At 70.9% G+C, this 55914-nt stretch carries 52 protein-coding genes, 1 pseudogene and 2 riboswitches (1 of these 55 cut by a window edge); of the genes and pseudogenes, 18 read left to right on the forward strand and 35 right to left on the reverse strand.

The window, feature by feature from the left end:
- The 3 genes from thiE to ACFVYL_RS04385 all read right to left on the reverse strand — a co-directional run.
- Positions 1–645, reverse strand: partial view of a thiamine phosphate synthase gene (thiE, locus tag ACFVYL_RS04375; protein ID WP_389712791.1) — the 5' portion only. It extends 15 nt beyond the left edge of the window; only the first 645 of its 660 coding nucleotides appear in the window; the start codon lies at positions 643–645; the stop codon falls past the left edge of the window.
- Positions 646–739: 94 nt separating this feature from the next.
- A complete protein-coding gene (locus ACFVYL_RS04380; protein WP_389712792.1) occupies positions 740–1105 on the reverse strand; it encodes an Rv2175c family DNA-binding protein in 366 nt (121 codons plus the stop codon).
- 332 nt (positions 1106–1437) lie between these two features.
- Positions 1438–2601 carry an NAD(P)/FAD-dependent oxidoreductase gene (locus tag ACFVYL_RS04385; RefSeq protein WP_389713005.1) on the reverse strand — a complete coding sequence of 388 codons (1164 nt, stop codon included), beginning with the start codon at positions 2599–2601 and terminating at the stop codon, positions 1438–1440.
- 202 nt (positions 2602–2803) lie between these two features.
- Positions 2804–2917, forward strand: a riboswitch (TPP riboswitch).
- Between ACFVYL_RS04385 and thiO the strand changes: the two genes are divergently transcribed.
- The 5 genes and pseudogenes from thiO to ACFVYL_RS04410 all read left to right on the forward strand — a co-directional run bounded on the left by thiO (position 2915) and on the right by ACFVYL_RS04410 (position 8244).
- Positions 2915–4138, forward strand: a complete 1224-nt coding sequence (thiO, locus tag ACFVYL_RS04390; RefSeq protein WP_389712793.1) for a glycine oxidase ThiO — start codon at positions 2915–2917, stop codon at positions 4136–4138. (Overlaps the previous riboswitch by 3 nt.)
- Positions 4135–4347, forward strand: a complete 213-nt coding sequence (thiS, locus tag ACFVYL_RS04395; RefSeq protein ID WP_389712794.1) for a sulfur carrier protein ThiS — start codon at positions 4135–4137, stop codon at positions 4345–4347. The genes thiO and thiS overlap by 4 nt, the downstream gene beginning before the upstream one ends.
- A gap of 3 nt (positions 4348–4350) precedes the next feature.
- A complete protein-coding gene (locus ACFVYL_RS04400) occupies positions 4351–5145 on the forward strand; it encodes a thiazole synthase (protein WP_389712795.1) in 795 nt (264 codons plus the stop codon).
- A 184-nt stretch (positions 5146–5329) separates the two neighbouring features.
- Positions 5330–7286, forward strand: a pseudogene (pknB, locus tag ACFVYL_RS04405) (Stk1 family PASTA domain-containing Ser/Thr kinase).
- A gap of 73 nt (positions 7287–7359) precedes the next feature.
- Complete coding sequence (locus tag ACFVYL_RS04410; protein WP_389712796.1) at positions 7360–8244, forward strand: deoxyribonuclease IV; 885 nt, start codon at positions 7360–7362, stop codon at positions 8242–8244.
- A 13-nt stretch (positions 8245–8257) separates the two neighbouring features.
- Here the strand turns inward: ACFVYL_RS04410 and ACFVYL_RS04415 are convergent, their stop codons facing one another.
- Positions 8258–8890, reverse strand: a complete 633-nt coding sequence (locus ACFVYL_RS04415) for a sulfite oxidase-like oxidoreductase (RefSeq protein WP_389712797.1) — start codon at positions 8888–8890, stop codon at positions 8258–8260.
- Between the two features lie 165 nt (positions 8891–9055).
- On the opposite strand from ACFVYL_RS04415, the gene bfr reads away from it, so the two are divergent.
- Positions 9056–9535: a bacterioferritin gene (bfr, locus tag ACFVYL_RS04420; protein WP_338695721.1), complete on the forward strand. Its 480-nt coding sequence runs from the start codon at positions 9056–9058 to the stop codon at positions 9533–9535.
- 3 nt (positions 9536–9538) lie between these two features.
- On the opposite strand, the gene ACFVYL_RS04425 is transcribed toward bfr, so the two are convergent.
- Together ACFVYL_RS04425 and ACFVYL_RS04430 are read right to left on the reverse strand one after the other, a co-directional pair.
- Complete coding sequence (locus tag ACFVYL_RS04425) at positions 9539–9787, reverse strand: bacterioferritin-associated ferredoxin (RefSeq protein ID WP_389712798.1); 249 nt, start codon at positions 9785–9787, stop codon at positions 9539–9541.
- A gap of 154 nt (positions 9788–9941) precedes the next feature.
- The gene (locus tag ACFVYL_RS04430; RefSeq protein WP_389712799.1) at positions 9942–11294 is read right to left on the reverse strand and encodes a class II 3-deoxy-7-phosphoheptulonate synthase; all 1353 of its coding nucleotides are present in this window, start codon (positions 11292–11294) and stop codon (positions 9942–9944) included.
- Positions 11295–11564: 270 nt separating this feature from the next.
- Between ACFVYL_RS04430 and ACFVYL_RS04435 the strand changes: the two genes are divergently transcribed.
- Positions 11565–13508: an anthranilate synthase family protein gene (locus tag ACFVYL_RS04435; RefSeq protein ID WP_389712800.1), complete on the forward strand. Its 1944-nt coding sequence runs from the start codon at positions 11565–11567 to the stop codon at positions 13506–13508.
- Here the strand turns inward: ACFVYL_RS04435 and ACFVYL_RS04440 are convergent.
- From ACFVYL_RS04440 to ACFVYL_RS04460, 5 genes are all read right to left on the reverse strand, one after another.
- Positions 13451–14455 carry a 2-hydroxyacid dehydrogenase gene (locus tag ACFVYL_RS04440; protein WP_389712801.1) on the reverse strand — a complete coding sequence of 335 codons (1005 nt, stop codon included), beginning with the start codon at positions 14453–14455 and terminating at the stop codon, positions 13451–13453. The genes ACFVYL_RS04435 and ACFVYL_RS04440 overlap by 58 nt on opposite strands.
- 76 nt (positions 14456–14531) lie before the next feature.
- Positions 14532–15569: a 6-phosphofructokinase gene (locus ACFVYL_RS04445; RefSeq protein ID WP_389712802.1), complete on the reverse strand. Its 1038-nt coding sequence runs from the start codon at positions 15567–15569 to the stop codon at positions 14532–14534.
- 158 nt (positions 15570–15727) lie between these two features.
- Entirely contained in the window at positions 15728–16372 is a 645-nt protein-coding gene (locus ACFVYL_RS04450; RefSeq protein WP_389713007.1) for a response regulator, read from the reverse strand.
- 89 nt (positions 16373–16461) lie between these two features.
- The gene (macS, locus tag ACFVYL_RS04455; protein WP_389712803.1) at positions 16462–17718 is read right to left on the reverse strand and encodes a MacS family sensor histidine kinase; all 1257 of its coding nucleotides are present in this window, start codon (positions 17716–17718) and stop codon (positions 16462–16464) included.
- A gap of 39 nt (positions 17719–17757) precedes the next feature.
- Positions 17758–18510 (reverse strand): lysophospholipid acyltransferase family protein, encoded by a 753-nt coding sequence (locus tag ACFVYL_RS04460; RefSeq protein ID WP_389712804.1) that lies wholly within the window; start codon positions 18508–18510, stop codon positions 17758–17760.
- 144 nt (positions 18511–18654) lie between these two features.
- Here ACFVYL_RS04460 and ACFVYL_RS04465 point away from each other — a divergent pair, with 144 nt between their 5' ends.
- On the forward strand, positions 18655–19434 hold the full coding sequence (locus ACFVYL_RS04465) for an alpha/beta hydrolase (RefSeq protein ID WP_389712805.1): 780 nt from the start codon (positions 18655–18657) through the stop codon (positions 19432–19434).
- Positions 19427–20065: a hypothetical protein gene (locus ACFVYL_RS04470; RefSeq protein WP_389712806.1), complete on the forward strand. Its 639-nt coding sequence runs from the start codon at positions 19427–19429 to the stop codon at positions 20063–20065. The genes ACFVYL_RS04465 and ACFVYL_RS04470 overlap by 8 nt, the downstream gene beginning before the upstream one ends.
- A 24-nt stretch (positions 20066–20089) precedes the next feature.
- Here the strand turns inward: ACFVYL_RS04470 and ACFVYL_RS04475 are convergent, their stop codons facing one another.
- From ACFVYL_RS04475 to ACFVYL_RS04500, 6 genes are all read right to left on the reverse strand, one after another.
- Positions 20090–20851 (reverse strand): endonuclease/exonuclease/phosphatase family protein, encoded by a 762-nt coding sequence (locus tag ACFVYL_RS04475; protein WP_389712807.1) that lies wholly within the window; start codon positions 20849–20851, stop codon positions 20090–20092.
- Positions 20852–20953: 102 nt separating this feature from the next.
- Positions 20954–21907 (reverse strand): ROK family glucokinase, encoded by a 954-nt coding sequence (locus ACFVYL_RS04480; RefSeq protein WP_355813669.1) that lies wholly within the window; start codon positions 21905–21907, stop codon positions 20954–20956.
- 52 nt (positions 21908–21959) lie between these two features.
- Positions 21960–22436, reverse strand: coding sequence for a DUF5304 domain-containing protein (locus ACFVYL_RS04485; protein WP_389712808.1), 477 nt, complete (start codon positions 22434–22436; stop codon positions 21960–21962).
- A gap of 74 nt (positions 22437–22510) precedes the next feature.
- Positions 22511–23680 carry an ArsA family ATPase gene (locus tag ACFVYL_RS04490; protein ID WP_389712809.1) on the reverse strand — a complete coding sequence of 390 codons (1170 nt, stop codon included), beginning with the start codon at positions 23678–23680 and terminating at the stop codon, positions 22511–22513.
- Positions 23681–23895: 215 nt separating this feature from the next.
- On the reverse strand, positions 23896–24336 hold the full coding sequence (locus ACFVYL_RS04495) for an SRPBCC family protein (RefSeq protein WP_389712810.1): 441 nt from the start codon (positions 24334–24336) through the stop codon (positions 23896–23898).
- A 76-nt stretch (positions 24337–24412) separates the two neighbouring features.
- Positions 24413–25183 (reverse strand): metallophosphoesterase, encoded by a 771-nt coding sequence (locus ACFVYL_RS04500; RefSeq protein WP_389712811.1) that lies wholly within the window; start codon positions 25181–25183, stop codon positions 24413–24415.
- Positions 25184–25484: 301 nt separating this feature from the next.
- Here ACFVYL_RS04500 and ACFVYL_RS04505 point away from each other — a divergent pair, with 301 nt between their 5' ends.
- A complete protein-coding gene (locus ACFVYL_RS04505) occupies positions 25485–27281 on the forward strand; it encodes an AMP-dependent synthetase/ligase (RefSeq protein ID WP_389712812.1) in 1797 nt (598 codons plus the stop codon).
- A gap of 352 nt (positions 27282–27633) precedes the next feature.
- On the opposite strand, the gene ACFVYL_RS04510 is transcribed toward ACFVYL_RS04505, so the two are convergent.
- On the reverse strand, positions 27634–28776 hold the full coding sequence (locus ACFVYL_RS04510) for a glycosyltransferase family 4 protein (RefSeq protein WP_389712813.1): 1143 nt from the start codon (positions 28774–28776) through the stop codon (positions 27634–27636).
- Between the two features lie 143 nt (positions 28777–28919).
- On the opposite strand from ACFVYL_RS04510, the gene ACFVYL_RS04515 reads away from it, so the two are divergent.
- Positions 28920–30155, forward strand: a complete 1236-nt coding sequence (locus ACFVYL_RS04515; RefSeq protein ID WP_389712814.1) for a glycosyltransferase 87 family protein — start codon at positions 28920–28922, stop codon at positions 30153–30155.
- Here the strand turns inward: ACFVYL_RS04515 and ACFVYL_RS04520 are convergent.
- The 5 genes from ACFVYL_RS04520 to ACFVYL_RS04540 form a co-directional block, all read right to left on the reverse strand.
- Entirely contained in the window at positions 30112–31314 is a 1203-nt protein-coding gene (locus tag ACFVYL_RS04520; protein ID WP_389712815.1) for a hypothetical protein, read from the reverse strand. The two genes, ACFVYL_RS04515 and ACFVYL_RS04520, sit on opposite strands and share 44 nt — an antisense overlap.
- A gap of 35 nt (positions 31315–31349) precedes the next feature.
- Positions 31350–32378 (reverse strand): NlpC/P60 family protein, encoded by a 1029-nt coding sequence (locus ACFVYL_RS04525; protein WP_389712816.1) that lies wholly within the window; start codon positions 32376–32378, stop codon positions 31350–31352.
- A 241-nt stretch (positions 32379–32619) separates the two neighbouring features.
- Positions 32620–33651, reverse strand: coding sequence for an NlpC/P60 family protein (locus ACFVYL_RS04530; RefSeq protein ID WP_389712817.1), 1032 nt, complete (start codon positions 33649–33651; stop codon positions 32620–32622).
- A gap of 292 nt (positions 33652–33943) precedes the next feature.
- Positions 33944–35293, reverse strand: a complete 1350-nt coding sequence (locus tag ACFVYL_RS04535) for an NYN domain-containing protein (RefSeq protein ID WP_389712818.1) — start codon at positions 35291–35293, stop codon at positions 33944–33946.
- 34 nt (positions 35294–35327) lie between these two features.
- Complete coding sequence (locus ACFVYL_RS04540; protein WP_055566221.1) at positions 35328–35567, reverse strand: hypothetical protein; 240 nt, start codon at positions 35565–35567, stop codon at positions 35328–35330.
- A gap of 181 nt (positions 35568–35748) precedes the next feature.
- On the opposite strand from ACFVYL_RS04540, the gene ACFVYL_RS04545 reads away from it, so the two are divergent.
- Together ACFVYL_RS04545 and ACFVYL_RS04550 are read left to right on the forward strand one after the other, a co-directional pair.
- The gene (locus ACFVYL_RS04545; RefSeq protein WP_389712819.1) at positions 35749–36486 is read left to right on the forward strand and encodes a rhomboid family intramembrane serine protease; all 738 of its coding nucleotides are present in this window, start codon (positions 35749–35751) and stop codon (positions 36484–36486) included.
- Positions 36483–36764: an Lrp/AsnC family transcriptional regulator gene (locus ACFVYL_RS04550; RefSeq protein WP_055566223.1), complete on the forward strand. Its 282-nt coding sequence runs from the start codon at positions 36483–36485 to the stop codon at positions 36762–36764. The genes ACFVYL_RS04545 and ACFVYL_RS04550 overlap by 4 nt, the downstream gene beginning before the upstream one ends.
- Before the next feature lie 55 nt (positions 36765–36819).
- Here the strand turns inward: ACFVYL_RS04550 and ACFVYL_RS04555 are convergent, their stop codons facing one another.
- The 6 genes from ACFVYL_RS04555 to ACFVYL_RS04580 all read right to left on the reverse strand — a co-directional run bounded on the left by ACFVYL_RS04555 (position 36820) and on the right by ACFVYL_RS04580 (position 44043).
- Positions 36820–38202 carry an aminotransferase class V-fold PLP-dependent enzyme gene (locus ACFVYL_RS04555; RefSeq protein ID WP_389712820.1) on the reverse strand — a complete coding sequence of 461 codons (1383 nt, stop codon included), beginning with the start codon at positions 38200–38202 and terminating at the stop codon, positions 36820–36822.
- A gap of 190 nt (positions 38203–38392) precedes the next feature.
- A riboswitch (SAM riboswitch) is annotated at positions 38393–38510 on the reverse strand.
- A gap of 82 nt (positions 38511–38592) precedes the next feature.
- Entirely contained in the window at positions 38593–39657 is a 1065-nt protein-coding gene (gene trpD / locus ACFVYL_RS04560; RefSeq protein ID WP_389712821.1) for an anthranilate phosphoribosyltransferase, read from the reverse strand.
- A 189-nt stretch (positions 39658–39846) separates the two neighbouring features.
- Positions 39847–41487: a cytochrome bc complex cytochrome b subunit gene (locus ACFVYL_RS04565; RefSeq protein ID WP_389712822.1), complete on the reverse strand. Its 1641-nt coding sequence runs from the start codon at positions 41485–41487 to the stop codon at positions 39847–39849.
- Positions 41484–42539, reverse strand: coding sequence for a Rieske 2Fe-2S domain-containing protein (locus ACFVYL_RS04570; RefSeq protein ID WP_389712823.1), 1056 nt, complete (start codon positions 42537–42539; stop codon positions 41484–41486). The genes ACFVYL_RS04565 and ACFVYL_RS04570 overlap by 4 nt, the downstream gene beginning before the upstream one ends.
- Entirely contained in the window at positions 42536–43345 is an 810-nt protein-coding gene (locus ACFVYL_RS04575; RefSeq protein WP_361730142.1) for a cytochrome c, read from the reverse strand. Before ACFVYL_RS04575 ends, ACFVYL_RS04570 begins: the two co-directional genes overlap by 4 nt.
- 77 nt (positions 43346–43422) lie before the next feature.
- On the reverse strand, positions 43423–44043 hold the full coding sequence (locus tag ACFVYL_RS04580) for a heme-copper oxidase subunit III (protein ID WP_055566234.1): 621 nt from the start codon (positions 44041–44043) through the stop codon (positions 43423–43425).
- 198 nt (positions 44044–44241) lie between these two features.
- On the opposite strand from ACFVYL_RS04580, the gene ACFVYL_RS04585 reads away from it, so the two are divergent.
- Positions 44242–44640, forward strand: a complete 399-nt coding sequence (locus ACFVYL_RS04585) for a hypothetical protein (protein WP_389712824.1) — start codon at positions 44242–44244, stop codon at positions 44638–44640.
- 91 nt (positions 44641–44731) lie between these two features.
- On the opposite strand, the gene ACFVYL_RS04590 is transcribed toward ACFVYL_RS04585, so the two are convergent.
- The 4 genes from ACFVYL_RS04590 to coxB form a co-directional block, all read right to left on the reverse strand.
- Positions 44732–45979 (reverse strand): Ig-like domain-containing protein, encoded by a 1248-nt coding sequence (locus ACFVYL_RS04590; protein WP_389712825.1) that lies wholly within the window; start codon positions 45977–45979, stop codon positions 44732–44734.
- A gap of 134 nt (positions 45980–46113) precedes the next feature.
- Entirely contained in the window at positions 46114–46512 is a 399-nt protein-coding gene (locus ACFVYL_RS04595) for a cytochrome c oxidase subunit 4 (protein ID WP_389712826.1), read from the reverse strand.
- Positions 46509–48248, reverse strand: coding sequence for a cytochrome c oxidase subunit I (ctaD, locus tag ACFVYL_RS04600; RefSeq protein WP_389712827.1), 1740 nt, complete (start codon positions 48246–48248; stop codon positions 46509–46511). The genes ACFVYL_RS04595 and ctaD overlap by 4 nt, the downstream gene beginning before the upstream one ends.
- Positions 48245–49207, reverse strand: a complete 963-nt coding sequence (gene coxB / locus ACFVYL_RS04605) for a cytochrome c oxidase subunit II (RefSeq protein ID WP_389712828.1) — start codon at positions 49205–49207, stop codon at positions 48245–48247. Before coxB ends, ctaD begins: the two co-directional genes overlap by 4 nt.
- A gap of 348 nt (positions 49208–49555) precedes the next feature.
- Here coxB and ACFVYL_RS04610 point away from each other — a divergent pair, with 348 nt between their 5' ends.
- Positions 49556–50932, forward strand: a complete 1377-nt coding sequence (locus ACFVYL_RS04610; RefSeq protein WP_389712829.1) for a cysteine desulfurase/sulfurtransferase TusA family protein — start codon at positions 49556–49558, stop codon at positions 50930–50932.
- Between the two features lie 4 nt (positions 50933–50936).
- Here ACFVYL_RS04610 and ACFVYL_RS04615 read toward each other — a convergent pair whose 3' ends face one another.
- A complete protein-coding gene (locus ACFVYL_RS04615) occupies positions 50937–51911 on the reverse strand; it encodes a carbohydrate kinase family protein (protein ID WP_389712830.1) in 975 nt (324 codons plus the stop codon).
- A gap of 133 nt (positions 51912–52044) precedes the next feature.
- Between ACFVYL_RS04615 and ACFVYL_RS04620 the strand changes: the two genes are divergently transcribed.
- Together ACFVYL_RS04620 and ACFVYL_RS04625 are read left to right on the forward strand one after the other, a co-directional pair.
- Positions 52045–52272, forward strand: a complete 228-nt coding sequence (locus tag ACFVYL_RS04620; RefSeq protein ID WP_389713025.1) for a hypothetical protein — start codon at positions 52045–52047, stop codon at positions 52270–52272.
- A 159-nt stretch (positions 52273–52431) separates the two neighbouring features.
- Positions 52432–53943 carry a hypothetical protein gene (locus tag ACFVYL_RS04625; RefSeq protein WP_389712831.1) on the forward strand — a complete coding sequence of 504 codons (1512 nt, stop codon included), beginning with the start codon at positions 52432–52434 and terminating at the stop codon, positions 53941–53943.
- An 84-nt stretch (positions 53944–54027) separates the two neighbouring features.
- On the opposite strand, the gene ACFVYL_RS04630 is transcribed toward ACFVYL_RS04625, so the two are convergent.
- Positions 54028–54384: an iron-sulfur cluster assembly accessory protein gene (locus tag ACFVYL_RS04630; protein WP_030933606.1), complete on the reverse strand. Its 357-nt coding sequence runs from the start codon at positions 54382–54384 to the stop codon at positions 54028–54030.
- Positions 54385–54673: 289 nt separating this feature from the next.
- Between ACFVYL_RS04630 and nadA the strand changes: the two genes are divergently transcribed.
- Complete coding sequence (nadA, locus tag ACFVYL_RS04635; protein WP_389712832.1) at positions 54674–55870, forward strand: quinolinate synthase NadA; 1197 nt, start codon at positions 54674–54676, stop codon at positions 55868–55870.
- Positions 55871–55914: the final 44 nt, after the last annotated feature.

Raw genomic sequence — 55914 nt, forward strand, 5'->3', positions numbered from 1 at the left:
CAGCCGCTTGGCGAAGTCGGCCGCGGCGGCCCCCGGGTCGTCCGCCTCGGTGATCGCGCGTACGACGACGACGCGGCGCGCACCCGCCTCGAGGACCTCGTCCAGATTGCCCGCGTCGATGCCGCCGATGGCGAACCAGGGGCGGTCCGTGCCGAGCGAGGCCGTGTAACGGACCAGGCCGAGACCCGGGGCGTGGCGGCCCGGCTTGGTGGGCGTGGGCCAGCACGGGCCCGTGCAGAAGTAGTCCACGCCGTCCTGCACGGCGGCCGCCGCGGCCTCCGGCTCGGCGTGCGTGGAGCGCCCGATGAGGACGTCCCCGCCGAGGACGGCGCGGGCCGCGGGGACGGGCAGGTCGCCCTGGCCCAGGTGCAGCACGTCCGCGCCGATCGCGTGGGCGACGTCCGCGCGGTCGTTCACCGCGAGGAGCTTGCCGTGCCGCCGCGCGGCGTCCGCGAAGACCTTCAGGTGCGCCAGCTCCTCGGCGGCCTCCAGGCCCTTGTCGCGCAGCTGCACGATGTCGACGCCGCCCGCGAGGACGGCGTCGAGGAACTCCGGGAGGTCGCCCTGGCGCCTGCGGGCGTCCACGCACAGATAGAGCCGGGCGTCGGCGAGCTGGGCGCGGTGATCGGCGGCAGCGGCAGCCATGGAGAAGTCCCCCGTTGTCGGTGGCGTGCGGGGGCGTGACATCACGCGCCCGCACGCCGGACGATGTGTTCAGGTCAGACGGCCGAGCACCTGCTCAGACGGCGAGCGCCTGGGCGCGGCGCTTCACCTCCGTGCCGCGATTCTCGCTCAGAGCCTGCGCGGGGGTGCCGGGCAGGGTCGGGTCGGGGGTGAAGAGCCACTCGATCATCTCTTCGTCGGAGAAACCGTCGTCCCTCAGGAGCGTCAGGGTCCCGGCGAGGCCCTTGACGACCTTGTCGCCGTCGATGAAGGCGGCCGGCACCTGCAGCGCGCGGTTCTCACCACGGCGTACGGCGATCAGCGTGCCCTCCTTCACCAGCTGGCGCACGCGGGTCACCTCGACATCGAACATTTCTGCGATGTCGGGGAGGTGCAGCCAGGCGGGGACGAGAGCATCGGTCTTTGCGTCAATCTCGGTCACAGGTCCAGCGTATCTCTGGCCGGGGGCCTTGGGTGGCGTGGGCTTCGGGGGCCTGGTGTGGTGCGGGTGCGGGTCTGTGGGGGCTGGGCGCGCCGTTCCCCGCGCCCCTTTCGTGCAGTTCCCCGCGCCCCTGGGTGGGCCGGGGCGGCCTCGGACTGGAGGCTGGGGCGCGATCGGGTGGGGTGTTCGGGCTTTCTGGGTGACTGCGGGTCTGTGGGGGCTGGGCGCGCCGTTCCTCGCGCCCCTTTCGCGCAGTTCCCCGCGCCCCTTCACGCCGTTCCCCGTGCCCCCTTCGCGCAGTTCCCCGCGCCTTGAGAGAGCGGGCCGGGGCGTTACAGGGCTGCTTTTTTCAAGGGGATGGAGGGGTCCGATGTCAGGGCCGGGTCCAGGGGGGAACGGGATTCGATCAGTTTGCGGCCCTGGGCCAGGTCCCGGGGGCGGCCCACCGCCAGGACCGCCACCAGGGCGCCCTCGCGGAGCCAGCAGACCGACCAGGCCATGCCCGTCGGGTCGCCCCGCCAGACCATCCGGTCCGCCGCCGCGTGATGGCCCGCGTACTGCACGAAGCGGCCGAACTGCTCCGACCAGAAGTACGGCACCGGGTCATAGGCCGCCGGTGTCTCGCCGATGATGTTCGCCGCCACCGTGCGCGGGCCCTGGAGGGCGTTGTCCCAGTGGTGGACGAGGAGGCGCTCTCCGTACCTTCCCGAAGGGAAGGAGGCGCAGTCGCCGACCGCGTACACGTCGGGCGCCGACGTGCGCAGCAGTTCGTCGGTCACGACCTCACGGTGCGCGCCGATCTCGATGCCGGAGCCGGTCAGCCACTCCGTCGCGGGCCGTGCCCCGATGCCGACGACGACGGCGCCCGCGGGCACCCGCGTCCCGTCCGAGAGGACCACCGCGTCCGCCTCGACGCGCGCCACGCGCGCGTGGGTGCGCAGGACCGCTCCGGAGTCCGCGTACCAGCTCGCCATGGGCGCCGCGACCTCCGCGGGCAGCGTCCCCGCGAGCGGCCGCTCCGCCGCCTCGACCACGGTGACGGCGCACCCCGCCTCGCGCGCGGCCGTCGCGAACTCCGCGCCGATCCAGCCCGCCCCGACGACCACGACGTCGTGCTGCTCGGCGAGGACCGGGCGCAGCCGCTCCGCGTCGTCCAGGGTGCGCAGGAGGTGGACGCCGGGTACGCCTTCGGTGCCCGGCAGCCCGATCGGCTCGGCGCCGGTCGCGAGGACCAGGTCGTCGTACGCGACGGGGCCCGTCGCGGTGTCCAGCTCGTGGTCGGCGGGGCGCACCCCGGTGACCGCGCGGCCCAGGACCAGCTCGATGCCGAGCGCCTCGAAGTCGATGTCGAAGGCGGAGCCCTCCGCCTTGCCGAGCAGCACCGCCTTGGACAGCGGCGGCCTGTCGTACGGCTGGTGCGGCTCCGCCCCGACGACGGTGACCGCGCCGGTGAACCCCTGCTCGCGCAGGGCCACCGCGGTCTGCACCCCGGCCATGCCCGCTCCGACGATGACGACGCGCCGCGCCGCCTGCCGCTCTTTCCCGGTCTGCCTCTGCTGCTCGCTCACCCGATCACTGTAGGGCGGCGGGCGGGGACGGTCTCAGACGGATACGAGGAGATCTCTGACACACCGTCACTGCCCGTACCCGGACAGCTCCCCTACTGCCACGCGGAGCGACGGGCTAGGGTGGCCGGTGCAGAGCACTCGCGGGAGCCCGGACGCACCGGGCTGAGAGGGAGGCTGGGACGGCCTCCGACCGTACGAACCTGATCCGGGTCATGCCGGCGAAGGGAGGGGCTGGACGCCCATGCATCCACGTACGACATCGCCTACGAAAGCACCACCGGGCACCTCTGACGTGCTGGTCGTCGGAGGCGGCATCATCGGCCTGGTCACGGCCTGGCGGACCGCGCAGCGCGGGCTCTCCGTGACGGTCGTGGACCCCGAACCGGGCGGCGGCGCCGCCCAGGTCGCGGCGGGCATGCTGGCCGCCGTCACCGAACTCCACTACGGCGAGCAGGCGTTGCTCGGCATCAACCTCGAATCCGCCCGCCGCTACCCCGCTTTCGCCGCGGAGCTGACCGAGGCGAGCGGGCACGGCCTCGGCTACCGCGCGTCCGGCACGCTCGCCGTCGCGCTCGACTCCGACGACCGCGCCCACCTGCGCGAGCTGCACGACCTGCAGCGCCGTTCGGGGCTCGACTCCCAGTGGCTGAGCGGCCGCGAGTGCCGCCGTCTCGAGCCGATGCTCGCGCCGGGCGTACGCGGCGGGCTGCGGGTCGACGGCGATCACCAGATCGACCCGCGCAGGCTCGCGGCGGCGCTCGTGGTGGCCTGCGAGCGGGTCGGCGTGGTCCTCCACCGCGCCTGGGCCGAGCGCCTCTCGGTGGCGGGCGACCGGGCCCGCGGAGTCGTCCTCGCGGACGGCACCGAGCTGGGCGCGGCGCAGACCGTGCTCGCGGCGGGCAGCCTCAGCGGGCGCCTCGCGGGCGTCCCCGGCGGCGTCCTGCCGCCCGTGCGGCCCGTCAAGGGGCAGGTCCTGCGGCTGACGGTGCCGAAGGCGTACGCGCCGTTCCTGAGCCGCACCGTGCGGGCCGTGGTGCGGGGCAGCCACGTCTACCTCGTCCCGCGCGAGAACGGCGAGCTCGTCGTCGGCGCGACCAGCGAGGAGCTCGGCTGGGACACCACGGTCACCGCGGGCGGCGTGTACGAACTCCTGCGGGACGCGCACGAGCTCGTGCCCGGCATCACGGAGCTGCCGCTGACCGAGACCTGCGCGGGGCTGCGGCCCGGCTCGCCCGACAACGCGCCGCTGCTCGGACCGACCCGGCTCCCCGGGCTCCAGCTGGCCACCGGCCACTACCGCAACGGCGTCCTCCTGACGCCCCTCACCGGCGATGTCATGGCGCACGCCCTGACCACCGGTGAACTGCCGGACGAGGCGCGCCCGTTCACCCCGCGCCGCTTCGACGGCGCCGCCCCCGCACCCGTCTCGCCCCGCCCGCAGTCCTTCACGGAGCAGCCCGTATGAGCACGCCTTTCGCCGTTTCCGTCAATGGAGAAGCACGCGATGTGGCCTCGGGCACCACGCTCGAAGCCCTCGTGGCCACCCTCTCCGCGGCGCACTCCGGTGTCGCCGCCGCCGTCAACGAAACCGTCGTCCCGCGCGCGCGGTGGTCCGCCACCGTGCTCGCCGAGGGCGACCGCGTCGAAGTACTCACCGCAGTCCAGGGAGGCTGAACCATGGCAGACGACCCCTTCGTCATCGGCGGGCTCACCTTCTCCTCGCGCCTGATCATGGGTACGGGCGGTGCGCCGAGCCTCGACATCCTGGAGCGGGCCCTCGTCGCGTCCGGCACGGAGCTGACCACGGTCGCGATGCGCCGCCTCGACCCGGGTGTGCAGGGTTCCGTGCTCAGCGTCCTCGACCGGCTCGGCATCCGCGTCCTGCCGAACACGGCGGGCTGTTTCACCGCGGGTGAGGCCGTCCTCACCGCCCGGCTCGCGCGCGAGGCGCTCGGCACGGATCTGGTGAAGCTGGAGGTGATCGCCGACGAGCGCACCCTGCTGCCCGATCCGGTGGAGCTCCTGGACGCCGCCGAGGTCCTGGTGGACGACGGCTTCACGGTCCTTCCGTACACGAACGACGACCCGGTGCTCGCGCGCAGGCTTCAGGATGTGGGCTGCGCTGCGATCATGCCGCTGGGCTCGCCCATCGGCTCCGGTCTCGGCATCCGCAATCCGCACAACTTCCAGCTGATCGTGGAGCACGCGCGCGTGCCGGTGATCCTCGACGCGGGCGCGGGCACGGCGTCCGACGCGGCGATCGCGATGGAGCTGGGCTGCGCGGGTGTGATGCTCGCCTCCGCGGTGACGCGGGCGCAGGAGCCGGTCCTGATGGCGGAGGCCATGCGGCACGGGGTCGAGGCGGGGCGCCTGGCGCACCGGGCCGGGCGGATCCCGCGCCGGCACTTCGCGGAGGCGTCCTCTCCTGCGGAGGGCATGGCGCGGCTCGATCCGGAGAGGCCCGCGTTCTGACGTCCTCGCCGGGGCAGGGGGGCTCTGTTCGCTCGCGGCTGCCCGCCGGTGGGGGCTTGGCGCGCAGTTCCCCGCGCCCCTGACGGGGCGCCTCGGCCCGTCGCCTGTCACAGCTCGGCTGCAGTCCAGCCGTGGGGAGGACCGGCCGGGACGCGGTGTCGGTGGCGGCTCGTAGACTCCCTGCGTGGACACGACCCTTCAGGACCCGCTCGTCGGGCAGCTGCTCGACGGCCGTTACCGGATCGACGGACGCATCGCGGTCGGCGGGATGGCCACGGTCTACAGGGCCGTGGACACCCGCCTCGACCGCGTGCTCGCCCTCAAGGTGATGCACCCGACGCTGGCGGCCGACGCCTCGTTCGTCGACCGCTTCATCCGCGAGGCCAAGTCGGTGGCCCGCCTCTCGCACCCGAACGTGGTCGGCGTCTTCGACCAGGGCACGGACGGGTCGTACGTGTATCTCGCGATGGAGTACATCGCGGGCTGCACCCTGCGCGACGTGCTGCGCGAGCGCGGCGCGCTGCAGCCGCGGGCGGCGCTGGACATCCTGGAGCCGGTCCTCGCCGCGCTCGGCGCCGCGCACCGCGCGGGCTTCGTGCACCGTGACATGAAGCCCGAGAACGTCCTCATAGGGGACGACGGCCGGGTGAAGGTCGCCGACTTCGGGCTCGTCCGCGCGGTGGACACGGTCACGAACACGACCGGCACCGTGCTCGGCACCGTCTCCTACCTCGCCCCCGAGCAGATCGAGCACGGCACGTCGGACACCCGCGTGGACGTGTACGCCTGCGGGGTCGTGCTCTACGAAATGCTGACCGGCGCCAAGCCGCACTCTGGTGACTCCCCCGCCCAGGTCCTCTACCAGCACCTCAACGAGGACGTGCCGCCCCCGTCGGCGGCCGTCCCCGGCCTTGCCTTCGCGCTCGACGAGGTGGTCGCCGCCGCCACCGCGCGCCACCCCGACGTCCGCCCGTACGACGCTGTGGCGCTCCTCGCGCAGCTCAGGGAGGCACGGGCCGCCCTGACCGAGGAGCAGCTCGACGCGGTGCCGCCGCAAGCCCACACGGCGGTGCACGACAACGCCGAGGACCGTACGAGCGTGATCCCGCGCGCGGCGCGCTCCGTCCAGCTCCCGCTGCCCGCGGACGACAGCCGGGGCGGACCGGGCGGCCAGGACGCGCTGAACCGCACCAGCGTCCTCGCGACCCCGCCGCCGGGCCCGCCCACCGCCGCCCCTGCCTCCCGCGGGCGCTTCGACCCGCGCCGCCGCATGATCGCGGTGATAGCCGCCGTCGTGCTCGTCCTGGGTCTCGGCACCGGCATCTGGTACATCAATTCCGGCCAGTTCACGAAGGTCCCGCCGCTCCTGGCGAAGACCGAGGCGCAGGCGAAGCAGCGGCTCGACGACGCCGGGCTCGACGTGAAGAACATCGAGCGTAAGTACAGCGACACGGACAAGCGCGGCACGGTCATGGACAGCGACCCCGCGGTGGGCGAGCGCATCCGGCAGAACGGCAAGGTGACGCTGACCGTCTCGCTGGGCCCGGAGACCGTCAAGGTCCCGAACGTCAAGAACATCCCGCTGGCCACGGCCGAGAAGGAGCTCAAGAACTCCGGGCTCGCGCCGGGCATGGTCACCAAGAGCTTCAGCGAGGACGTCAAGAAGGGCGCCGTGATCAGCACGGACCCGCGGGCCGGCTTCACCCGCAAGGCGGGCTCGGCCGTCGCCCTGGTCGTCAGCAAGGGCCGTCGTCCAGGTCCCCGACGTGACGGGCGAGTCCGAGGCCGACGCCACCGCCGAGCTGGAGGAGGAGGGGCTCAAGGTCGAGATCGCCACGCAGCGGGTCTACTCCGACGAGGACAAGGGCGACGTCGCCGAGCAGTCCCCCGGCCAGGACAAGACGCTCGCCGAGGGCGACACCGTCACCCTGACGATCTCCAAGGGCCAGCCGATGGTCGTGGTCCCGGACGTGACCGGGATGAACGTCGACGACGCCAAGGACAAGCTGGAGGGGGCGGGCTTCGACGTGGACGAGGACCGCGGCCTCCTGGGCATCTTCGGCGACACCGTGAAGAAGCAGTCGGTGGACGGCGGCGACAAGGCGCCGAAGAAGTCGACGATCACCATCACGATCCGCTGAGCCGCACGTCCGGGGCCCGGCGGGCCCCGGACCGCCGACGGAGCATCGCCGCGCGCATGCCACCCTGGAGGGCGTGAGCAGCAACAAGTCCCTCAGCGCAGTGTCCCGCAACCCCGTCGGCGGACACGTCCCCGTGGCCGGCGGCCTCGCCACCGTCGGCCTCTCGTACGCCCGTGAGCTCGGCGCCGAGGCCGTCCAGGTCTTCGTCGCCAACCCCCGCGGCTGGGCCACTCCGCCCGGCAACCCGAAGCAGGACGAGGAGTTCCGCGCGGCCTGCGCGGCCGAGCGGATCCCCGCGTACGTCCACGCGCCCTACCTCATCAACTTCGGCTCGCACACCGAGGCCACCGTCGAGAAGTCCGTCGACTCACTGCGCCACTCGCTGCGCAGGGCCCGGGCGATCGGCGCGCTCGGCGTCGTCGTGCACACGGGTTCGGCGACCGGCGGCCGGGACCGCGCGCTCGCCCTGAAGCAGGTGCGCGACCGCATGCTGCCGCTGCTCGACGAGCTGACGCACGACGACGACCCCTTCCTCCTCCTGGAGTCGACCGCGGGCCAGGGCGCCTCGCTCTGCTCCCGCACCTGGGACTTCGGGCCGTACTTCGAGGCGCTGGACGCCCACCCCAAGCTCGGCGTCTGCCTGGACACCTGCCACATCTACGCGGCGGGCCACGACCTGACCGGCCCGGGCGGCATGAAGCAGACCCTCGACCTCCTCGTCGACACGGTCGGCGAGGGCCGCCTGAAGCTCGTGCACGCCAACGACTCCAAGGACGTCGTCGGCGCCCACAAGGACCGCCACGAGAACATCGGCACCGGCCACATCGGCGCGGACCCCTTCCGCGAACTGATGCTGCACCCCGCCACGGAGGGCGTACCGCTGGTGATCGAGACGCCCGGCGGCAAGGAGGGGCACGCCGCCGACGTGGCACGCCTGAAGGAGCTCAGGAGCCTCTGAAGCCGAGACGCGTCTAGAGCTCGGGGCCGTCCCCGGGCTCCTCCTGGTAGGAGTAGCGCTGCTCCTGCCAGGGGTCGCCGAGGTTGTGGTAGCCGCGCTCCTCCCAGAAGCCGCGGCGGTCGGCCGTCATGTACTCGATGCCGCGGACCCATTTGGGGCCCTTCCAGGCGTACAGGTGGGGCACGACGAGCCGCAGCGGGAAACCGTGCTCCGCGGTGAGCAGTTCGCCGCCTTTGTGGGTGGCGAAAATCGTGCGGTCGGAGGCGAAGTCCGACAGGCGCAGATTCGAGCTGAAGCCGTACTCGGCCCAGACCATCACGTGCGTGGTCTCCGGCGCGGGCGGGGCGATCTCCAGGAGCGTACGGGCCGCGACCCCGCCCCACTCGGCGCCCAGCATGCTGAACTTCGTGACGCAGTGCAGGTCCGCGACCACCGTCTCGTACGGCAGGGCGGAGAACTCCTCGTGGGTCCAGCAGTGTTTCGCGCCGTCGGCGGTGGCGCCGAAGACCCTGAACTCCCAGCGCTCGGGACGGAACTTCGGCACGGGGCCGTAGTGCGTGACCGGCCAGCCGCGCTGCAGCCGCTGACCCGGCGGAAGCTCCGGCTCCGCCGCCTGTCGAGATGCGCGTTCCGCCGGCTGACCCATGGCTCCATCCTGACAGACCCGGGACGGTGGACGTGACCAGCCGTAACCCAGGGGGCGCTGATTGGGGCAACTCCTACTAAGCGTGCACTTACTGGACGGCCTCCGAACACCGGTGCAAGGATGCGCGTCACCTGCCCAGTAACCCGTGTGGAAGGAGCCTCTGCGATGCAGGGCGACCCCGAGGTCATCGAATTTCTCAACGAGCAGCTGACCGCCGAACTCACGGCGATCAACCAGTACTTTCTCCACGCCAAGATGCAGGAAAACTTCGGCTGGACGAAGCTCGCGAAGTACACCCGGTCCGAGTCCTTCGACGAGATGAAGCACGCGGAGGTGCTGACCGACCGGATTCTGTTCCTCGACGGTCTGCCCAACTACCAGCGGCTCTTCCACGTCCGGGTCGGCCAGACGGTCACCGAGATGTTCCAGGCCGACCGCCAGGTCGAGGTGGAGGCGATCGACCGCCTCAAGCGCGGTATCGAGGTGATGCGCGCCAAGGGAGACATCACGTCCGCGAATATCTTCGAGTCGATCCTCGAGGACGAGGAGCACCACATCGACTATCTGGACACCCAGCTCGAACTGGTCGAGAAGCTGGGTGAGGCGCTCTACATCGCGCAGCTCATCGAGCAGCCGGAGAGCTGAGAGCTAGGCGGCTTCGGGGAGATCCGCGTCGGCGGCCAGCGCCACGGCGGGTTCACCCTGGTCCACCAGCTCTCGGCGCGGGCACGCGCCCCGGCCGAGGAGTGCCTGGATGCGCCGCACGCACGAACCACAGTCCGTGCCGGCCTTGCAGGCCGACGCTATCTGGCGGGGGGTGCAGGCCCCGTCCGCCGCGTGCTTCTTCACCTGCGCCTCGGTGACCCCGAAACAGTTGCAGACGTACACGCGGTTCACCTCCCGGACAGGACTTATCGGTGGCGCCGTACCGATTGATCGGTGAGGCTAACCTAACCTTACCCGTGACGGCGGGGACACAAAAGCCCCGGATACGCCGGTGGGGCGCGGATCACACGGATCCGCGCCCCACACGTGCGTACAGCCGGAGAACCTACTGGTCGCGGTACATCTCGGCGACCAGGAACGCCAGGTCGAGCGACTGGCTGCGGTTGAGCCGCGGGTCGCAGGCCGTCTCGTAGCGCTGGTGCAGGTCGTCGACGAAGATCTCGTCGCCGCCGCCCACGCACTCGGTGACGTCGTCACCGGTGAGCTCGACGTGGATGCCGCCCGGGTGCGTGCCGAGGGCCTTGTGGACCTCGAAGAAGCCCTTGACCTCGTCGAGCACGTCGTCGAAGCGGCGGGTCTTGTGACCGGAGGCCGCCTCGTAGGTGTTGCCGTGCATCGGGTCGGTGATCCAGGCGACGGTCGCGCCGGAGGCGGTGACCTTCTCGACGAGCTCGGGCAGCTTGTCGCGGACCTTGTCGGCGCCCATCCGGACGATGAAGGTCAGCCGGCCGGGCTCGCGGTCGGGGTCGAGGCGCTCGATGTACTGCAGCGCCTCCTCGGCCGTCGTGGTCGGGCCGAGCTTGACGCCGATGGGGTTGCGCACCTGGGAGGCGAACTCGATGTGCGCGTGGTCCAGTTGGCGGGTGCGCTCACCGATCCAGACCATGTGGGCCGAGGTGTCGTAGAGCCGCCCGGTGCGCGAGTCCACGCGGGTGAGGGCCGACTCGTAGTCGAGGAGCAGCGCCTCGTGGGAGGCGTAGAACTCGACGGTCTTGAACTCCTCCGGGTCGGTGCCGCAGGCCTTCATGAAGTTGAGCGCGTTGTCGATCTCGCGGGCCAGCTGCTCGTACCGCTGGCCGGAGGGGGACGACTTCACGAAGTCCTGGTTCCAGGCGTGCACCTGGTGCAGGTCGGCGTAACCGCCGGTGGTGAAGGCGCGCACCAGGTTGAGCGTGGAGGCGGAGGCGTTGTACATCCGCTTCAGGCGCTCGGGGTCCGGGACGCGGGCCTTCTCGTTGAAGTCGAAGCCGTTGACGGAGTCGCCGCGGTACGTCGGCAGGGTCACGCCGTCGCGGGTCTCGGTGCCCTTGGAGCGCGGCTTGGAGTACTGCCCCGCGATGCGGCCCACCTTCACGACGGGCACGGACGCCGCGTACGTGAGGACGGCGCCCATCTGGAGCAGCGTCTTCAGCTTGTTGCGGATGTGGTCGGCCGACACCGCGTCGAAGGCCTCGGCGCAGTCGCCGCCCTGGAGCAGGAACGCCTCTCCCTTGGCGACAGAGGCCAGTCGGGCGCGCAGCTGGTCGCACTCGCCCGCGAAGACGAGCGGCGGATACGACTCGAGGTCCGCGATCACATCGCGCAGAGCCTCGGCATCGGGGTACTCGGGCTGCTGCGCCGCGGGCAGGTTTCGCCAGGTGTTGCCACCGGTAGCGGTGGTCTTAGCGTTCACGGTCACCTCGTCAACACTACGGGGTGATGCGCGCCGTCCATCCACCCGCTCACCAAGTGAGACGGAGGAGACACCGGCCGTTCGACGATGCGCTAAGGTGCCGGACATGCGTACGCAGAAGACGACCCAGAACTGGTGGTGGCCCGCTCATCCGGCGGCCCACTGACTCTGCGCGCACACAGACTCGCGAAGGCCGCCCGAGGGGCGGCCTTCAGTGTTTTCCGGACTTTCCCCGGGAGCCGGCCGTTCCTCTCCGAGTGAGAAGGAACAGAACCCATGCAGCCGACACAGCAGCTGACGGAGCTCCTGTCCGACGACCGCCCGTTCGCCCTGCTGCGCCGCCGCACCCCGGGCCACGACCACGACACGGTCGAGGTCCTGATCGGCCCGACGGGGACGTACGAGCGGCTCGCGGACATTCCCGAGGGGCTCGCGCTCGTGCCCTTCCGGCAGATCAGAGAGCGCGGCTTCGACGTCCGCGACGACGGCACACCGCTCACCGTCCTGACGCCCGATGAGCGGTACGCACTGCCGCTCACCGAGGTCCTTTCGGCGCTGCCCTCGCACGAGGTGCGGGTCGAGGGCGGGGCCTTCGACGTGGACGACGCGGCGTACGCGGACATCGTGGGGCGGGTCCTGCGCGAAGAGATCGGGCGGGGCGAGGGCGCCAACTTCGTCATCCGTCGTACGTACGAGGGGGAGATCCCGGGCTTCGGGCGTGCGGACGCCCTCGCGCTGTTCCGGCGGCTGCTCGTCGGTGAGCGGGGCGCGTACTGGACGTACGTCGTGCACACCGGGGACCGGACGCTCGTCGGGGCCAGCCCCGAGGTGCATGTGCGGATGTCCGGCGGGACCGTCGTCATGAACCCCATCAGCGGGACGTACCGCTACCCGGCCGACGGGCCCACGGCCGACGGCCTGCTCGCCTTCCTCGCGGACGGCAAGGAGGCCGAGGAGCTCTCGATGGTCGTCGACGAGGAGCTCAAGATGATGTGCACGGTCGGCGACATGGGCGGCGTCGTGGTCGGGCCGCGCCTGAAGGAGATGGCCCATCTCGCGCACACCGAGTACGAGCTGCGGGGCAGGTCGTCGCTGGACGTGCGGGAGGTTCTGAAGGAGACGATGTTCGCGGCGACCGTCACCGGCTCGCCCGTGCAGAACGCCTGCCGCGTCATCGAGCGCTACGAGCCCCTGGGGCGGGACGGTGTCGGCCGGGGCTACTACGCGGGCGCCCTCGCCCTCATCGGCCGCGACGCGGGCGGCGCACAGACCCTGGACTCCCCCATCCTCATCCGCACCGCCGACATCTCCGCGACCGGGCGCCTTCGGGTGCCGGTGGGCGCGACGCTGGTGCGCGGCTCCGACCCGATGGGCGAGGTCGCCGAGACGCACGCGAAGGCCGCGGGGGTCCTTGCCGCGCTCGGTGTACGTCCCGGCAGGCCACGTCACGAGGGTGCGCGCGCCCCGCTCGCCGACGACCCGCGCGTGCGGGCGGCCCTGGACGGGCGGCGGGCCGGGCTCGCGCCGTTCTGGCTGCGGATGCAGGAGCCGTCCCACGAGCTGGCGGGGCACGCGCTGGTCGTGGACGGCGAGGACACGTTCACCGCGATGCTCGCGCACGTGCTGCGCTCCTCGGGCCTTCGGGTGTCGGTGCGGCGGTACGACGAGGAGGGGCTGCGGGAGGCGGTGCTCGCGCACGAGGGGCCCGTCGTGCTCGGCCCGGGTCCCGGTGACCCGTCCGACCTCGCCGATCCGAAGATGCGGTTCCTGCGCTCGCTGGCCGCGGAGGTCGTGCGCAGCCATGAGCACGGCGTGCTCGGCGTCTGCCTCGGGCACGAGCTGATCGCGGCCGAGCTGGGGCTTGAGATCGTCCGCAAGGAGGTGCCGTGCCAGGGCGCGCAGACGGGCATCGACCTGTTCGGGCGGCCCGAGACCGTCGGGTTCTACAACAGCTTCGTGGCGCGCTGCGACGACGAGGCGGCGGCGGAGCTGGCCGCGCACGGCATCGAGGTCAGCAGGGACGCGGGCACCGGCGAGGTGCACGCGGTGCGCGGGCCGCGCCGTGCCGCGGGCGCGCCGGGAATCGCGGTCGCGGGCGTGCAGTTCCACCCGGAGTCGGTGCTGACCCTGCGCGGGGCCGCGATCGTAGGGGACCTGCTCGGTCAGCTCCTGGCCGCCGCGGGGACGAGGACGTTCTCGGAGCGGCGGCCCGCCCGGTAGTCCAGGACGTTGCGCACCGTGGTGTCGATGATCTGGCCGACCGCGTCCTCGGTGTAGTACGCCTGATGGGACGTGACCACGACGTTGGGGAAGGTGACGAGGCGGGCCAGCGTGTCGTCCGCGACGACCTCCAGGGACTTGTCGAGGAAGAACAGTCCCGCCTCCGCCTCGTACACGTCCAGACCCACGCCCGCGAAGCGGCCGGCGCGCAACTCCCCGACCAGGGCTTCGGTGTCGACCAGGCCGCCCCGGCTGGAGTTCACCAGGATCGCGTCGTCCTTCATCGTCCGCAGCGCTTGCGCGCCGATGATGTGCTGGGTGCTGGGGAGCAGCGGCACGTGCAGGCTGACGAGGTCCGCCTCGGCGAGGAGCTCGTCCTTCTCCACGTACGTCATGCCGAGTGCGACGCAGGCGGGGTTCTCGGCGACGTCCCAGCCGAGCAGGCGCATGCCGAAGCCGTGCGCGATGCGGGTGAAGGCCTCGCCGATCTTGCCGGTGCCGAGCACGCCGACCGTACGGCCGCGCAGGTCGCGGCCCATCAGCCCGTCGAGGCGGAAGTCGAAGTCGCGGGTGCGGTTGCTGGCGCGGACGACGCGGCGGTTGACGGTCATCGCCAGGGTCCAGGCGAACTCCGCCACGGAGTACGGCGAGTAGTACGAGACCCGGGCGACGGTCAGGCCGAGACGCTCGGCGACCTGCAGGTCGATGTTGTTGAAGCCGGTGGAGCGCTGGGCGATCATCTGCGTCCCGCCGGCGGCGAGGGTCTGCAGGACGCGGTTGTTCAGCGTGGCGTTGACGCTGGAGGAAATGATCTCGTAACCGGCAGCCATGGGGGCGGTGTCCTCGTTGAGGAAGACGTTCGTGCAGCGGACGTCGTGGTGCCCGGCGAAGGCCTTCTCGATCAGCGGCTTTTCGTCCGACTGCACGCCGAATGCGAGGATTTCCATGGGTGTGAGTCTATTGACCGGCTTCCGGGACGGCACCCGGGGGGCCGTCCCGTCGCGTTCCGGCTGTCCGCCCGGGTCAGCCGAAGAAGACGCCGACCTCCGCGTAGAGCGCCGGGTCCACCGTCTTGAGGCGGGCCGTGGCCTCCGCGATCGGCACGCGGACGATGTCCGTGCCCTTGAGGGCGACCATCTTGCCGAAGTCGCCGTCCCGCACCGCCTCGATCGCGTGCAGCCCGAACCGCGTGGCCAGCCAGCGGTCGAAGGCGCTGGGCGTGCCGCCGCGCTGGACGTGCCCGAGGACCGTGGTGCGCGCCTCCTTGCCGGTGCGCCCCTCGATCTGCTTGGCGAGCCACTCGCCGACTCCGGAGAGCCGGACGTGCCCGAAGGAGTCCTGCGTCCCGTCCTTGAGGACCATCTCGCCGTCCTTGGGCATGGCCCCTTCGGCGACGACGACGATCGGGGCGTACGACGCCTTGAAGCGCGAGGTCACCCAGGCGCAGACCTGGTCGAGGTCGAAGCGCTGCTCGGGGATGAGGATGACGTTCGCGCCGCCCGCGAGGCCCGAGTGCAGCGCGATCCAGCCCGCGTGGCGGCCCATGACCTCGACGACGAGGACGCGCATGTGCGACTCGGCGGTGGTGTGAAGGCGGTCGATGGCCTCGGTCGCGATGCCGACCGCGGTGTCGAAACCGAAGGTGTAGTCGGTGGCGGAGAGGTCGTTGTCGATGGTCTTGGGGACGCCGACGACCGGGACGCCGTACTCGTCGGTGAGCCGGGCGGCGACGCCGAGGGTGTCCTCGCCGCCGATCGCGATGAGGGAGTCGACCTCGTACTTGGCGAGGTTCTCCTTGATGCGGCGCACGCCGTTCTCCGCCTTGAACGGGTTGGTGCGCGACGAGCCGAGGATGGTGCCGCCGCGCGGCAGGATGCCGCGGACCGCCGGAATGTCGAGCGGGACGGTGTCGCCCTCCAGCGGACCGCGCCAGCCGTCCCGGAAGCCGATGAAGTCGTAGTCGTACTCCTGGACACCCTTGCGGACGATGCCCCGGATGACGGCATTGAGCCCGGGGCAGTCGCCGCCTCCGGTCAGTACGCCAATTTTCTTGGCCCCCATGGAACAGTCCCTTCGCCTCAGTGACCTGATGCGCGTCACGCTAATGGTGATCCAGGTCACTCCGGGACGGTGCGAACGGTCAATTCCTTTACTGCGCTGGGGAGTTGATCAAGCACTTTCACTCGTACGAGGGGCGCGCGTCGACGGCATCGCGCGGGTCAGGCGTCGTCGAGGCCCCGCTCGATCGCGTACCGCACGAGCTCGACCCTGTTGTGCAGCTGGAGCTTGCCCAGGGTGTTCTGGACGTGGTTCTGCACGGTGCGGTGCGAGATGACCAGGCGCTCGGCGATCTGCTTGTAGCTCAGGCCCTTGGCGACGAGCCGCAGGACCTCCGTCTCACGGTCGGTGAGCCGCGGGGCCTTGGGGTCGTCCGGGGTGCCGGCCGCGGGTTCGGTGGCCAGGCGGCGGTACTCGCCGAGGACCAGGCCCGCGAGGCCCGGCGTGAAGACCGCGTCGCCGACGGCCGTGCGGCGCACCGCGTCGATCAGCTCCTCGGTGGACGCCGACTTCAGGAGATAGCCGGTGGCGCCGGACTTGACGGCCTCCAGGACGTCGGCGTGCTCGCCGCTCGCCGAGAGGACCAGGACGCGCAGCGCCGGGTTGGCGCCGACGAGCTCCTTGCAGACCTGCACGCCCGGCTTCAGCGGGAGGTTCAGATCGAGGACCAGGACGTCGGGGGCGGCCGCCTGCGCGCGGCGGACCGCCTGCTCGCCGTCGCCCGCGGTGGCGACCACGTCGAGGCCCGCCTCCGCGAGGTCACGGGCGACCGCGTCGCGCCACATGGGGTGGTCGTCGACGACCATGACCCGGATCACACCGGTCGCCGCCCCGTCCCCCGCCCGCTCCGTGACCCCGGCGGCCTCGGTGGCCGGTTCCTGCCTCTGCTGCTCGCTCATCTCGCCTTTCCTGCCTTCCCCCGTGCGTCCCGCGCCTCTTCGCGCGGCACTTTCAGTTCCACCTCGGTCCCCTGGCCCGGCACCGAGATCAGCTCGGCCGTGCCCCCGATGTCCCGCAGCCGGCCCCGGATCGACAGGGCCACCCCGAGGCGCCCCTCCCCCTCGGCCTCCGCGAGCCGCCCCTCCGGGATGCCGGGGCCGTCGTCCCTGACGGTCACGATCACCTCGTCGGGCTCGTCCTCGACCAGGATCCACGCGCGGGCCCGCTCGCCCGCGTGCCTGCGGACATTGTCCAGGGCGGCGCCGACGGCGGCCGCCAGCTCCCTCGCGGCCCCCGGCGCCAGGAGCACCGGCGCCCCCGGCTCGGAGAGCGTGACCTTCGACCCCGCGTGCGGGACGAGGAGCCCGCGCAGGTCGCAGGGCGCCGCCTCGTGCGGGCCCTCGTGCGGACCGTCGTCGTCCGGCACCTCGACGACGCGTACGACAGCGCCCTGCGAGGCGTCCTCCGACACGTGCGAAGCGGGTACCAGGCCCCCGGCGACCAGGGTCCGCAGCGCGACCTCCTGCTCGCCCGCGAGACGGCCGAGCTCCGCGGCCTCCCCGCCGATGGCGGTGCCGCGCCGCTGCACCATGGCGAGGACCTGCAGGACGCTGTCGTGGATGTCGCGGGCGAGCCGTTCGCGTTCGCGGGTGGCGGCCTCTATCTCCAGGGCGCGGGCCAGGGTGCGCTCGGAGGCGCGGGCCAGCTCCACGACGTAGCCGATGGCGATGGAGGCGATGCAGACAAGCAGGACGTTGTGGAGGGTGTCGCGGCTGAACGCACCGCGCTGCACCACGTTGGCGACGCCGACCAGGAGGGACGCCGAGGCCGCCCAGCGCCAGCCGCCCTTGATCGCGAACGCGAGCACGGAGCCCGCGGTCCATATGGAGGGCAGCGTCGGGCCGCCGTCGGCGATCCGCTGCTGGGAGTCGGCGAGCGGCGTGAGCAGGATGCCCACGATCGCGACGGTCAGGTCCGCGACGAGGAAGCGCCGGGTGCAGCTCGCCGCGTTCGCGACGCGGGGCAGGGTGGCCAGGGTCCAGGGGGCGAGCACCGCGTAGTAGGAGACGGCGAGCCAGGGGCGGTCCAGCTTCTCGTGCGCGGCCACGAAGAGGCCGATGGCGTAGAGCATCGTCAGGACGCGATAGGCGGTGAGCGCCCGCCACAGCGGCTGCTCGACCGACATCCTCATGACTTTCTCGCGCTTGGCCATGTCCCCCACCGCCGTCTTCCCACCCCTGAACGGACGCGGCTAGGAGCCGGAACGTTCCTTGTCGCCCGCGCTCTTCTCGGCGCTCTTCTCGGCGTTCCTCTCCAGGGCCTTGGCCGCCTTCGCCTCATCGGCGATCTGGCGCTTCGCGGCCGTCGCGTACATGTCGACGTACTCCTGGCCGGAGAGTTTCATGATCTCGTACATGACCTCGTCGGTCAGCGCGCGCAGCACGAAGCGGTCCTGCTCCATGCCCTGGTAGCGGCGGAAGTCGAGCGGCTTGCCGATCCGGATGCCGGGCCGCATCAGCTTCGGCAGCACCTTGCCGGGCGGCTGGATCTTCTCCGTGTCGATCATCGCGACGGGGAGTACGGGGGCGCCGGTGGCGAGGGCCACGCGCGCCAGACCGCCCGGCTTGCCGCGGTAGAGACGTCCGTCGGGCGAACGCGTGCCCTCGGGGTAGATCCCGAAGAGCTCGCCGCGCTCCAGGACCTCGATGCCACTCTTGATGGCCGCCTCGCCCGCACCGCGTCCGCCGGAGCGGTCCACGGGCAGCTGTCCCACGCCCTTGAAGAACGCCGCGGTGAGCTTGCCCTTCACGCCCGGCGAGGTGAAGTACTCCGCCTTGGCGATGAAGGTGACCTTGCGGTCGAGGACCGCGGGGAGGAAGAAGGAGTCCGAGAACGAGAGGTGGTTGCTGGCCAGAATCGCGGGGCCTTCGGCGGGGACGTTCTCAAGGCCCTCCACCCAGGGCCTGAAGCCGAGCTTCAGCGGCCCTCCGATGGCTACCTTCATTGCGCCGTAGATCAAACCGAGTGCCTCCTGTGTCTGTGGATCAGACCTTAACCCGGGGTACCGCCAATGGGCCCGACGACCCTGGCCGGTGTCAGTCCGGTCGCGTACGGTGAAGTACTCCCACCTCTCACGAAGGAGACCGAAGTGCCGGTCCTCCCCGGAGCCGAGCCGTACCGCCACGAAGGCGGCGAGGTCGGCGTCCTGCTCTGCCACGGCTTCACCGGATCCCCGCAGTCGCTGCGCCCCTGGGCCGAGTACCTGGCGGAGCGCGGCCTCACCGTCTCGCTGCCGCTGCTGCCCGGGCACGGCACCCGCTGGGAGGACATGCAGATCACCGGCTGGCAGGACTGGTACGCGGAGGTGGAGCGCGAGCTGCGCGGCCTCCTCGACCGGTGCGAGCGGGTCTTCGTGTTCGGGCTCTCGATGGGCGGCGCGCTCGCGCTGCGCCTGGCCGCGAAGCACGGGGACGCGGTCAGCGGCCTCGTCCTGGTCAACCCGGGGAACAAGGTGCACGGCCTCGCGGCACACGCGCTGCCGCTCGCGCGACACGTCGTGACCAGCACCAAGGGCATCGTCAGCGACATCGCCAAGCCCGGCTCCGAGGAGATCGGCTACCACCGGATCCCGTTGCACGCCGCGCACTCCCTGCGCCGCTTCTTCCAGCTCGTCGACGCCGAACTGCCGCAGGTGACCCAGCCGTTGGTGGTGCTGCACAGCCCGCGCGACCACGTCGTGCCGCCCGCCGACTCGGCCCGGATCCTCAGCCGCGTCTCCTCCACGGACGTCACGGAGATCCTGCTGGAACAGAGCTACCACGTCGCGACGTTGGACTACGAAGCGGACCGGATCTTCGAGGAGAGTCACGCGTTCATCGGCCGGCTCGCCCCCAGCGTCGGTAAGGAAGGGACGGCCACCGGTGGCTGAGCACGAGGCGGACCGCGACGAGAGCCGCGAGCCGGAGAAGAGCAAGGTGCCCGCGGACGGGACTCCTGTGGACGGGACGCCCGCGGACGGCATCCCCCTGGACGAGGACGCCGCCTGGCAGGCGATCGTCGCGGGGTACGGCGAGGAGCCCGCGGACCCGCCGGGCGCCAAGCCCTTCAAGTCGGTCGAAGGCCTGGCGCTCCTGGAGACGGAGACGAACGGCACGGCGGACGGCCCGGCGAAGCCCCCCGCCGAATCGCCGGCCGGCGAGTCCGGCGCCGACAAGCCGCTCGGCAGCTCCGTCTCGTTCGCGCCCGGCGTCGGCGGTCCGCGCGACTACACCGTGCCGGAGCCCGCCGAGAGCGACTTCGACGGCGACGACGAGGGGCACTTCGTGCCGCCGGAGCCGCCGCCGCTGCCCGACGCCGACGTGACGGCCAAGTTCGCCTGGCTCGCCGTGCTCGGCGGCCCGCTGCTCATCCTGCTCGCCGTGCTGTTCGGCTGGCAGATGACGTGGTGGCTGACCACGCTCGGCATCGGCGGCTTCCTGGGCGGCTTCGCCACCCTCGTGGTGCGGATGAACAGCGGTGACGACGAGGACGACGACCCGGGGCGCGGCGCCGTCGTCTGAGAGCCTGTGTCATAGGGAAGGGCCCTAGGAGGCCGGGATTCTGAGGGCGGCAAGGACCGGCAGGTGGTCCGTGGCCGCCCTCAGGTCGTCCTCGCTCACGCCGGGCAGCCCGGACGGCACGCCGCACCCGAGGACCTCGATGCCCGGGGTGGCGAAGAGCGCGTCGATGCGCTGGTGCGGATCCTCCGGCGTCGAGGTGTTCTCGCCGCCCCAGGGCGCCACCGTCCAGCAGTCCCGGAGGGTCTCGGCGAGCCTGCTGAAGGTCCGGCCGCCCGGCCGCTCGTTGAGGTCGCCGCCCGCGACCGCGTGGTCCACGCCCATCCCGGCGAGCCGGTCGAGCAGCATCCCGCCCTGCGCGTACCGCTCGTCGGCCTGCAGGCTCAGGTGACAGCTCAGGACGCCGAGCCGGACGCCGCCGAAGCGTACGACGGCGGTGGCGAAGCCGCGCCGGTGCAGGCCCGGGGTGAGCGGGAGCAGCACGTCCTCGGTGCGCTCGACCGTGGCGCGCATCGAGCAGAGCAGCGCGGGTCCGGCCGCGCTGCCGCCGCCGGAGAGGATCACCAGGTCGGCCGCGCGCGCGAGGCGGGCCAGCTTCTTGCGCCAGCGGAAGAACCGCGGGGCCTCCTGGATCAGGACGAGGTCGGGGGCGCAGGCGGAGATGGTCCTGGCGAGTGCGGCGGTGTCGTCGCGCATCGAGCGGATGTTGTAGCTGAGCACCCGGACGACGGCCGAACCGTCGGATTCGGTGCGCGAGTCGGGGAGCGTGGAGCTCGGGCTCGTCGGCATGGCGATCAAGATACGCGAACGCCGGACAGGCGGAGGTCATCCAGCCTGTCCGGCGTTTGAGGACGAGCGCGCAGCGCGATCGACGGCGCCCCCGGCACCGGGTCACATGACCGGGTCGGGCTCCCGTGCCAGGTCCGCCGCGCCGACCAGGCCCGCGTCGTTGCCCAGCTGGGCGGCGATGACCTGGGCCTCGGGGCGCCAGGCGGCGCCGACGAGCCAGCGCTTGAAGGACTTGCGGATCGGGTCGAGGACGAGCTCGCCCTCGTCCGAGAGTCCGCCGCCGACGATGAACGCGGACGGGTCGAAGAGCGACGCCAGGTCGGCGAGGCCGGCGCCCGCCCAGCGGGCCAGCTCGCGGTAGGAGTCGATGGCGACGGCGTCGCCCTGCCGGGCGGCCATCGAGATGTGCTTGCCCTCGATGCCCTCGGGGGTGCCGTCGCCGAGCGAGAGGAGGTACTCGGCGTTCTCCGGGGTGGCGTTGGCGCGCTGCATCGCGTACCGCACGAGGGCGCGCCCCGAGGCGTACTGCTCCCAGCAGCCCTGGCTGCCGCAGCCGCAGAGCAGGCCGTCCGGCACCATCCGGATGTGGCCGAACTCGGCGGCCACGCCGAAGTGGCCGCGGCGCAACTTGTTGCCGATGATGATGCCGCCGCCGAGGCCGGTGCCGAGCGTGATGCAGATGACGTTGCGGTGGCCCTTGCCGCCGCCGAAGCGGTACTCGCCCCAGGCCGCGGCGTTCGCGTCGTTCTCCACGACGACCGGCAGGCCGACGCGCTTCTCGACCTCTTCCTTGAGCGGTTCCTGGCGCCAGTCGATGTTCGGCGCGAAGTAGACCGTGGAGCGCTGGCGGTTGACGTACCCGGCGGCGCCGATGCCGACGCCGACGATCTCGTGCCCGGCCCGTGCGCCCGCGACGGCGGAGGCGATCGCGTCGACGATGGCCTCGGAAGTACCAGGGGTCGGCACCTTGAAGGTCGAGAGGATGTTGCCGTCCTCGTCGACCACTCCGGCCGCGATCTTGGTGCCGCCGATGTCGACGCCGATGGTGAGTCCCATGAATCCCTCAGTTCGATCGAGCCCCGCTACGGCCCACCGTACCCGAGGGGGATCAGTCCAGATCGATGTGTTCCCCGGCCGCGGGGCCCCCGTCGCGGCGGTCGGGACCGTCCGTGGTGTCCTTCGCGGCGCCGCCCGGGGCGTCGCCGCGGGTCCACCGGTTCTCCTGGCCCCGGGCCGCCGAGCGGTAGGCGGCCAGGAGCTCGGAGCCGGCCGCCGCGAGGTGGTCGAAGACGTCGGGATTGCGCTCGATGACCGGCTCCACGGCGGCCTTCGCCTCCCGGACGACCTGCTTGATGGTCTGCTCCACGGCGCCCTGCGCGACCGCGCCGAGCAGCGGGGCCTGCAGTCCGGAGAGCTTGTCCGACACGGCGTCGACGAGCTTGCGCAGCTCCTCGGCGGCCGATCCTGTCGGGGGGCCGTACTGCGCGCGGCGGCGCGCCCGCTCGGCCGCGAGATCCTCAGCGCACGCCTTCTCCCAGGCGTCGGCGTCGACTTCGGGGGCTTCGCGCTCGGTGGCATCGCTCATGCCATCCGACGTTACCCGAATGGCGGTCACGCGTTCACCGTCCGTGCGGCCGCGGGGCCGGGTTGCGACGGGGTTCAGTTCCCGCGCGGCCACAGGTCCGGGTCGGGCGCGAACCGCACCCGCAGCTCGCCGTCGCGCAGCCCGGCCCCCGCGACGGTGCAGCGGCGCAGCGCGGACGGCAGGGTGACGATGCGGCGGAAGGGTCCCGCGGTCACGACGAGTTCGTCGCCGCGCCGGATCAGGCCGAGCTCGTCGCGGCCGACGCCGGGGAGCGGGATGTGCCAGACGTACGCGTGGCTTTTGTCGGCGCAGGCATCGGCGGGGGCTTCGGTGACGGGCCAGGCGACGGGCTCGGGGGCGGCGGCGGGCGCCGCCAAGCCGAGGGCGGCGAGGTCGTCGGCGCCTCGCGGGTCACGGCCCAGGTGGCGGACCGAGGTGACCCGGTCGTATCCGGCCTCCCACTCGTCGAGCGTCTTGCGCTGCTGGGCGCTCAGCCCGGCCAGCCAGGTGTCGGCGCTCGTGTCCGGGAGGATCCGGTTGGCGATCAGGAGGTCGGTGCGCAGGCCCTGCAGGGCCAGTCCCGTGGTGGCGGCGCGGACGGCGTCGGCGCCCGCGGGGCCGGGCTCGGCGACCAGCCGGACGGTGGTGGTGGGGGCCTCGAACACGCGCTGGACGGCGGCGAGTTCGTCCTCCAGGCGGGCCGCGCTCTCGTACAGCCAGGCGGCCGGCATCGGGACGCCGGCGAGGCGGCCGAGCATGGGGCGCAGGGCGCGGGCGGCCTGCCGCTCGGGCGGGAGCAGGCGGCGCAGGTAGCGGCGGAGCTGCTCGGGAAGCGCGAGGGCCATCAGGGCCCTGGGGGTGGGCGGCAGGTCGACGACCACGGTGTCGTGGGCGCCGTCGCGGGCGGCGTCGCGCAGGGCGCGCAGCAGGGCCAGCTCCTCGGCCCCGGGCAGCGGGGTCAGTTCCTCGCCGTCGAGCCGCTCGGCACCGAGCAGGTCGAGGGCGGAGGCGGCACGTTCCTGCAAGGCCAGCAGGTCGTCCCGGACGCGGTCGTCGGGGGCCAGGCGCCGGGCGGTGAGCGCGGGGTGCGCGTCCGGGGCGCCGAGCACCGCGCCGAGGGTGTCGGTGCGGTCGGCGGAGAGCACGAGGACCCGGTGCCCTGCGTGCGCCGCGGCGAGCGCGGTGGCCGCGGCGATGGTGGTCCGGCCGGAGCCGCCGGGGCCGGTGACGAGGAGGGTGCGCATATCGGTGAACGGTACGTCAGGGCGCGGGGCGCCGGGCGGGGGCGCCTACTCGCCGTGGGGGGGGGCTGCTTGTTCGCGACTCACGGCTGAGTGGGGTTGCTCGCGCAGTTCCCCGCGCCCCTGGAAAGCTGGGGCTGCGCCCCGCTTTCCCCCTCGCCCCGCTTTCCCCCTCAGGCCCCTCTGGCCTCTTTGGACCCTCAGGCCTCCTTGGACCCTCAGGCCTCCTTGGACTCGACCCTCTTCTTGAGGCCTGCGAGGGCGCGGTCGATGATGACCTTCTCCGCCTTGCGCTTGATCATGCCGAGCATCGGGATCTTGACGTCGACGGTGAGCCGGTAGGTGACCTCGGTGCCGGCGCCCACGGGCTTCAGGAGGTACGAGCCGTCCAGCGAGCGCAGCATCTGGGACTTGACGAGCGTCCAGCTGACCTCGTCGTCCCCGGTCCAGGTGTAGCCGAGCGTCTGGTCGTCCTTGATCGCGCCCGCGTCCATGACGAGGCGGACCTGCTCGGCGCGGCCCCGCTCGTCGGTGGCGAGGACCTCGGCCTCCTTCACCTCTCCCGTCCAGTCCGGGTAGCGAGCGAAATCGGCGATCACTCCCATCACCTCGGCCGGTGCCGCCTCGATCATGATGCTCGAGCTGGTGTGTTCGGCCATCGCTGTGGCTCCTCCAGATGCGGTCGTCCGGGATGGGGTGGTGTGTACCGCGTGAAGGCTACCGCGCGCGGCGCGGTCACCACTCCAGGGCCCAGGGCCTGGACGTCCCGGCGAAGTGCCCGACGTTCACGCACTCCGTCGCGCCCACGCGCATGCGCCGGACCAGTGGCTGGTGGACGTGGCCGAAGAGCGCGTACTTCGGACGGGTCCGGTGGATCGCCGCGAGCAGCGCCCTGCTGCCGCGTTCGAAGCGGCGCGCCACGGTGTCGTAGAGGAGCTCGGGCACGTCCGGCGGGATGTGGGTGCACAGGACGTCGACCTCGCCGAGGGCCTCGACCTTGGCCGCGTACTCCTCGTCGCTGATCTCGTAGGGGGTACGCATGGGGGTGCGCAGGCCGCCGCCGACGAACCCGAAGACGCGGCCGCCGATCTCGACCCGTTCGCCGTCCAGGACGGTGGTGCCGGGCCCGGCGTATTCGGGCCACAGGGCCGGGATGTCGACATTGCCGTAGGTGGCGTAGGTCGGTGCAGGGAAGGCCGCGAACATCTCGGCGTACTGCTTGCGGACCGCGCCCTCGATCGCCGTGCCGCGGTCGAGGTCCCCCCACAGCCCCCTGCCGAACTCCCTGGCCTCCTCGAAACGGCGGGCGGTGCGCAGCTCCACGAGCCTGCTCGCGTTCTCCGCGCCGAAGAGGTCGGGGAAGATGCCGCGCGAGTGGTCGCTGTAGTCGAGGAAGAGCACCAGGTCGCCGAGGCAGACGAGCGCGTCCGCGCCGTCCCCCGCGCGCGCGAGCGCCTCGGTGTTGCCGTGCACGTCACTGACCACATTGACCCGGAAAGCTGGCATGCCGATCACCCTAGAACGGCGGCCCCGCAGCCGGTAGGGGTCCTGGGCAGCGGCCCGGACCTGCGGTTACTTCCGAGTCGGGAAGAGGGTGGCGTACTGTGCGAGGCAGACCGCAGCGACGTGTGACGCACCGAACATCTGGCCCTGCCCCCCTACCGAACAAGCCATACCGATGGGTAACGTCCGGGCAGTCCAGTAGTGCTCGGCCCCCCATCTCGACTGAGCACCTGCCCGATCTTGGACCGCACCGTCGCAGCACACAACGTCGTGGCGCCGGCGCCCTTATGTAGGAGCAGCAGTCTTGCGCGAGTTCAGCCTTCCGGCCCTGTACGAGGTCCCTGCGGACGGCAATCTGACCGACATCGTCCGCAGAAATGCCGCGCAGCACCCGGATGTCGCCGTCATCGGCCGCAAGGTCGACGGCCAGTGGCAGGACGTCACCGCCAAGGCCTTCCTCGCCGATGTGCGCGCCACCGCCAAAGGCCTGATCGCGGCGGGCGTACGCCCCGGCGACCGCGTCGGCCTGATGTCCCGCACCCGCTACGAGTGGACGCTCCTCGACTTCGCCATCTGGAGCGCGGGCGCCGTCACCGTACCGGTGTACGAGACGAGTTCGGCCGAGCAGATCCAGTGGATCCTGGGCGACTCCGGTGCCGTGGCCTGCGTCGTCGAGCTGGACGCGCACGCCGCCGCCGTCGCTTCCGTACGCGAGGGACTGCCCGCCCTCGCCCACGTCTGGCAGATCGACAAGGGCGGCGTCGACGAGCTGCACCGCGCAGGCGCCGACGTCCCGGACGCGACCGTCGACGAGCGCGGCGCGGTGGCGGGCGCCGACGACGCGGCCACCATCGTCTACACCTCGGGCACCACCGGCCGTCCCAAGGGCTGTGTCCTCACCCACCGCAGCTTCTTCGCGGAGTGCGGCAACGTGGTGGAGCGCCTCAAGCCCCTCTTCCGCACCGGCGAGTGTTCGGTCCTCCTCTTCCTGCCCGTCGCGCACGTCTTCGGGCGGCTCGTCGAGGTCGCCGCGCTGATGGCGCCGATCAAGCTCGGCCACGCCCCCGACGTCAAAAACCTCACCGACGAACTGGCGTCCTTCCGGCCGACCATGGTCCTCGGCGTCCCGCGCGTCTTCGAGAAGGTCTACAACTCGGCGCGCGCCAAGGCCCAGGCCGACGGCAAGGGCAAGATCTTCGACAAGGCCGCGGACACGGCGATCGCGTACAGCCGCGCGCTCGACACCACCGCCGGGCCCTCGCTCGGCCTGAAGATCAAGTACAAGGTCTTCGACAAGCTGGTCTACAGCAAGCTCCGCGCGGTCCTCGGCGGACGCGGTGAGTACGCGATCTCCGGCGGCGCGCCGCTCGGCGAGCGCCTCGGCCACTTCTTCCGCGGCATCGGCTTCACGGTCCTTGAGGGGTACGGCCTGACCGAGTCCTGCGCCGCCACCGCCTTCAACCCGTGGGACCGCCAGAAGATCGGCACGGTCGGCCAGCCCCTGCCCGGCTCCGTCGTCCGCATCGCCGACGACGGCGAGGTGCTGCTCCACGGCGAGCACCTGTTCAAGGAGTACTGGAACAACGAGGGCGCCACCGAAGAGGCCCTCGCCGACGGCTGGTTCCACACCGGTGACATCGGCACGCTCGACGAGGACGGCTACCTGCGCATCACCGGCCGCAAGAAGGAGATCATCGTCACCGCCGGCGGCAAGAACGTCGCCCCCGCCGTGATCGAGGACCGCATCCGCGCGCACGCCCTGGTCGCCGAGTGCATGGTCGTCGGCGACGGCCGCCCGTTCGTGGGCGCGCTCGTCACGGTCGACGACGAGTTCCTCGGCCGCTGGGCCGCGGAACACGGCAAGCCCGCCGGTTCCACGGCGACTTCGCTCCGCGACGACGCGGATCTGCTCGCCGCGATCCAGAGTGCGGTGGACGACGGCAACGCGGCGGTGTCCAAGGCGGAGTCCGTACGCAAATTCCGGGTGCTCGGCTCGCAGTTCACGGAGGAGTCGGGGCATCTGACGCCGTCGCTGAAGCTGAAGCGGAATGTGGTGGCGAAGGATTACGCGGACGAAATCGAGGCGATTTACCGCGGGTAGCGTTGGCGGGATCCGCCCACTCGCCGTGGGGGGGTTGTGTGTTCGCGGCTCCCGGTGCGCTGTGGCTGGTCGCGCAGTTCCCCGCGCCCCTGAAGCGGGGGCTAACGCCCCGCTTCTCCCCTCCGCGCCTGGAGCGGCCGCAGGCCGCCACCAGGGGCGCGGGGAACTGCGCGAGCAACCACGACGGCGGAACAGCCGAGGCCCGTTTTTTCAGGGGCGCGGGGAACTGCGCGAACAACCACCACGGCGGAACAGCCGAAGACCGCCTTTCAGGGGCGCGGGGAACTGCGCGAGCGGCCACCACGGTGGGGGGTGAGGATCGGGTGGCCCCGGGTGGTAGGCCCGGTGGGGGTTACAGGAGGTCACGGAGGCGTTCGGCGAGGAGGTCCCAGCGCCAGCGGGATTCCACCCACTCACGCCCCCGCTCCCCCATGCGCCCCCGCAACTCCGCATCGCCGAGCAACGCGACAACCCGATCGGCCGCCTCCTCAGGCACCCCGCCCCGCACGACCCACCCCGTCTCCCCGTCGAGCACCGCGTCCGGCGCCCCACCGGAGTCACCGGCCACGACCGGAAGGCCCGTCGCGGAAGCCTCCAGGTAGACGATGCCGAGGCCCTCCACGTCGAGGCCCCCGCGCCGCGTCCGGCACGGCATCGCGAAGACGTCGCCCGCCCCGTAGTGCGCGGGAAGCTCCTCCCACGGCACCGCGCCGGTGAAGCGTACGGAGTCCGCCACCCCCGTCTCCGCCGCGAGTCTGCGCAGGTCGTCCTCGTAGGGCCCGCCGCCGACGATCAGCAGCACCGCTTCGGGCTCCCGCGCCAGGATGCGGGGCATGGCGAGGATCAGCGTGTCCTGCCCCTTGCGCGGCACCAGCCGCGATACGCACACCACCACAGGCCGGTCGGTCAGACCGAGCCGCGCCCGTACCGCGTCGCCGCCGGAGCCGGGGTGGAAGGTCTTCTCGTCGACGCCGGGCGGGAGTTGGACCATCCGGCCCGCCGCGGCGGGGGTCAGGGCCGCGGCGATCCGCGAGCGCGTGTACTCGCCGAGGTAGGTGATCGTGTCCGTCGACTCACCGATCCGGCGCAGGAGTTGCCGCGAGGCGGGCAGCTGGGCCCAGCCCGCCTCGTGGCCGTGGGTCGTGGCGACCAGCCGCGTCGCCCCGGCCTTGCGCAGCGCGGGCGCCATGAGCCCCAGCGGCGCGGCCGCCCCGAACCACACCGACGTACACCCGTGTTCCCGCAGGAGCGAGACCGCGCGGCGGGTGACGCGCGGGGTCGGCAGCAGCATCGTCGTACGGTCGCGTACGACCTGGAAGGGCTGCTGGGCGTCGAAGGCCGCGGTGGCCTCGGCGCCCTCGGGGCCGCGCTTCCAGGTGGAGGCGTAGACGACGAGCTGCTCGGGGTCCAGGCGCAGCGCCATGTTGTGCAGGAACGCCTGGATGCCACCGGGCCTGGGCGGGAAGTCGTTCGTGACGATCAAGGTCTTGTGCATCGCGCACGACAGTACCGAAAGCCGTCGGCACCGAGAGCCGTCGGCGTCGCCGCACGGCCCAGCCTCTTCGCCCTCGCCCCGCACGGCCCGGCATCATGGCTTCCCGAATCACAAGGAAGTATGAGAAATGGGGCGAGGCGTGCATGGGACGCATCCTGACCGTCTGGGTCCTGACCAGAGCCCTCCTGCTGCTCTGCGTCTTCCATCTGCTCACGGCTCCGGGGCCGGACGTGACCAGCGACGTCTCCGTCATCTACCAGGGCTGGTACGAGGTGCTGCGCACCGGCACCTTCCCGCTGGACGACGTCACCTGGCAGTACCCGCCCGCCGCCGCCCTCGCGGTCCTCTCCCCCGCCCTGCTGCCCTTCCTCGGCTACGCCCCGGCCTTCTTCTTCCTGGCCTTCCTCTGCGACGCGGCGGTGTGCGGCCTTCTCCTGTACACGGGGCGGCGGCCCGGCAGGTCGCCGCGGGGCGCCTGGGTGTGGGTCGCGGGCGTGGCGCTCCTCGGGCCCACCGTGTACGCCCGCTACGACGTCATGGTGACCGCCGTAGCGGTCGCCGCGCTGCTCGCCGGGGCGCGGCATCCGCGCGCCATGGGGGCGCTCGCGGGGTTCGGGGCCCTGCTCAAGGTGTGGCCGGTGCTGCTGCTCGCCGGGGCCCCGCGCGGGCGGGCGACCCGGCGGTCCTGGACGGCGGCGGCGGCCACCGCCTTCGCCCTGACGCTCGCGTTCCTGGTGGCGATGCCGGGGGCGCTGGCGTTCCTCACCTTCCAGCGCGACCGCGGCACGGAGGTGGAGTCGCTCGGCGCCCTCGTCTTCCACATCGCACGGCACCTCGGCTGGCGCGGCGAAGTGCGCCTCAACTACGGCTCGGTGGAGTTCCTCGGCCCGTACGTCCCGCTGGTGAGCACGGCGGCGCAGGCCCTCTCGGTGGCGGCGTTCTGCTGGCTCCTGGTGTGGCGGCTGCGGGCCGGGGCCTGGTCGGCGAGCACGCCCGCGGACGCGGCCTTCGTGGCCGTGCTGCTCTTCACCGCCACGAGCCGGGTGATCAGTCCGCAGTACATGCTCTGGCTGGTGGGGACGGCCGCCGTCTGCCTGGCGTTCCGCACGAGCCGGATGGTCCTGCCGGCGCGCCTTGTCCTCGCGGCCACCTTCGTGACCTTCCTGGAGTTCCCGATCTGGTTCTCGCACGTGGTGGCCGGCGATCCGCTGGGCGTGGCCCTGCTCCTCGTGCGCAACGGCCTGCTGGTCGCGGCGACCGTGCCGGCCTGCCGGAACCTGTGGCGCCAGACGGTGTCCGAACCGCGCGGACGGCCGCGGCCGGTGCCGGAGCCGGTCAGCCCAGCTCCGCACGCAGATACGTACGCCAGCGCGCCGTGAAGTCCCCGGGCGTGGTGTCCAGGACCTCCCGCAGCGCGGCCCCGACCGCGCCCGCCCGCCGCTCGCGGGCGCCGACCGCCTCGTAGAAGTCCGTCAGCTTCTTCTCGCCCCACTGTTCCGCGATCATCCGGCAGGCCAGCCAGGCGCCCTCGTACGCGCCGGCGAGCCGCGCGGCGTCCCCCGCGAAGCCGAAGTCGTCGTTCTCGGGGAGCGCGCCGGGCAGTTGCCCGCGCTGCACCGAGCGCCGCAGTTCGGGCGCGGCCTGCACCGCGGTGCGGCCCGTGCCGCGGTAGCCCACCCAGTCCGCGAACCCTTCGGAGAGCCACAGCGGGGTGGCCGGGGACGTCTGGGCGCGGGTCGCGACGTGGGTGGCCTCGTGGGTGAGGACGACCTGCTTGCCGAAGTCGCCGAGGACGCCGTACGCGTCGGGGTTGACGATGACGCGGTCGGCCGGCGCCCGCCCCGACCCGCCCGCCTCGCCGGTGGTGACCGCCGCGATCCCCCGGTACCCGGAGGCGGGCGCCCCGAGCAGCCCTGCCATGCCCTCCAGGGAGCGGGGCACCAGGACGACGACCCGGCCCGGCCACTTCCCCGGCCAGGCGCTCCGGACGGCGGGCACCGCACGGTCGGCGATCCGGCGCTGGGCGCGCAGTTCGGCGGCGCCGCGTCCGACGCCGAGGACGAGGCTGTGCGCGCCGCGCTCGGCCCGCACGCGCCCCTGGTCCCAGAGCTGCTCGCCGGACTTCTTCGCGGGCCGCTCGGCGGTGACGTACCACTGGCCGGCGCGCCGCTCCAGCGTCAGCGTCCGCTCGGCGGTGACCGGCGCGCGGTCGTAGCCCTTGATGCGGTAGTGGAGTTCGGCGCTCGCGGTGGCCTCGGCGCCGGAGCGGTCCAGTCCTGTCAGCCGGTACTCCCAGGAGTCCAGCGGGACCTCGCCGACGCGCCCGAAGAGGTCGGGCGCGCCCTTCGCGGGCCGCTCCGTCCCGTCGTACGCCTTCTCGTCCCCGTCGAGGACGGCCTGCGCGCGCCGCTCCAGGAGCCTGCGCACGTCACCGGCTGCGGCGTCCGGTACCGGGTCCGCGCCGCAGCCTGCGAGCACGGCGAGGCAGAGCGCGAAGCACAGCGCCACCACCCACGACCCACGTCTGTGACCAGCCACCTTCCCGATCGTACGGGGCGCGGCGCGCGGACCGGTCAGATCCGCGTCACGGAGGAGACCGGCATCATGCCGACGGGGTCGTAACGGACGGCGGCTCCGGGGTAGGGCGCGTGCACCACCTGGCCGTTGCCCATGTACATCCCGATGTGGCTCGCGTCGTCGCGGTAGGCCACCAGGTCGCCGGGCCGCGCCTGGGACAGGGACACCTGGCGCCCCGCGTACCGCTGGGCCTGCGAGGTGCGCGGCAGGCCGACCCCGGCCTGGGCGTACGACCACTGCATGAGGCCCGAACAGTCGAATCCGGAGGGCCCGTTGGCACCCCACACATAGGGCTTGCCGACCGCGGACCTGGCGGCGGCGATCGCGGCGGCGGCCCGCGAGGAGGACGCGGCGCCCCCGAGCTCCGGCAGCTCGCCGCGCTCGTCGGCGCGCGAGGACCTCTCGTACGCGTCGCGCTCCCCGCTGGAGAGGGAGTTGAGCAGCCGCCGGGCCTTGGCCAGCTTGTGCTCGACGGTGCGCTTGTGGCGGGCGACGGTGGCGCGGCTCTTCTCCAGCTCGGCGAGTTTGTGGCCCGCCTCGGCGCGCTCCTGCGCGAGGCTGCGCTGGGCCCGCTGCAGATCGGCCAGTTCGCCCGCCTGCCGGGCGCTGACGCGGTCGAGGACCGAGGCCCTGTCGAGGTAGCCGTCCGGGTCGGAGGAGAGCAGCAGGGCCAGTGCGGGGTCGATGCCGCCGTCGCGGTACTGCGCACCGGCGAGCGCGCCGAGCGCGCCGCGCATCCGGTTGATGCGCTCCTGGCCGCGCGCGACGCTGTCCTTGGCCCGGGCGACCTGCGCACGCAGCTTGTCCGTGCGTTCGTCGGCCTTGTTGTACAGCTCCGTCGCCTGCTCGGCCTGCTCGTACAGCCGGTCGACCGTGGCGCGGGTGGCGGACGGCTTGTCGTGCGGCGCGGCACCTGCGGGCGCGGCGCCGAGGGCCGCCGCCGCGGTGGCCGCTGCCGCTGAAAGGACGATGACGCGCGTGCTCCGGTCGAGACCGGGCTGTGCGGGACGGCGATGGGACCCCACGGGAAGCCGCTCTCCCTTCCGCTGACGACCCCCCGGCTGTCCGGGGGAATGCGCGCCGACAGTAGCCGTGCGACCACGGAGCGGCCAAAGACCCGGCGAGGTGCGCAAAGGACGCGGACAGCCCGGCGCCCCGCCTCAGACGCAGGTCATCAACGGGGCGCGGGGTCAGCGGGAGTTACCGGAATTCGCCCGTTCGGACGGTGTCGGCAAGGCGTTGACGTCGGGGTTCAAAGACAGGATCTCAGACGCGGACGCCGAACTGGAAGGTGCCCAGGTAGGACATCGACTCGTAGCGCACCGAGGCACCGGGGTGCGGGGCGTGCAGCACCTGGCCGTTGCCCGCGTAGAACCCGACGTGCGCGAGGTTGTTGAAGAACACCAGGTCGCCGGGCTTGAGGTCGCCGCGGCCGATCCTCGTGCCGTCGTTCTGCTGGGTGTACGTGGTGCGCGTGATGGAGACGCCTGCCTGCGCGAACGCCCACTGCGTGAGGCCGGAGCAGTCGTAGGAGTTGGGGCCGGTGCCACCGGAGACGTAGGGCTTGCCTATCTGGGTGGCGGCGGCGCTCAGGGCGGCGGCGCCGCGGCCGGAGGCGGGCGCCTCGTCGCCGAGGTCGGCTCGTTCGCCCGCGGAGCGGCTCGCGCGCTGCTTCTCCTTGGCGGCCATGGCCGCCTTCTCCTTGGCCGTCAGCGTGTTGAGGATCTTCTGGGCCTCGCTGAGCTTGCCCTGGACTTCCCGCTTCTTCTTGCCGAGCTCCTCGCGGGTGTCCGCGAGGTCGTCGAGCTTGCCCGCGGCCTCCTTGCGCTGCTGCGCGAGGTCCCGCTGCTTCTTCTGGATCTTCTTGAGCGCCTCGACCTGCTGGCTGCTCAGCTGGTCGAGAGTGGACGCCTTGTCCAGGTAGTTGTCCGGGTCGGAGGAGAGGAAGAGCTGCAGGGAGGGGTCGATGCCGCCGGAGCGGTACTGGGCGCTGGCCATCGAACCGAGGCCGTCGCGCAGCTCGTTGAGCTCCTCCTGGCCGTCGGCGACCTTGTCCTGGAGATCGCCGATCTGCTTCTCGAGCTTCTCCTGCTTCTCCTTGGCCCCGTTGTACTTGTCGGTGGCCCGCTCCGCGTCTTCGTAGAGCTTGTCGACCTTGGACTTGACCTCGTCCTTGCTCGGCTTCGGGGCGGCCTGGGCGGCGCCCTGCGAGGTGAGGGCCACGGCAGCGGCGGCGGTCGCGGTGAGCACGGTCACGCGGGTGCGGCTCGGCTGCTTGGGTCGACGGTGGGACGCCACGCGGGCGGCTCCTTCTTCCTCCGGCCGCCTACCGGGACATGGCGGGCGGGTACCACCGCCGCCACCCCGGATGGGTGATCAACCGAGCGGGGGTTCGAAGCGAGACCTTAGTGACCTTCTTGTGATCAGTTCAAATCACACCGGCAAAAAACCGGTCGCGAAGCGCATTCTTTACCGATAACGCACAGCCAGTAATGATCTTCTGACACTACGTCGCTTCCATGGACGCCCAATTCGGGCATAGGACCCAGGAGTTGCACCACACCCTTTAGCCCCGCGAAAGCCCCGCCGGTCAGCCCCGCGAAAGCCTCTTCAGGAGCACCGCCGAAGCCACCGGCCGCGCCCCCGCCTTGGCGATCCCGTCGGCCACCTCGCGGTCGGTCGAGACCACGACCACGGGCCGCCCCGGCGGCTCCGCGCGCACCAGCTGACGGATCAACTCGTCCGCCGTGACGCCGGGCTTGGAGAACAGCACCCGCACCCCGCGCGGCGGCGCGAGCAGCACGGGCGCGGCCAGCTCCGCGCCGTCGAAGACGCAGGTGACCTCCGCGCCCGACTGCAGGGCGAGCTGCGAGAGCGAGCCGAGCAGCCGCAGCCGCTGCTTCTCCAGCGGCATGGTCGGATAGCCGGTCTTGGTGACGTTGTAGCCGTCGACGACCAGGTGCGCCTGTGGCAGCGCGAGCAGCTGGTCCAGGATCGCCGGGTCGCTCTCGGAGAGTGCGCGGGCGGCGATGTCCTTGGGCGACATCCGCCCCGGTTCGACGGCGTCCACGGTCTGCGCGGGCCGTACGGAGACGGGGGGCAGGGCCAGTTCGCGCCGCAGCCCCTGGGCCGCGTCGAGGACCGTGTCGAGCAGCAGCCGCAGCCGCATGTCCTCGACGCTGCGCCCCTCCCGCGCCGCCCTGCGGCTGGCCTCGAGGGCGGCCTCCGTCTCGCCGAGCCGCGCCTTGAGCCGCCGCGTCTCGCTCTCGGCGGCGGACACCTGCGCCTGCCTCTCGGCGCGCACGGCCTCCGCCTCGGCGGCGGCCTTGCGCAGCGCGGCCTCGCCGCGCTTGACGTCGCTGAGCGCCGCGCGCAGTTTGCGGTGCACCGACTCGGCTTCCCTGCGCACCGTGTCGAGCTCGGCGCGCAGCCGCTCGGTCTCCGCCTTGGTCTGCCCGCGGGCGGCGGCCAGTTCCTCGCGCAGCCGCTCAAGCTCGGCCCGGGTCTCGTCGTCCACTCGCTCGGCGTCGGCCCGCTGGGCCTCCTCGCCCGCGGCGGTGACCAGCTTCACCCAGCCCGCCGGGCGCAGCACATAGGCGGCGGCCGCCACATCCAGCGGATCGGCGGCAGGCGGCGGCGAGCCCGCCTCCAGGGCGGCGGCGAGCTCGGGCTGGGCCTCCCTGAGGCGTTCGCCGATGCGCTGGCGGAAGAGGGTGTCGTTCTCCAGCGCGGCCGCCATGGCGTTGCCCGCGAACTTCGCGCGACGGGTGGGCGTGAAGCGCGCGTACTGCCGCAGCTGAGGGGGCAATTCGGCCAGGGTGAGGCCGCCGAAGCCGTCCGAGACGATGTGGACGACCCGTCGCCGCACCCCGTCGGGCAGCGGACGGTCGAGCACCTCAGCGGCGCCGTCGTCCGGCTCCCCGCCCGAGCTCTCCACCATCCGTCACCCCACTAGCTGTGCGGGCCCCGCTCCGTCAGGAGTCGGCGCCCGGCCTGTCCACGAGTTCCACCTGATCCACGGCGTTGCACCAGCGGCAACGCACGGACTCGATGGTCTCACTGACCACCTCACGTTCTTCGACGTTCGACTCTCCGGCCAGGTCGAGATGCACATACTCGACGACCTTCGAGCTGCGGGTCACATCGAAACGCGTGAGATTGCCGCACAGCGTGCAGCGCCACCGGGTGGTGGCGGTCGGCAGAGGAACCGTCATCGTGGCTGTTCGCTTTCTTCGGAGACTGGCAGCGGCGACATCTTCGGCGACCGAGGGGCGTACGCAGGTTTCCGTGTGCGCATTGCCCGTAACCCTAAGGCCTGTAAGGGGCGCCATGCGGCGGCCTGCCGAGCGGCATGGCGGTCTGCGGAGGTAGTGCCCGTTACGTCATGCTCTGTTCATGATCCGCACATGGGGTACGAAGGCAGGCCGGCTGCTCGGGGGGCGCACCGCCCCGGTGACGTACGGGCTGATCACCGTCTGCTGCGCGGTCTTCCTGATCTCCCCGGTCTCCGGGTTCAACCCCTCCTACGGCCGCGGCGACGAGTTGATCGGTGCGCAACAGGTCTACTTCGAGCGGTGGGGAGTGGTACCCGTCGAACTGTTCAGCGGTGCCCCGGGCGCCGCCCTCGGCCCGTTCACCGCCCTGTTCGTGCACGGCAGCTGGCTTCATCTGCTGGGGAACATGCTGTTCTTGTACGTGTTCGGGGTCATGGTCGAGGAACGCATGGGCCACCTCCGGTACGCCTTCTTCTACCTCTGCTGCGGATATCTCGCCCTGCTCGCCTACGCGGCCGCGCACGCGGGCTCGGACCAGACACTCGTGGGCGCGTCGGGGGCGATCTCCGCCGTCCTCGGTGCCTGCCTCTATCTCTTCCCACGGGCGCGGGTCACCAGCCTCTTCCCGTTCCTCTTCTTCCTGCCGCTGCGCTTTCCGGCGTGGGTGGTGCTGCCGTTCTGGGTGACGCTGCAGTGGCTGGCGGCGGGGCAGGGAGGCAAGGGGGCGGGGGTCGCCTATCTGGCGCATCTGGTGGGCTTCTCGCTCGGCTTCCTCGTCGCGTGGGGGTGGAGTGCGCGGAGGACTAGAGTGCATGTGAAAGGCAGTGCACCGGCCACCGAGGGAGACAGCCAGCCGTGATCACCGCGATCGTGCTCATCAAGACCAGCGTGGACCGGATTCCGGAGATCGCCGAGTCGATCGCCGCGCTGGACTCCGTCAGTGAGGTCTTCTCCGTGACCGGTACGTACGACCTGATCGCGATGGTGCGGGTGCCGCGCCACGACGACCTGGCGGACGTCATCCCCGGCCGGATCAGCAAGATCCCCGGCGTCGAGGGGACCGACACGCACGTGGCGTTCCGTACGTACTCGCAGCACGACCTGGAAGCGGCCTTCGCGATCGGCCTCGACTCCTAGGCCCTTCTGACGGATCTCCGCGGGAGGACCCTGGGCGCCGTCCGCGCCCGTCCGGTCAGGCGGCCGCGCCGGTGTCCGGCACGCAACGCCCGTCCTCGGTGCGGTAGTTCCACCGGGCGCCGTCCGCCACCAGCTCCTTGACCGCGCGCACGAACCGCTCGACGTGCTCGTCGGGGGTGCCCGCGCCGAAGCTCACCCGAATGGCGTTGAGGGACTTCTCGCCGGGCGCGGCCTCGGGAGCGCCGCACTCGCCGGGCTCGTCGGGCACGCTGCCGAGCAGGGTGCGCACCAGCGGGTGCGCGCAGAACAGGCCGTCCCGTACGCCGATCCCGTACTCGGCGGAGAGCGCGGCGGCGAAGTGCGAGCTGTTCCAGCCGTCCACGACGAAGGAGATGACGCCCACGCGCGGCGCGTCGTCCCCGAACAGCGAGAGCACCCGCACGGCCGGTACCTCGGCGAGGCCCTCGCGCACCTTCGTGATCAGGTGCTGCTCGCGGGCGACGAGCTCGTCGAAGCCCGCGTCGGTGAGCGCCTTGCAGGCGGAGGCGATGGAGTAGACGCCGATGACGTTGGGCGAACCGGCCTCGTGGCGGGCGGCGGTGTCGTGCCACTCCACGTCCACGCCACCGCCTGCTTCCTTGGGGCGCCGCGCCACCTTGCGCGAAGCGCCGCCGCCGGCGAGGTAGGGCTCGGCGTCGCGCAGCCAGTCGGAGCGGCCCGCGAGGACGCCCGAGCCGAAGGGCGCGTACAGCTTGTGCCCGGAGAACGCGACCCAGTCCACATCCAACTCCTCGATGGAGACGGGGTGGTGGGGCGCGAGCTGGGCGGCGTCGAGCACGATCCGGGCGCCGTGCGCGTGCGCGGCCGCGGCGAGCTCCCGCACCGGCCACAGCTCGCCGGTGACGTTCGAGGCGCCCGTCACGCACACCAGGGCGGGCCCGTAGGGGTCGCGGTCGGCGAGGGCGCGCTCCAGGGTGTGCACGGCCTCGTCGGGGGTGCGCGGCGCGTTCAGGTAGGTGACGCGGGCGTCCCGCCACGGAAGCAGCGAGGCGTGGTGCTCGGTCTCGAAGACGAAGACCTGGCAGTCGGCGGGCAGGGCGGCGGCCAGCAGGTTCAGCGAGTCGGTGGTGGACCGGGTGAAGACGACCTGGTCGCCCTCACGGCAGCCGAGGAACTCGGCAACGGTGGTGCGGGAGTTCTCGAAGAGGTCGGTGGAGAGCTGCGAGAGGTAGCCCGCCCCGCGGTGCACGCTGCCGTAGTACGGGGCGTACGCGGCCACGTCGTCCCACACCCGCTGCAGCGCCGGCGCGCTCGCCGCGTAGTCGAGCGCGGCGTACGTCACCTCGCCACCGGTGACCAGCGGAACGGTGACGTCCCTGCCGAGGACGGCCAGCGGGGCGCAGACGGACGAGTCGGCGGCAACGGCGGAAACAGACATGGTGAACTCCCGTAAGAGACAAGTGAGTTCACTGCGAAGGCGCACGTACGGCAGAGGGGTACGGCGGTGCAGTGATGAAGAGAAAAAGGGTGCGCGGAAAGGGGCCGGAGGCCCTAGCACATTCGCTTGCTCACGAGACTGCTCCCTTGAGGACCAGGACCCCAGGGGCGGACATTCACCGATGTCCAGGGGTCCGCGCTTGCCATACGCCTTGCTGCGTACGACCTGGTCTTCACCCGGGGCACCCCGCCACGGACGGAGGGTTGCCGGACAGCGGGCCGGGGCCGTAGTCGCTGTCACTCATGACCTGTGCAGCATCCTGCCACACGATCTTCGACGCGCAAGGCGCAGTCCAGAATCCGGACTGCGCCTTACGTCACATGGCGGGCATCAGCGGTTGCTGGCCGCCACCCAGCGCTCCAGGGCCCGCTTCGCGGCGCCCGAGTCGATGGCCTGCGCCGCCTTCGCCATCTGGGCCCGGATCTGCTCCACGAGCGGCTCTCCGGTCGGCGAGAGGGCGACCAGGGCCGCCGCGGAGTTCAGCAGCACCGCGTCCCGCACCGGCCCGCTCTCGCCGTCGAGCAGCCGCAGCGCCACCTCCGCGTTGTACGAGGCGTCGGCGCCCCGCAGCGCCTCGACCGGCACCAGGCCGATCCCCACCTCGCGGGGGTCGAAGGCCTCCTCGCGCACGGCGCCGTCCCGCACTACCCAGACCCGGGAGGTCGAGGTGGTCGTCAGCTCGTCGAGCCCGTCGTCCCCGCGGAACACGAGGGAGGAGTGCCCGCGCTCGGCGAACACCCCGGCGACGACGGGCGCCATCCGCGGGTCGGCGACCCCGACCGCCTGGGCCCGCACCTTCGCCGGGTTGGTGAGCGGACCGAGGAGGTTGAAGACGGTCCTGATCCCCAGCTGACTGCGCGCGGCGCCCGCGTGCCGCAGCGCGGGGTGGAACTTCACGGCGAAGCAGAACGTGATGCCGGCCTCCTCGGCGACCTCGACCACCCGCCGGGGCGTGAGGTCGAGGTTGACGCCGAGCTTCTCAAGGACGTCGGAGGCGCCGGACGCGCTGGAGGCGGCGCGGTTGCCGTGCTTGACGACCTTGGCGCCCGCTCCCGCGACGACGATCGCGGACATGGTGGAGATGTTGACGGTCTTGGCCCCGTCGCCACCCGTGCCGACGATGTCGACGGTCGGGCCGGGCACCTCGATGACGTTGGCGTGCGCGTACATGGCACGTACCAGGCCGGAGATCTCCTCGACCGTCTCGCCCTTGGCCCGCAGCGCGATCACGAAGCCCGCGATCTGCGCGTCGGTGGCCTCGCCCCGCATGATGCGGTCCATGGCCCATGCCGTGTCGTCGGCGCTCTGGTCCCGCCCGTCGAGCAGGCCGTTCAGCACGTCGGGCCAGGAACGGGCCGCCGCGGTGTCGCCTCCTGCGGGGGTCACAGCGTTCATAGCCGCTCCTGTTTTGTCTGCCGGTGTGGGAAACACCCCGACACGTCGGGGTGGCACCACCCTATCCAGCGCCGGGACAGCAAAGAGCCCCGTCCATGCGCTGGACGGGGCTCTTGCCGTGGCGACCGTGGGCCCCTACTCGACCGAAGCCGAGAGTGGGGAGGTCAGAGCTTCAGAGCTCGCGGTTGATCAGTGGTGGCCGTGGCCGCTCGTGATCTCCTTGTACTCGTCGGCGGTGGGCTTGGGGATCTGGTTGTGCTCCCCGTAGTAGCCCTTGGAGAGCTTCGCCCGGAGCTTCTGCGAACCCGACAGCTTGCGCTCGACACCGTTCTCGTCGACCGACGGGCCGATCTCGACCGGCTGGTACTGCTCGTGCGCCGTGAGGGTGTGCAGCTGGTCCTGGCTGAGCGGCTCGTGGATCTCGATGAACTCACCGTGCGGCAGGCGCTTGATGATGCCCGACTCGCGGCCGTGCAGCACCTTGTCCTTGTCACGCCGCTGCAGACCCAGGCAGATCCGCTTGGTGACGATGAAGGCGATGACCGGTCCGGCGAAGAAGGCGATCCGGACGAACCAGGTGATCGCGTTCAGCGACAGGTGGAAGTGGGTCGCCCACAGGTCGTTGCCGCCACCGACGAGCATGACCATGTACGCCGTGAGCCACGCGACACCGAAGGCCGTACGGGTCGGGGCGTTGCGCGGGCGGTCCAGGATGTGGTGCTCGCGCTTGTCGCCGGTGACCCAGGACTCGATGAACGGGTAGACCGCGATGGCCACGAGGACCAGCGGGAAGACCACGACCAGCGGGATGAACACGCCCAGGACGAGCGTGTGACCCCAGAGGTTGATCTCCCAGCCCGGCATCACACGGATCAGACCCTCGGCGAAGCCCATGTACCAGTCGGGCTGGGCGCCGGTGGACACCTGGTCCGGGCGGTACGGGCCGATGGCCCAGATCGGGTTGATCGAGGCGATCGCCGCGATGACCGCGATGACACCGAAGACCAGGAAGAAGAAGCCTCCGGCCTTGGCCATGTAGACCGGCAGGAGCGGCATGCCGACGACGTTCTTGTTGGACTTGCCGGCACCCGCGAACTGCGTGTGCTTGTGGTAGAAGACCAGGATCAGGTGCGCCACCACGAGGCCGAGCATGATGCCCGGCAGCAGCAGGATGTGCACCGAGTAGAACCGGGCCACGAAGTCGCCGCCGGGGAACTCCCCGCCGAACAGGAACATCGACAGGTACGTGCCGACGATCGGCACTCCCAGGATGGCGCCCTGCATGAAGCGGACACCGGTACCGGAGAGCAGGTCGTCCGGGAGCGAGTAACCGGTGAAACCGGTGAACATGCCGAGGACGAACAGCAGGAAGCCGAACAGCCAGTTGACCTCACGCGGCTTGCGGAACGCACCCGTGAAGAACACGCGCATCATGTGCACGAACATGCCGGCGAGGAAGATCAGCGCCGCCCAGTGGTGGATCTGCCGGATCAGCAGACCACCGCGCACATCGAAGGAGATGTGCATGGTCGAGTTGAACGCCTCCGACATCAGCTGTCCCTGCATCGGGATGTAGCTGCCGGAGTACTCCACCTCGTTCATCGACGGGTGGAAGAACAGCGTCAGGTACACACCCGTGAGGATGATGATGATGAAGCTGTACAGGCAGATCTCACCGAGCATGAAGGACCAGTGGTCCGGAAAGATCTTGCGCATGTTGGCCTTGGCCAGGGAGTAGATCCCCAGCCGGCCGTCGGCCCAGTCGGCGACGCGCTCTCCGGCGGGCGCTTGCTTGCGCTGTTCGTTGGAGGAAGTGGTGGTGGTGCTCATCCGCGCTCCCAGAAGGCAGGACCGACGGGCTCTTCGAAGTCGCCGAGCGCCTCGAGGTAGCCCTTTTCGTTCACGCCGATGCGCAGCTGCGGCAGGGCGTGACCAGCCGGGCCGAAGATCACTCGGGCACCGTCGGAGAGATCGAAGGTGGACTGGTGGCACGGGCAGAGGACGTGGTGCGTCTGCTGCTCGTACAGAGAGATCGGGCAGCCCACGTGGGTGCAGATCTTGGAGTAGGCCACGATGCCTTCGTGCGACCACTCCAGCTCGCGCTTGTCCTTGATGTTCTCCGGCTGGATGCGGACGATCATCAGGGCGGCCTTGGCGATCTGCGTCTGGAAGTCGTGGTCGTGCTCCGACATCCCCTCCGGCATCGCGAAGGTCAGCGAACCGACCTGCACGTCCGCCGGACGCAGCGGCTCGTGCGTGTTCATGTTCACGAGCATCTTGCCCTTGCCCCACTTGGTGTGGCGGAGCTTGTCCTCGGGCAGCGGACCGAGGTCGCGCAGCAGGACGACGCCGGAGAGCGGGACCAGGGCCAGCGCACCGAACATCGTGTTCCGGATCAGCTTGCGCCGCCCAAAACCCGACTCCTCGGCACCCTGCTTGAAGTCCGCCATGACCTTGGCGCGGACCTCGGGCTCGGCCGCGATCTCGTGCCGCTCGTCGGTCATCTCGACGTCGGACATCAGGGTGCGGGCCCAGTGGACCGCGCCCGCGCCGATGCAGAACAGCGCCACGCCGAGGGTGAGGCCCAGGGCGAAGTTGAGGCCGCTGATGTGACCGATCGGGAAGACGTAGATGGTCTTGTCCGCCGGGATCGCCACGTACGAGGCGATGAAGCCCACCGTCGCGAGCATCGACAGCATGAACATGAACGCCACGGCACGCTCGGAACGCTTGGCGGCCCGCTCGTCGATGTCCTGGACGCGGTGCTCGTGGGGCGGCAGCCCCGGGTCGGCGAACGGGTTCTCTTCCGTCACCGCCACCGAGCCGTGCTCGGTCTCCTGCTTGCTGGGCAGGTTCTCTTCTGGAATCTCTTGGCTACTCATGACTTCTTGGCCTTTGCGGTCCGAGCGGCGACCCACACGGCGACCGCGATCAGCGAACCGAGACCGAAGATCCAGCCGAAGAGGCCTTCACTGACCGGACCCAGACCGCCCAGCTTGAGACCGCCAGGGCTCTCGGTCTTCTCACCGTTGACCGCGTCGAGGTACGCGATGATGTCCTTCTTGTTCTTCTCCGGCATCGTGGTGTCGGGGAAGGACGGCATGTTCTGCGGGCCGGTCTGCATGGCCTCGTAGATGTGCTTCGGGGAGACACCTTCGAGCGACGGCGCGAACTTGCCGTGCGTCAGCGCGCCACCTTCACCGGTGAAGTTGTGGCACTGGGCGCAGTTGGTGCGGAACAGCTCGCCACCCTTGGCGATGTCCGCTCCGTCCGGGCTGTACTGCTTCTCGGTCGGGACCGAGGGACCGGCACCCAGCGACGAGATGTACGCCGCCAGCTGGTCGATCTGGGCCTGGTTGTAGATGACCTTCTTCTTGGGCGCCTGGGCACCCTGCTGCTGGAGCGGCATACGCCCGGTGCCGACCTGGAAGTCGACAGCGGCGGCGCCCACGCCGACCAGGCTCGGACCGTCGGAGGAGCCCTGACCGCCGGTTCCGTGGCAGCTGGAGCAGCCCACGGCGTAGAGCTTCTTGCCCTCGTCGATGGCGAGGGACTGGGCGGTGTCATCGGCCTGCGCCTTGTCCGCCGGCGCGAACGCGGCGTACAGCCCCCCGGTGGCCGCCAGCGCGAGGAGTAGGACGACGACCGCCGCCAGCGGATGGCGTCGTCGTGCGGAGAGCTTTTTCACGGATTACCCCGGTGTCAGGATCTTCTGCGTCGATGCTTCTGGAATGTGTCGGATGTGCCGCGTGAGCGGCCTGCCGATTACTTGATCATGTAGATCGTGGCGAAGAGGCCGATCCAGACCACATCGACGAAGTGCCAGTAGTAGGACACGACGATGGCTGCGGTTGCCTGTTCGTGGGTAAACCTCCTGGCCGCATAGGTGCGTCCAAGGACCAGCAGGAAGGCGATCAGGCCGCCCGTCACATGCAGTCCGTGGAAGCCGGTGGTCAGGTAGAAGACCGAGCCGTAGGGGTCGGACGAGAGCGAGAGGCCCTCGTGCTTGACCAGCTCGGTGTATTCGTACACCTGACCGCCGATGAAGATCGCACCCATGATGAAGGTGACGATGAACCACATCCGGAGCTTCTTCACGTCGCCGCGTTCAGCGGCGAACACGCCGAGCTGACACGTGAGAGAGGAGAGCACCAGGATCGTGGTGTTCGTCGCCGAGAACGGGAAGTTCAGGGCCGAAGCCATTTCCTTCCAGTGATCAGGACCTGTCACCGATCGCAGGGTGAAGTACATCGCGAAGAGGGCCGCGAAGAACATCAGCTCGGAACTCAACCAGATGATGGTTCCGACGCTGGTGAGGTTCGGTCGATTGACCGGCGGGTGCGCGTGCCCGGTATCTACTGTCGTTGCTGTCGCCACGACCGACATTATGTCGGTCGCTTATCCCGCCCTCACCCCGGGGGGTGCCGTTCGGAGTGTCTACGGGGTGTGTCCTGCCCGGATGGCCCATCGGAGGCCTGTCCGAACCGGTGTTGACGGGGTGTCGGGAGGAGTAGCATCCGCGCATCGGTTCCCGATCCCATGACGGCACAGCTCGACGCAACAGCTCGACGTATCGGAGGAACAATGCAGCCGACCGCCACGGTGCTGGTCTACAGCGACAACGCGAGCACCCGCGAGCAAGTCCGGTTGGCCACCGGCCGCCGCCCGGCGACGGACGTTCCCGAGGTCAGGTTCGTCGAGTGCGCCACACCGCACGCGGTCATCAAGGAGCTGGACCACGGCGGCATCGACGTCTGCGTCCTGGACGGCGAGTCCGCACCGGGCGGGATGGGTGTCTGCCGCCAGATCAAGGACGAGATCTTCCAGGCGCCGCCCGTCCTGCTGCTCATGGGGCGCCCGCAGGACGCCTGGCTGGCCACCTGGAGCCGCGCGGAGGCCGCGGTGACCCTGCCGGTCGAGCCGGTGGAGTTCGCGGCCGCCCTGGCAGGCCTGTTGCGCAGCAAGAAGGCCGTGGAGGCCTGACGGCCACCCTGATCACCGACGGAGGGGCCCACGCCGCGGCGTGGGCCCCTCCGTTCGTCTGCGCGCCTCTGAGAGCCTCTCTGCCGGGCCGCTAGACCTGCGGCCGCAGTCTGGCCGCGTCGACCACCGAGGGGCCTTCCTTGGCCCCGTTGAACAGCGCGCTGCCCTTGCGCCACTTCTTCCAGCTCATGTTCCAGTCGCCGAGTCCGTTGCCGAAGGCGGGCATGTCCTCGCCGTAGCTGTTGACGACCCTGACCAGGTCGCCCTGCCGGATGGTCTCGTAGAACCAGGCGGCGTCGCCGGTGCTCATGCCGGTGCAGCCGTGGCTGGTGTTGGCGTACCCCTGCGAACCCACCGACCAGGGCGCGGCGTGCACGTACTCGCCCGAATCGGTGACGCGTGTGGCGTAGTACACCTGCTTGTCGTAGAAGTCCGACGCGCCGATGCTGGCGCTGGTCATGCGTACGGAGTACTCCTTGCCCAGCACCACCTTGACGCCGTTGCGCGTGGAGTAGCCGGGCTTGCCCGTGGTCACCGGCATGGAGTTGATCTCCTCGCCGTTGCGGTAGACCGTCATGTAGTGCGAGCCGGCGTCCGTCACGGCCTCGACCCGGTCGCCGATGGTGAACGTGAGCGGCTTGGTCTCGGCGCCCCACAGCTTGTCGCTGACCTTGAGGCCGCGCAGGTTGCTGGAGACGGAGACGGTCGATCCCGCGGGCCAGTACTCCTTGGGGCGGTAGTGCAGCGTCTCGCTGTCCACCCAGTACCAGGCGCCTTCTGTGGCGGGCGTCGAGCGGACCTTGAGCGCGCGTTCGACGACCGCCCTGGCTCCCTTGTCCTTCACCGGGGCGCTGAGCGAGGCCGTGACGGGCTGTCCGACGCCGTACTTGCCCTCCTCGGGACCGAAGGTGACCTTCAGCCGCTTCTTCTTGTCCGGGACGTTGGTGTCGAAGGTCATGACCTTGCGGCCGGGCGACCCGTCCTCGTCCTCGGTGCTCACCCGCACCGTGTAGTGGGCGTCCGCCGCCAGCGGTGTGGTGCTGTGCCACCGGTCGCCGTCGGCCGAGAGTTCGCCCGCCACGTACCGCCCTGCCGCGTCGGTGGCCGTCACATCGGTGATGCGCCCGTCGTCGCCCTGGGCGGTGACCTCCAGGGGCTTGTCCGGATCCGCCTTCTGGCTGCCCACAGGGCCGTTGAAGGCGATCTGGCCTGCCGCGTCGTACGGCTTCGCCGAGAGCGGGTGGCCGTCGGAGCCGCCGCATGCCGTGGCCCCTGCCCCGAGGGCGGCCACCAGCGTCGTGCAGCTCAGTACCGTGCGGATTCGCGGTGAGTGGCTCATGAACTCACGGTATGAAGGTTCATCCTGTCCGGCGCGGTGAGTGACCCGTCCGGGGGTCAACTCCGACACGCCGAGGGGCCCGGACACTTTTGAAAAAGTGTCCGGGCCCCTCGGGTCGAGCGGGAACTACGACCTCACTGGGTCTGGTTCTCGCCCCGGTAGTACTCGAAGACCCAGCCCCACAGGCCGATCAGGATGATCGGGGCCGAGAAGTACAGCAGCCACCAGCCGAAGACGACGCCCAGGAAGGCGAGCGCGCCACCGACGGCCAGGGAGAGCGGCTGCCAGCTGTGCGGGCTGAAGAAGCCCACCTCGCCGGCCTCGTCCGCGACGTCGGCCTCCAGATTGTCCTGTGCGGAGGCGTCGACCCGCCGGGCCGTGAAGGCCAGGTAGTAGCCGATCATGATGCACAGGCCGAAGGCCAGGAAGAGCGCCGTGGTACCGGCCGGCTCCTTCGACCACACGCCATAGACGATCGCCATGGCGAGGACGAAGACGCTCAGCCAGATGAACATCTTGCCCTGGATCTTCACTTCGTGGCCTCCTTGTCGCCGCCGAAGAGCGCGGCGTCCTTCTGCCCGTCGTTCTCGATCTGGCCGAGAGCGGCGATCTCAGGGTGGTGCAGGTCGAACGCCGGCGATTCCGAGCGGATGCGCGGCAGCGTGAGGAAGTTGTGCCGCGGCGGCGGGCAGGAGGTCGCCCACTCCAGCGAGCGGCCGTAGCCCCACGGGTCGTCGACCTCGATCTTCTTGCCGTACTTGGCGGTCTTCCAGACGTTGTAGAAGAACGGCAGGATCGACAGACCGAGCAGGAACGAGCAGATCGTCGAGATCGTGTTCAGGGCCGTGAAACCGTCCGCGGCGAGGTAGTCCGCGTAACGGCGCGGCATGCCCTCGGCGCCCAGCCAGTGCTGGACGAGGAAGGTGCCGTGGAAGCCGATGAACAGCGTCCAGAAGGTGATCTTGCCGAGGCGCTCGTCGAGCATCTTGCCGGTGAACTTCGGCCACCAGAAGTGGAAGCCGGAGAACATCGCGAAGACCACGGTGCCGAAGACGACGTAGTGGAAGTGCGCCACCACGAAGTACGAGTCCGAGACGTGGAAGTCCATCGGCGGCGAGGCCAGGATGACGCCCGTCAGACCACCGAAGGTGAAGGTGATCAGGAAGCCGACCGCCCACAGCATCGGGGTCTCGAAACTCAGGGACCCCTTCCACATCGTGCCGATCCAGTTGAAGAACTTCACGCCTGTTGGCACGGCGATCAGGAACGTCATGAAGGAGAAGAACGGCAGGAGGACTCCGCCGGTGACGTACATGTGGTGCGCCCACACCGTCACGGACAGACCCGCGATCGCGATGGTCGCGCCGATCAGGCCCATGTAGCCGAACATCGGCTTGCGGGAGAAGACCGGGATGACCTCGGAGATGATGCCGAAGAACGGCAACGCGATGATGTACACCTCTGGATGGCCGAAGAACCAGAAGAGGTGTTGCCACAGCAAGGCCCCGCCATTGGCGGCGTCGAACACATGGGCACCGAATTTACGGTCCGCCTCCAGGGCGAACAGCGCGGCGGCCAGGACCGGGAAGGCCAGCAGGACCAGAACGGCCGTCAGCAGGACGTTCCAGACGAAGATCGGCATGCGGAACATCGTCATGCCCGGAGCGCGCATGCAGATGATCGTGGTGATGAAGTTGACCGAACCGAGGATCGTGCCGAAGCCGGAGAAGGCCAGACCCATGATCCACATGTCCGCGCCGATGCCCGGCGAGCGGACCGCGTCCGACAGCGGGCTGTAGGCGAACCAGCCGAAGTCGGCCGCGCCCTGCGGGGTGAGGAAGCCGCCGACCGCGATGAGCGAGCCGAAGAGGTACAGCCAGTAGGCGAACATGTTCAGCCGCGGGAACGCCACGTCGGGCGCGCCGATCTGCAGCGGCATGATCCAGTTCGCGAAACCGGCGAACAACGGCGTCGCGAACATCAGCAGCATGATCGTGCCGTGCATCGTGAACGCCTGGTTGAACTGCTCGTTCGACATGATCTGCGTACCCGGGCGGGCGAGTTCGGCGCGCATGAAGAGCGCCATCACGCCACCGATGCAGAAGAACGCGAACGACGTGACCAGATACAGCGTGCCGATCGTCTTGTGGTCAGTGGTGGTCAGCCACTTGATGACGACGTTTCCCGGCTGCTTGCGCCTGACCGGCAGCTCGTTCTCGTACGAGTCTTCTGCTGCCGCGGCACCCTGGGGTTCGTTGAGGATGCTCACAGGTTGTTCGTCTCCCGGTTCTTCTCGTGGGGCGTCTGCTCGATGCCGGCCGGGATGTAACCGGTCTGGTTCTTCTTCACCAGGTCCTCGAGGTGCTGCTTGTAGCGCTCGGGAGAGACGACCTTGACGTTGAAGAGCATCCGGGAGTGGTCGACGCCGCAGAGCTCGGCACACTTGCCCATGAAGGTGCCCTCCTTGTTCGGAGTCACCTCAAAAGCGTTGGTGTGGCCCGGGATGACGTCCTGCTTCATGAGGAACGGCACCACCCAGAAGGAGTGGATGACGTCACGCGAGGTGAGCACGAAGCGGACCTTCTCGCCCTTGGGGAGCCAGAGGGTCGGGCCGGGGTTGCCGTTCTGGGGGTTCCGCTCGCCGGGCGTGCCGACTTCGTAGACACCGTTGGCCTTGGCCGGGAAGTCCTTGCGGAACTTGTCCGGGATGGCCTCCAGGTCCTTGGAGGTCTTGGCGTTGTCCTTGCCGGCGCCCGGAACGTTCTCGACGTAGTTGAAGCCCCAGCTCCACTGGTAGCCGACCACGTTGACGGTGTGGGCGGGCTTTTCGTCGAGCTTGAGGAGCTTGGACTCATCACGTGCCGTGAAGTAGAAGAGCACCGACACGATGATGAGGGGCACCACTGTGTAGAGCGCCTCGATGGGCATGTTGTAACGCGTCTGCGCCGGTACTTCCACCTTGGTGCGGCTGCGCCGGTGGAAGATGACGCTCCACAGGATCAGACCCCAGACCAGGACGCCCGTGGCGAGCGCTGCCGCCCACGAGCCCTGCCAGAGGGAGAGAATCCGCGGAGCCTCTTCCGTTACCGGGGTGGGCATTCCAAGGCGGGGGAAATCCTTGTATGTGCAACCGGTGGCGGTCGCCAGGATCAGGCCCGCAGTCAGCACCTGCGGCAGCTTCCGCCGCATCGGGCGCCGCGACGAGCGGTCGGAGCCGTTGGGACTCACGTAGCGCCTTCCCGAGAGTCTCGCCCGCGCGGTCGGCTGCGGCCTTCACGCTGGTAGGTCGCCGCCCTGCGTCGGGCAGGGGTTTGGATGTTTATGCGGACCAAACCCTACTGGACGCTATTTGGGGTCGCGCGGGGAGGGTGCCTAACGCGCCGCGGGTCACTCCGAAGGGTGGGACGGCCGCCCGTCGACCGGTTTCTGACGGGTGCTCGGGGCGCCCACCGGCTCGGTGGAATCCGCTGGTCCGCAGGTGCGGGTGCGCTGTGGCTCGGCGCGCAGTTCCCCGCGCCCCTGGAGGATGCCCCTTGCGGGGCGCCTCCAGGCACGGGCACGTCTTAGCGTTAGGGCGTGTCCTACTTCGATGCTGCGTCCTCCGCTCCCCTTCATCCCGTGGCCCGGCAGGCCCTGACTGCCTCGCTCGACGAGGGGTGGGCCGATCCGGCGCGGCTGTACCGGGAGGGGCGGCGGGCCCGGCTGCTGCTCGATGCCGCGCGCGAGGCGGCCGCCGACGCGGTCGGCTGCCGGCCGGACGAGCTCGTCTTCACCACGTCAGGCACCCGCGCCGTGCACTCCGGGATGGCGGGAGCGCTCGCGGCGCGTCGGCGCGTCGGACACCACCTGATCGTGTCGGCCGTCGAACATTCGTCGGTACTCCATTCGGCCGAGGAGCACGAGCGCGGCGGCGGCACGGTGACCGAAGTGCCGGTGGACCGCGGCGGCGCGGTGGCCCCGGACGGGTACGCCGCCGCGCTGCGCGAGGACACCGCGCTCGCCTGTCTGCAGTCCGCCAACCACGAGGTCGGCACGGAGCAGCCGGTCGCCGAGGTCGCCGAGGTCTGCCGCGCCGCCGGGGTGCCGCTCCTTGTGGACGCCGCCCAGTCGCTGCCCTGGGGTCCGGTGGAGGGGGCCTGGTCGCTGCTGACCGCGAGCGCACATAAGTGGGGTGGTCCGGCGGGGGTCGGGCTGCTCGCCGTGCGCAAGGGGGTGCGCTTCGCCCCGCAAGGGCCCGCCGACGAGCGCGAGTCCGGGCGGTCCGCCGGGTTCGAGAACATTCCGGCGGTCGTGGCGGCGGCCGCCTCGCTGCGGGCGGTGCGGGCCGAGGCCGCCGCGGAGGGGGCGCGGCTGCGGGAGCTGACGGAGCGGATCCGGGCCCGGGTGCCCGGGCTCGTGCCGGACGTGGAGGTGGTGGGCGATCCGGTACGGCGCCTTCCGCACCTCGTCACCTTCTCCTGTCTCTATGTCGACGGGGAGACCCTGCTGCACGAGCTGGACCGGGCGGACTTCTCCGTGTCGTCGGGGTCCTCGTGCACCAGCTCGACGCTGACGCCGAGCCATGTGCTCAAGGCGATGGGCGTGCTGAGCGAGGGCAACGTACGCGTCTCGCTGCCCGCCGGCACCGGGGCCGCGGAGGTCGAGCGGTTCCTCGACGTGCTGCCCGGCGTGGTGCGGGGCGTGCGCGAGACGCTGGGGGCGCCGGTGGCGGGCGGGAGCGGGGCGGAGGAGGCCGTGACCGTCGACGCGCTCGGGATGACCTGCCCGCAGCCGGTCATCGAGCTGGCCAGGGCGATCGGGCGGGTACGGGTGGGCGGCACCGTCACCGTGCTCGCCGACGACGAGGTGGCGGCGGTGGACATTCCGGCCTGGTGCTGGACCAGGCGGCAGGAGTACGTGGGTGAGCGGCCGGCGGACCAGGGTGTCGCCTACGTGGTCCGCCGGAGCTCATGACCGGCTAGCCGAGGTGCGGCTGGACCTCCGCGGCGGCCTCGTGGCCGTACGCCTTGGTGAAGCGGTCCATGAAGTTGCTGCGGCGCAGCTCGTACTCCTGGGTGCCGACGGTCTCGATGACCAGGGTGGCGAGCATGCAGCCGACCTGCGCCGCGCGCTCGTGCGAGACGCCCCAGGCGATACCGGAGAGGAAGCCCGCGCGGAAGGCGTCGCCGACGCCGGTCGGCTCGACCTTCGCCTCCTCCTCCGGGACGCCGACCTCGATCGGGTCCTGGCCGACGGCCTCGATGCGTACGCCGCGCGCGCCGAGGGTGGTCACGCGGTGGCCGACGCGGGAGAGGATCTCGGCGTCGCTCCAGCCCGTCTTGGACTCGATGAGCCCCTTCTCGTACTCGTTCGAGAAGAGGTACGTGGCGCCGTCGAGAAGCGTGCGGATCTCGTCGCCCTCCATGCGCGCGATCTGCTGCGAGAAGTCGGCGGCGAAGGGGATCTTGCGGCTGCGGCACTCCTCGGTGTGGCGGAGCATCGCCTCGGGGTCGTCGGCGCCGATCGAGACGAGGTCGAGACCGCCGACGCGGTCGGCCACCGTCTTCAGCTCGATGAGACGGGCCTCGCTCATTGCGCCCGTGTAGAAGGAGCCGATCTGGTTGTGGTCGGCGTCCGTGGTGCAGACGAAGCGCGCGGTGTGCAGGGTCTCGGAGATCCGGACGGATGCGGTGTCCACACCGTGCCGGTCGAGCCAGGCCCGGTACTCGTCGAAGTCGGAGCCCGCGGCCCCCACCAGGATCGGGGTGGTGCCGAGCTGGCCCATGCCGAAGGTGATGTTGGCGGCGACGCCTCCCCTGCGGACATCGAGGGCGTCGACGAGGAAGGACAGGGAGACCGTGTGCAACTGATCGGCGACCAGCTGGTCGGCGAAGCGGCCGGGGAAGGTCATCAGGTGGTCGGTGGCGATGGAGCCGGTGACTGCAATACGCACGGCTGGATGCTCCTGTGGAGGAGAGGCGGGATTGACAGTTCACGCTACCGGGTCGACGCACGGTCTCTGAAGTGCCAAAACTACCCAATAGTAGGGCTTTTTCAGGGGGCGGGAGGATGCGTACGGTGCCGTTATGACCGTTATCCCGAAGGATGTCGTCCTGCAGCGTCGTGCCGCGTTCTCCACCGAGGCTCAAGAGAGCATGGAGTCGCTGCGCGGGGACTGCGCCCGCATGGTGCCGCACTGGGCGGTCCCCGCCGCGGCCGCGGCCGCCCCCGTGCCGCCCTCGCTGATCCACGGGGTCACCGTCCCGCCCGCCTCCGCACGCCTGATCGACGGCATGTCCGCATACGGGGACTGAACCCCGTGGCGAGACCGGCGCCGGAGCCCCGGCGCGCGGCAGGGGAACCGTGCGCTCCCCCGCTGCGTCCCATCGCCGTCCCCCGTAGAGGGGAACCGGGATACGACGAAGCCCACTCGTGGGATGTCAGGGACAGCAGTCAGTCGAAGGAGCGATGCGGTGAGCACCGAGCGATCCGATCTTGAGGCGACCGAGCCGCAGCGGCGGCGTTCCCGCCTGGCCGTCGTCTCGGTCGCGGCCACCGTGCTGCTGGTCGGCGGCGGTGGCGCGTACTTCGCGGCGACCGCGTCCGGCGGTGGCGGCAACGGCGGCGGCGACGGGGCCCCCGTGGGCGACCGCGGCACCCCGCCGCCGCTCGCCCTGGAGGCCTATCCGGCCGGCGACCGGCCGGGCGGCGACGGCAAGGACGGCGGTACGGGCGGCATCGCGCCGGGCGAGCCCGACCCGAGCGGCGCCACGTACAAGGCGACCGGCACGCTGCCCGAGGGCCCGAAGTCGGCCGCCGTCTACCACGCGCGCGGCGAGGTCACCCGGGCCGAGGTGACCGAACTGGCCGAAGCGCTCGGCGTGAGCGGCACGCCGACCTCGCAGGACGGCGCCTGGCGGGTGGGCCCGCACCACGACGGCTCCGGGCCCCTGCTGCAGGTCGACAAGCAGGCGCCCGGCACCTGGACCTACACCGCGCACGGCACGGGCGGCACCGACAACTGCCCCAAGGGCAAGGCCTGTTCCAGTACGTCCACCGCGCCGGGCGGCGAGCCGGGCGACGCGGTGAGCGAGAAGGCCGCCAAGGAGGCCGCGGCCCCCGTCCTGAAGGCGCTCGGCCAGGACGACGCCAAGCTGGACGCCCGCCAGCTGATGGGCGCCGTACGGGTGGTGAACGCCGACCCGAAGATCGGCGGCCTGTCGACCTACGGCTGGGCGACCGGCGTCCAGGTCGGCTCGGACGGCGAAGTGGTCGGCGGCAGTGGCAAGTTGAAGGCCCCGGACAAGGGCGCGACGTATCCGGTGATCAGCGCGCAGGAGACCCTGAACCGGCTGAACAGGCCGGGCGAGAGCCTCGGGCACGTCGGCATCGCCGGGTGTGCGACCCCGGTGCCGCACGCCGACGACAGCACGAAGGCCGAGGGCGGCAGCGGGTCGGAGCAGGCGCCCTGCGACCCGTCGTCCACGCGGCCGAAGCCGCAGCCTATCGCCGTCAGCGGGGCCACGTTCGGGCTCGCGACGCACTTCGTGGACGGCAAGCAGGCCCTCGTACCGTCCTGGCTGTTCGACGTGAAGCCGCAGGGCGCGCGGAAGACCTTCACGGTGACGCATCCCGCGGTCGACCCCGCGTACCTGACGTCGCCGACCGCCCCGGGCACCCCCACGCACACAGCGAAGCCCGGCGACAAGGGCGACGGACAGGACAGGAGCACCGCCCGCATCGACTCCTACAGCACCGACGGCAGGTCGCTGACCGTGCACTTCTGGGGTGGGGTGTGCAGCAAGTACGCGGCGTCCGCCGAGGAGGACGGCGACCGCGTGGCGGTCGAGGTCACCGAGACGCGGGAGAAGGGCAAGGTCTGCGTCGAGATCGCCAAGAAGTTCTCGCGGACGCTCACCCTCGACAAGCCGCTGGGCGAGCGCGAGGTCGTGGACGCCACGGGCGAGACGGTGCGGCGGAAGTAGCACCGGCGCGATGCGCGCACACGAAGGCGGCGGCCCCCTGAACTCTCAGGGGGCCGCCGCCTTCGTACGTCTGTGCCTACAGGCTCAGCTGAAGGAGTCGCCGCAGGCGCAGGAGCCGGTGGCGTTCGGGTTGTCGATCGTGAAGCCCTGCTTCTCGATGGTGTCCACGAAGTCGATGGAGGCGCCGCCCAGGTAGGGAGCGCTCATCCGGTCGGTGACGACCTTGACGCCGTCGAAGTCCTTGACGACGTCGCCGTCGAGCGAGCGCTCGTCGAAGAACAGCTGGTAGCGCAGGCCCGAGCAGCCACCGGGCTGAACGGCGACGCGCAGCGCCAGGTCGTCCCGGCCCTCCTGCTCAAGGAGGCCCTTCACCTTGGCCGCGGCGGCGTCCGACAGGAGGATGCCGTCGCTCACGGTGGTGGTCTCGTCCGATACGGACATCTGCTTCTCTCCCGGGTTGTACGGAGACTGCTTGCCGACGGTTGCAACCGGCGGGGCCGCGGATTCATTCCGGGCCGGGCGCTAACGTCCTTGCCCCTTCATGCTCGCACACGGCGCCGGGTGGGAGAGCGGCTCGGGGAACCGCGAATGCGTCACATCGACACAATGGCCATCGTCAAACTGACGTGAAGCGGTTATGATAGATAACGTCAATTAGACGAAAAGGATCCCCGGTGCGGCCGCTGGCCCCGCCGGAGCGGCTCCGCCGCGCATACACAGATCAGAAAGGGTGCGTGTCGTGACCACCGCCCAGCCCCCCGTGGACCTCGATGTCCAGCCCACGCCCCTCGCTCTCCTGCTGCTCGGCCGCGAGGCCGACCCGAGGAGCGAGCGCGGCGTGGAGTGCCCCGGCGATCTGCCGTCCCCCTCCGACCCGGACCTGGTGGAGCGCGCCCGCGCCGCCAAGGAGAAGCTGGGTGACAAGGTCTTCGTGCTGGGCCACCACTACCAGCGCGACGAGGTCATCCAGTTCGCGGACGTCACCGGCGACTCCTTCAAGCTGGCGCGTGACGCGGCGGCGCGGCCGGACGCCGAGTACATCGTCTTCTGCGGTGTGCACTTCATGGCCGAGTCCGCGGACATCCTGACGACGGACGACCAGAAGGTCGTCCTGCCCGACCTGGCCGCCGGCTGCTCGATGGCCGATATGGCCACCGCCGACCAGGTCGCCGAGTGCTGGGACGTGCTGACCGAGGCCGGGATAGCCGAGCAGGTCGTGCCCGTCTCGTACATGAACTCGTCCGCCGACATCAAGGCGTTCACGGGCAAGCACGGTGGCACGATCTGTACGTCGTCCAACGCCAAGCGCGCCCTGGAGTGGGCCTTCGAGCAGGGCGAGAAGGTCCTCTTCCTGCCCGACCAGCACCTGGGCCGGAACACCGCCGTGCGCGACATGGGCTTCTCGCTCGACGACTGCGTGGTCTACAACCCGCACAAGCCGAACGGCGGCCTCACCGCCGAGCAGCTGCGCGACGCGAAGATGATCCTGTGGCGCGGGCACTGCTCGGTGCACGGACGCTTCTCGCTGGAGAGCGTGGAGGACGTGCGTGCGCGCATCCCCGGCGTGAACGTCCTGGTGCACCCGGAGTGCACGCACGAGGTCGTCGCCGCGGCGGACTACGTGGGCTCCACGGAGCACATCATCCAGACCCTGGAGGCGGCGCCCGCCGGTTCCAAGTGGGCCATCGGCACGGAGCTGAACCTCGTACGCCGTCTGGCGAACCGTTTCGCCGCGGAGGACAAGGAGATCGTCTTCCTCGACAAGACGGTCTGCTTCTGCTCGACCATGAACCGGATCGACCTGCCGCACCTGGTCTGGACCCTGGAGTCCCTGGCCGAGGGCAAGCTGGTCAACCGGATCGAGGTCGACCGCGAGACCCAGCAGTTCGCGAAGCTGGCGCTTGAGCGGATGCTGGCGCTTCCGTAGGCCTGTCTGAATCACGCGTAAGGGGCGTCCGCTATTGCGGGCGC

This window comes from Streptomyces sp. NPDC058308, from assembly GCF_042880275.1.
Taxonomy (GTDB): Bacteria; Actinomycetota; Actinomycetes; order Streptomycetales; family Streptomycetaceae; genus Streptomyces.

Bases quoted from the DNA above. Each gene is read 5' to 3' on its own strand.
- ACFVYL_RS04385 (WP_389713005.1), bottom strand. From the start codon at position 2,601: ATGGCCGGGGTGCAGACCGCGGTGGCCCTGCGCGAGCAGGGGTTCACC.
- thiO (WP_389712793.1), top strand. From the start codon at position 2,915: ATGCATCCACGTACGACATCGCCTACGAAAGCACCACCGGGCACCTCT.
- thiS (WP_389712794.1), top strand. From the start codon at position 4,135: ATGAGCACGCCTTTCGCCGTTTCCGTCAATGGAGAAGCACGCGATGTG.
- ACFVYL_RS04400 (WP_389712795.1), top strand. From the start codon at position 4,351: ATGGCAGACGACCCCTTCGTCATCGGCGGGCTCACCTTCTCCTCGCGC.
- ACFVYL_RS04415 (WP_389712797.1), bottom strand. From the start codon at position 8,890: ATGGGTCAGCCGGCGGAACGCGCATCTCGACAGGCGGCGGAGCCGGAG.
- bfr (WP_338695721.1), top strand. From the start codon at position 9,056: ATGCAGGGCGACCCCGAGGTCATCGAATTTCTCAACGAGCAGCTGACC.
- ACFVYL_RS04435 (WP_389712800.1), top strand. From the start codon at position 11,565: ATGCAGCCGACACAGCAGCTGACGGAGCTCCTGTCCGACGACCGCCCG.
- ACFVYL_RS04440 (WP_389712801.1), bottom strand. From the start codon at position 14,455: ATGGAAATCCTCGCATTCGGCGTGCAGTCGGACGAAAAGCCGCTGATC.
- ACFVYL_RS04445 (WP_389712802.1), bottom strand. From the start codon at position 15,569: ATGGGGGCCAAGAAAATTGGCGTACTGACCGGAGGCGGCGACTGCCCC.
- ACFVYL_RS04450 (WP_389713007.1), bottom strand. From the start codon at position 16,372: ATGGTCGTCGACGACCACCCCATGTGGCGCGACGCGGTCGCCCGTGAC.
- macS (WP_389712803.1), bottom strand. From the start codon at position 17,718: ATGGCCAAGCGCGAGAAAGTCATGAGGATGTCGGTCGAGCAGCCGCTG.
- ACFVYL_RS04460 (WP_389712804.1), bottom strand. From the start codon at position 18,510: ATGAAGGTAGCCATCGGAGGGCCGCTGAAGCTCGGCTTCAGGCCCTGG.
- ACFVYL_RS04475 (WP_389712807.1), bottom strand. From the start codon at position 20,851: ATGCCGACGAGCCCGAGCTCCACGCTCCCCGACTCGCGCACCGAATCC.
- ACFVYL_RS04480 (WP_355813669.1), bottom strand. From the start codon at position 21,907: ATGGGACTCACCATCGGCGTCGACATCGGCGGCACCAAGATCGCGGCC.
- ACFVYL_RS04485 (WP_389712808.1), bottom strand. From the start codon at position 22,436: ATGAGCGATGCCACCGAGCGCGAAGCCCCCGAAGTCGACGCCGACGCC.
- ACFVYL_RS04490 (WP_389712809.1), bottom strand. From the start codon at position 23,680: ATGCGCACCCTCCTCGTCACCGGCCCCGGCGGCTCCGGCCGGACCACC.
- ACFVYL_RS04495 (WP_389712810.1), bottom strand. From the start codon at position 24,336: ATGGCCGAACACACCAGCTCGAGCATCATGATCGAGGCGGCACCGGCC.
- ACFVYL_RS04500 (WP_389712811.1), bottom strand. From the start codon at position 25,183: ATGCCAGCTTTCCGGGTCAATGTGGTCAGTGACGTGCACGGCAACACC.
- ACFVYL_RS04510 (WP_389712813.1), bottom strand. From the start codon at position 28,776: ATGCACAAGACCTTGATCGTCACGAACGACTTCCCGCCCAGGCCCGGT.
- ACFVYL_RS04515 (WP_389712814.1), top strand. From the start codon at position 28,920: ATGGGACGCATCCTGACCGTCTGGGTCCTGACCAGAGCCCTCCTGCTG.
- ACFVYL_RS04535 (WP_389712818.1), bottom strand. From the start codon at position 35,293: ATGGTGGAGAGCTCGGGCGGGGAGCCGGACGACGGCGCCGCTGAGGTG.
- ACFVYL_RS04540 (WP_055566221.1), bottom strand. From the start codon at position 35,567: ATGACGGTTCCTCTGCCGACCGCCACCACCCGGTGGCGCTGCACGCTG.
- ACFVYL_RS04545 (WP_389712819.1), top strand. From the start codon at position 35,749: ATGATCCGCACATGGGGTACGAAGGCAGGCCGGCTGCTCGGGGGGCGC.
- ACFVYL_RS04555 (WP_389712820.1), bottom strand. From the start codon at position 38,202: ATGTCTGTTTCCGCCGTTGCCGCCGACTCGTCCGTCTGCGCCCCGCTG.
- trpD (WP_389712821.1), bottom strand. From the start codon at position 39,657: ATGAACGCTGTGACCCCCGCAGGAGGCGACACCGCGGCGGCCCGTTCC.
- ACFVYL_RS04565 (WP_389712822.1), bottom strand. From the start codon at position 41,487: ATGAGCACCACCACCACTTCCTCCAACGAACAGCGCAAGCAAGCGCCC.
- ACFVYL_RS04570 (WP_389712823.1), bottom strand. From the start codon at position 42,539: ATGAGTAGCCAAGAGATTCCAGAAGAGAACCTGCCCAGCAAGCAGGAG.
- ACFVYL_RS04580 (WP_055566234.1), bottom strand. From the start codon at position 44,043: ATGTCGGTCGTGGCGACAGCAACGACAGTAGATACCGGGCACGCGCAC.
- ACFVYL_RS04585 (WP_389712824.1), top strand. From the start codon at position 44,242: ATGCAGCCGACCGCCACGGTGCTGGTCTACAGCGACAACGCGAGCACC.
- ACFVYL_RS04590 (WP_389712825.1), bottom strand. From the start codon at position 45,979: ATGAGCCACTCACCGCGAATCCGCACGGTACTGAGCTGCACGACGCTG.
- ACFVYL_RS04620 (WP_389713025.1), top strand. From the start codon at position 52,045: ATGACCGTTATCCCGAAGGATGTCGTCCTGCAGCGTCGTGCCGCGTTC.
- ACFVYL_RS04630 (WP_030933606.1), bottom strand. From the start codon at position 54,384: ATGTCCGTATCGGACGAGACCACCACCGTGAGCGACGGCATCCTCCTG.